This window comes from Olleya sp. AS48, from assembly GCF_038900355.1.
Taxonomy (GTDB): domain Bacteria; phylum Bacteroidota; class Bacteroidia; order Flavobacteriales; family Flavobacteriaceae; genus Olleya.
In genome coordinates this window covers 346,028-403,698 of record NZ_JBBMRD010000001.1, presented here as the reverse complement: position 1 = coordinate 403,698, position 57,671 = coordinate 346,028, and the positions used below count along the sequence as shown (strand labels likewise).

Genomic DNA, 57,671 nt, shown 5'->3' with positions numbered 1-57,671 from the left:
TTAGCTTCTTTGTCAAGCTTACGTGCCTCCATCTTCTTGCGCTTATCTTCTCTTTTCTTTAAGCGTTTTTTTTCTTTTTCACTTTTATTAAATGTTTGTTGCGATTTAGCCATTAGCGTTATTAAATGTGTGTTTTAAATGAATTCATTTATCAGAAAGTAATTAAAAGCTATGTTCTGCTTAACGATTCTAAAGTACTTAAAATAAAGATTAAGGAAAGGTTTACTTACTTAAATGAGCCACAAAGATAGTAAATTTTTAAATAATTGTATATTAAGTCTTTAGGCTAATTAGCTTTTTTTATGTAACAGCCTTAATTATTGCTTTTTAAATCGTGAAAAAATGACTAGTTTTTTCTTAGAGTTAATAAAATAAACTCCTGTTAATAATGTTAATGCTGCAACTATAGATTGCATGGTAATTTGCTCGTCTAGTACATACCAACCTAAAAACAATGCAATTACAGGATTTACATAAGCAGAAGTAGAAACTTTTTCTGTAGCGACCTCTTTTAACAAGTAATTAAATGCTGTAAATGCCACAACGCCTCCAAATACAATTAATAATAACATAGACCCTTTGGCATTTAGACTCCATTTTGTTGGCGCTAACCAAGCCTCATTGAAAACTAAGCTTAATATAAATAATAAAAGACTAGCAAAAAGCATTTGATAACCTGTTGCCACAAAAAAGTTTTTAGGCAAATTAGATTTAGAAACAAAAATACTACCGTAACTCCAGCTTAATACACATGTAAATATCATTAATATTCCAATAATACTGTCCTTATTAAGTGCTAATGCTTCTTGACTTACTAAAAGATACATACCTACAAAGCCAAAAATGACACCAATAATAGATTTTGTTTTAATTTTAGAACCATGCAATATTCGCATTAAAAATATAACAAATAATGGTTGTGTAGCTGCTATTAATGCAGCAAAACCGCTATCTACATACTTTAAGGCCCAAACAAAGACTCCATTGCCATACACCAAAAATAAAAATCCAGCAAAAGCTGAATTTAATAATTGTCTTTTGGTGGCTTTAAGTGATATTTTTAAAAATTTGGCAATTATAAAAATCAATATTCCAGCACTAAAAAATCTTATTCCTGCTAAAAAAAATGGTGCGACCTCTGACACCATAATTTTATTTAACAAATATGTAGAACCCCAAATAAAGTAAATAGAGAAAAAAGCAAGTACAATTAATATTGATTTTCTAGTACTATCCATACGATTAATTTTAAACGAAATTAATGATTAATCCTATACAAATGGTAATTAAAAAAAACAATAATTATCTTTGTAAAAAAGACAAATATTATGCTTCAAACATTTCGTATCGTTGCTTTATTAGAAGGTGTTTCTTACCTATTATTAATGGCTGCTGCTATTTACAAAAGACTTCCAGATGGTGACGATTATTACGTTCAATTATTAGGAATGCCACATGGTTTATTATTTGTTGGATACATTGCTTTAGCTTTTTTAATTAAGCCAGAACAAAAATGGTCAAATAAAGTCTTTGGTATTGTATTATTGGCGTCCATATTGCCTTTTGGTACTTTTTACGTAGATAAAAAATATTTAAAATAAGTTTGCAATAGTGTGATGTACTTAAATACTAATTTGACAACCTATCTTTTACAAACTCAATTTTAGTTTTTCCGTGTGGTTTTGAATTACCATCCTCGTCTAGATTAACCATAATAATATTATCTACTGTAATTATGGTTTCTCTGGTGCGCATATTTCTTACTTCGCAATTTAAAGATATTGAGGTACTTCCAAATTTTTTAACTTCCATACCTATTTCAATTATATCACCTTCAACAGCCTTACTCATAAAGTTAATTTCGCTCATGTATTTGGTCACCACTTTATTGTTTTCTAACTGTATTATTGTATAAAGTGCTGCTTCCTCATCAATCCAAGCTAATAATTGTCCTCCAAATAATGTTCCGTTTGGATTTAAGTCTTCGGGTTTAACCCATTTTCTAGTGTGAAATCTCATGTTTTTTTCTTTTAATCAAAGATAAAAAATCTTGATTGTTAACAACACAGTTAAAAAGTATATTTAACTATACCATCATTAGTCTTTATTATCAATATTTTTAATAAAACTTAAATATTATGACTACCAGAGACACACAATTACTAGCTATCAGACCCATAATTAAAAGTATTATTATTAGTCAAAATATGAGCAATGAAGAGCGTTTCCAGAACATAACCCTTAGACCAGTTATAAAACTGCAAAATGAATTATTTATTCAAGTTTTTAGAAATTATATAGCTAAACATAAAAATGTATTTTATCAATTAACCATTGAAAAACGTTTAAATTATATTGAAAATGCTGTCCATAAAGACATCAAATTTAGAAATAGTATAAAAGGAATGATAATTGGTCAATTTACTACAGAAGAATATGAAAAATATATTCTAAATTCGTCCGCTTTAAATAAACGAATGATGACCATTGTAAAACAGCGTTTGCAAAGTAATATTCAGCTATTTGAAAAACCAGAAATACTAAAAGCAGTTTAATATAACCAATGACAATAAAACAACAACTTCTGCAAATTTGTAACGAACAGGTAGAAAAACGCATTACAGATTATAAAAACGAAATAGACCTTATAAAAGAGTCTATAGAGAGTAATGATAAAGGAGGCTCTGATGATGATGATTCTGGAAACGGTAAACTTTTAAATGATTTAGAAAAAAATATGGGTTATCTAAACGATGCTAGAAAAACCCAAGATTATTTAAAATTAGTAAAAGCCAATTTATTAAGTACTAGTGCAGCTTTAGGAAGCTTAGTTAAGACGGACAGTCTTCACTTTTTTATATCCATTAGTGCTGGTAAAATCCAAATTGATAACCAAGATTATTATGCCATTTCATTACAATCACCTATTGGGCAATTATTAAAACAAAAGTCTGCAGGTGACACTTTTGAATTTAATGGCACTAAATATACGGTTACAGAAGTTGCTTAATCTTGTATTAAAGACACACCATTTAAGTCTGTAGTTAATACATCACTCATATAATCAAAAAAGGGTCTAATGGTTTTAAAATAGTCATTGACCTTTTGAGCAAAGTCTTCTGAGATGACTTCTGCGTCTGTAAATTGTATAGAAAATATGTATTGCTTTTTCTTAATTAAATCAATAGCTTCATGATCTTTGTCAAAATTTCTTGGAGCTGTTTTTAGTTCGTCACCTTTTAGTGTTCCCCAAACAGATTTAAATTTTGAATCATTAATGATTGATTTAATCTCATAATCATCCATTTCAAATTCTTTTCTAATTCTTAACAAATCCTCTTTGCTAGGATCCCAAAAACCACAGGCAATAAAATTATTTCCTGGTTGTATTTGCACATAATATCCACCTCTTAATCTTGGTTTAACACGATGAAACGTACCTCCAAAATTATTTTTGTAAGGTAATTTATTTTTAGAAAAACGCACGTCTCTGTAAATCCTAAACAGCTTCATTTTATCAAGTTCATCATGCACTTGCATTTTTGAATATATGTCATTAAAAACCAATTTAGTTGCTTTTAACGCCTTATCATACTCTGGTTTGTTATCTGCAAACCATTCGCGATTATTATTTTTTTCTAATTTTTTAAGAAACTCTATTGCTAGTTTAATGCTCATAAATTTGTGATGTGGTTTAAAAATACAAAAGTCCTAAAATTAATTAGGACTTTTGTTGCTATTAATCAAATACATTTAAAATATATTAATTAATTTTTTCTTTTTCTTAGCTATTTTTATTTGTTTTAATCTACAGCATCTTCTACATCGTCCGCAACGTTTTCTACTGCGTCTTCAACTTTTTCTCCTGTAGTTTCTTCTCTACATCCTGTTAACAGTAGTGATACTGAAAATAACAAGATAAATGTGTGTGCTAGTTTTTTCATTGTTTTGGTTGTTAGTGGTTATTTTATTCTTCTATTTCTTCAATTTCATCTTCTACATCATCCATAGCATCATCAACATCATCTGAGGCGTCCTCTAGATTGTCGTCTATGTCGTCCATAGTTTCTTCAACTTTTTCTTCAGTCGTTTTGTTTTCTTCTCTGCATCCTGTTACAGCTATTGAAAGTGAAAATAGGATTAGAAATGTATATAAAAGTTTTTTCATTGCTTTAGGTTTTAACGGTTTAATAAACTAATCAGCTTACTTATTTTTGCTTAAAATATCAGTTAAAAGCTGATTAGTTTTTTATTAGTTTTAAGCTTTTTTTAATAGTGTCAATACAAATAACACTAAAAAAATGAAGAATAATACTTTAGCAATTCCTGCAGATGCTCCTGCTATTCCACCAAATCCTAAGATTCCAGCGATAATTGCGATAATAATAAATGTGATTGTCCAACGTAACATAATTTTTGGTTTTAATGATTAATACTAAACTAAAAGCGCTTTACTTTTAATTGTTTGAGAATGAATTCTCGGTTTCCTTAGGCACATCAAATGATAGTTTGTTATCAAATTGAAGTGTTCTAATTGGAAATGGTATGTTTATATTTTCTTTGTCGTAAGCTTTCTTTATTTCAATTATAGCTTTACTTTTTGATCTCATTTTTTCTAAAGCATTTTCTGCATCTATCCAAAATCTACATAGGTAGTTAATCGAGCTTCCTCCATATTCTGTGTAGTAAAACTCCACATCTTCTGGTTTTTCTATTTGATCAAATGTATTGCAAATGGTTGCTTTAGTTAATTGTTCTACATGATCTAAATCCGATTCATAACCTACTCCACATTCCAAGAAAACTCTCATTTTAGTGGTTAAGGTGTAATTTTTCATGGGATTGTCAAGGATCATCTTATTTGGGATTATCACCATATTATTGTCAGCCTCCTTTATGGTAAAATCTTTTAAATTAATATCTATAACCTCTCCAGAAAACCCATTGGTTTCTACCCAATGACCAATTTGTATTTTTTTTCTAAAAGACAATACAATACCAGCAAACGTGTTAGATAATGTCCCTTGCAATGCTAAACCAATTGCTAAACCTGCAACACCAGCACCTGCTAGTAAAGAGGTTAAAGTTTTACTTAAGTTTAAAATACCTAAGGCCAAAAACAGTCCTGCTAATACTACAACTACCGATGATAGACTACCTATCATGTTAGTAATAGAGTTTTGCTGAATTTTTCTAGATACTAATTTTGTTACATATTTATTTACATATTTAGCTATAAAATAGGCTGCTACTAATACAACTATGGCTAAAACTAGATTTGGTATATTGGATACTATAGCATTAAACCAAGATTCTAACTTGTCGATTAATAGGTTGTATGCTTCTGATAATTGAGATTTCATATTGTTTTATTAAGTTAATTAAGATGTAATGGTTTTAAACTTTTAATTAACTGTTAGTCACTACTTTTTTTAATTGCTCTGAGGTGTTTTTAGACCAAGCGTTTAACATCCAACTTGATTTTTCAAGCTCTCTAATGTATGCACCAATCAAATCAATTGTTCCCTCATCTCCTGCTTCTTCCGCTTTACTAAGTACTTGAGACATTTGCGCTAACATCGTCTTGTGGTCATTTAGTAGTTCCTCTATCATTTCTTGATCAGTAATCATGCTTGAGGCTTCGGATAGTGACGAAATTTTTAAATAATCACTAAATTTACTTACTGGGTGGTGTCTTAAAGTTAAAATGCGTTCTGCTATTTCATCTACTTTTAATTTTGCTTCGTTGTACATGTTTTCAAATTTTTCATGTAAATCAAAAAAGTTTTTTCCTAAAACATTCCAATGGAAGCTTCTTAATTTTTGGTAGTATATATTATAATCTGCTAGTAACGTATTTAACTCTACAACTACAGGTAGTATTTTCTCATCTTGCATATTCAAATAATTCATGTGTTCTGTTTTTAATGTTGTTAATGTTGTTAATTTCTTTGATACAAAGATGCAACACTAATCCAGTTGGCATGTTATATGATTTTTTAAGAATGTTATAGAATTTCAACAAACACCTATAAAACAGAGGTTTTTATATTAAAATAGTGTTAAAATGTAGAAATTATGAAGAATTTGATAACTTTTACTCGAACTCGATATCCTTTAAAATTAATCCAGAAGCAGGAGCTATGTAGTGATTATGACCTTCAAAATCTGGTTTTAAACTGGCTTCAATATCTGCTAATGTGCGTTTACCTTGACCAATTTCAATCAATGCTCCCATCATTAAACGGATTTGATTACGCATAAACCCCTTTCCCTTTACACGCAGTATATAACTTTGTTCTGGAAAAAAGTTTGCTGTATAAATCGTGTTTTCAACAATTTCGCATTTTAAAATAGTCCTATTATATATACCATTATCTGTTGGTCTATAACAATAGTGTTTTAAAAAATGTTCTCCTTCAAACAGTCTCGCTGCCTTTTTCATTAACTCAATATCTAAAGGATCTAAAATTGTAGTTAATATTGGTGCACAAAACGGATGAAACTTACCGCCAAATGCAAAAACGTATAAATACTCTTTTATTTTAGAATGTTGAATAATATTAAATTTACTATCCACCTCTTTAATTGTCAAAGCACGAAGATCTTGTGGTAGATTGTAATTAAACAATGCCATAAATGCTTCAAAATCATCAATAGGCTCTTCTAAAAACAACTCGAAAGCAGCACTCTCTGCACTTACCATAGCATCTGTACGACCAGAAGTTAGTGTTTTAAATTTCTTTTTTTCTAAGATGAAATTTAAAGTTCTGTCAATCATTAAATGTAAGGTCTTTAAGTTAGGCTGCTTTTGCCAACCATGAAACCTATACCCTAAATATTGAATTGTAATGACGTAGAAATACTTTTTTTGCATGATATTTTATGAATGCCGAAAATACTGCTTTGTAATCATTTCGCAAAAATTTTATACCTTGAAACCTTAATAACTAACTAAAACTAACTTTATGACAAATGTAACCTCACAAAAACCACCTATGTGGTTTTTAGTAATTAGTATTATTGCCTTAATATGGAACCTTTTAGGCGTATTTGCTTACATAGGACAATCTATGATGACTGACGAAGTATTAGAACAACTACCAAAAGCTGAACAAGAGATGTATGCAAACTTACCTTCTTGGTATATTGGTGCTTTTGCTATAGCTGTTTTTGCTGGAGCAATTGGAAGTTTAGCTCTGGTGATAAGAAAAAAATGGGCTTTTCATGTTTTATTAATTTCGTTAATTGCAGCATTAGTACAAATGTATTATTTAGTATTTGTACTAAAAATGGCTAATGCAATGACACCAATGATAGTGATTGTGGGAATGGCTTTAGTATGGCTAGCCAATCATGCAACTAAAAAAGGATGGATATCATAAAGCTGATCAATACACACAAAAGCATCAATTATGTAATTGATGCTTTTTAAAACTTTTATAATTTGAATTTAAAATATCCCTTTGATCCTTATTTAAAACACCACGTTATTATTGGATTTGGTCTTGCTTTATGGATTTTTTTATTTTTATTTATTACTGAACCTTTAGACATAAGTGAGCTTAACACATCAGAAAAGCTAAAGTATTTACCTTTTTATAGTCTGATCGCTACAGTATCCTACTTACTATTTTTACCGCTACAAAATTACATTTATAAACAGTCACAAAATAAGTGGTTTCTAAAACACGAAATACTGTTTTTGCTAAGTTTATCTGTTGTTTCTCTTATTTTAGCTAGATCTTTTTATCTCTATGTTGTTGTTGCTGAACAAGCTAACCCACATACTTTAGGTTATATGCTTATGTCACTTTTACTACCGGCATTAGCCATTATTTTACCAATTATTATAATTGGTCGCTTTGCTTTTGGCAAATATTTTGAAAAAATATTAGAGGATAAAAAAATTGAGATTAAAGGAGAAGGTAATTATGAAAGTTTAAAGCTTCATTTAAACGATTTAATTGCTGTACAATCTTCAGACAATTATATTGAGGTTTTTTATATATCTGGAGCTTTTCTTAAAAAAAGTTTGATCAGAAATAAATTATCTAAAATAGAAACTACTTTTTCAGAATTACAACGCACTCATCGGTCGTACATAATAAATCCTTATCATTTTCAGTCTTGGAAAACTGAAAAAGGAAAACACTTTTTACTACTATCGCACAACATAGAAGTGCCAATATCCAAAACTTATTTAGAAGCTATAAAAAGCACTTTAAATTTCACCACAGCAGGATAGTATTTCACCCCAAAGACCTACTATTACTGACTTTTGTTTTATTTGAAAACTATCTTTGTTTCAGAAAGTTTAATCAATTAAAACCTGTTACAATGAAAAATTTCACATTAATTTTAGTTCTTTTTTTAGCTTCTATTCAGCTTACTTTTTCTCAAACCGAAACTTGCGACTGTAAAACCGATTTAGATTTTATTGTTGAAAAAATAAAAGCAATGCCTTCTTTTAAAACGCAAATTAAAGGTGAGAAAGCAACCCAATTTGAAAATACTTACACAAACTTATCTAACCAAATGAAGCAGCCCATTTTAATAGAGGATTGCTATAAAATGTTATTACAACAAATGGTTTTAGTTAATGATGTGCATGCCTCATTAAGCTATACTAAAACACCTATTAATAAGGAAGACTTAAAAGATACTTTAAAACTAAATGACTTTAAAGCAAGTAATGCTTTTAAAAATCATCCAAAAACAGAATATAATTTAAACGATTTAGAGGCCGAATTATCTAAAAAAAATGATGAAGAAATAGAAGGTGTTTATAATTATGGTGATGATCTTAAAATTGGAATTTACCAACAAAAAGAAAGTGATACCTTAGTAGGTGTTGTTTTAAAAAGTAACCTAAAACAATGGGACGCTGGACAAATAATAATTTATGCTACCCATACCGTAGGACTAAAATATAATTTGTTTTACTATAACCCAAGCACTAGAACTCCTGGGTTTGTTAAAAGTATATCTTTTGAAAATGGAAGACTTTGGATATATAAAAAAGTAAGCAACACTAATAACGAAGAATTACCTATAAAAGACCAATCTAACTGGGAGTTTAGACAATTAACACCAGATACTCAATATTTGTATTTTGGTAACTTTAGTTCGTTTAGTAAATCTAATCGAAAAGCGTTTAAAGACTTTTATGCTAAAGTGAAAAAAGAGCTAAGCGCTACAAATGTAATTGTGGATTTAAGAAGTAATGCTGGTGGAAACAGTAAACTATCTGATCCATTTTTAAAATTATTAAAAAAGAAGAACGTTTATATTTTAACCAATTGCTTTACAGGAAGTAATGGTGAGCAATTTACTTTAAAACTAAAAGCATTAAAAAACGCGAAACATTTAGGACAGACCACTCGCGGTATTATTGCTTACGGAATGAATTATGGTTACAACTACAATACCCCTTCTGGTAATTTTAATATTACTCCAACAGATATGAATTTTAATAAGTACATAGCTTACGAAGGGAAAGGTGTCACTCCAGAATTTGCTTTAGATTTTGGTAAAGATTGGCTAGTGCAAACATTAGCAATAATAAAAAACACACCTAAGTAATAACACATAACGGTTTTACGTGGTTCTAATGCACGATTAAACTTTCTATTTTATCATTAGATAAACTGTCGCTAAAAAATTAGCGACAGTTCTTATATTTACTTCTTCTCTCTTCCTTTTAAAACATCCACAACATCATTAAGCTTAAACCCTTTAGCTTGCAATAACATTAAATAATGAAACAGTAAATCTGCACTTTCACTTAAAAATAAATCGTCTTTGTTATCCATTGCTTCAATAACAACTTCTACAGCTTCTTCACCCACCTTTTGTGCTACTTTATTAATTCCTGAAGCAAATAACGACGCCACATAAGATTTCTCTGTATTACCGTCTGCCACTCTACTTTCAATAGTATTTTCTAATTTTGAAATAAAACCGAAATTTTCAGAATTAGCGTCATTCCAACACGTATCAGACCCTTTATGACATGTTGGTCCTTTTGGATTAACTTGTATTAGTAAGGTGTCGTTATCACAATCAAGCTTAATATCAACTAGGTTCAATACGTTTCCACTTTCTTCCCCTTTAGTCCATAATCTGTTTTTTGTGCGACTAAAAAAAGTAACTAATTTAGTGTCTTTTGTTTTATTGAATGCTTCCTCGTTCATGTAACCCAACATCAAAACGTTTTTTGTTGTGGCATCTTGGATTACTGCTGGTACTAGACCGTCATTGTTTTTGTTGAAATCTATAGTCATCTTGTTATGTATTGGTATTGCTAAGTGTTTTTATTTGCTTAGTAATATTTTCTTAATTATGTGATACCGAAACAAGTTCAGTATGACGTTGCAATTATTAGTGTGACGTCAGTTCGAGTAAAATTGCTTTTCCTGCAATTTTGTATCGAGAACTCTTTTTTTATAAAACTTCTCGATACAATTTGCTCATGCTTCACAAATCACTCGAATTGACGTAATGTTGCTAGCTCTAAGTAGAACGTTTTACAATCTAACTTCTATATTATTTTCTCTTAATTCTTCTTTTAAATCTTGTATTGCTATTTCACCAAAATGAAAAACACTTGCAGCTAAAGCAGCGTCAGACTTACCATCTTTAAACGTATCAACAAAATGTTGTACTGTTCCTGCGCCTCCTGAAGCTATTATCGGAATATTTAATGTTTCGGATAACTTTGCTAAAGCTTCATTTGCAAAACCTGCTTTAGTACCATCGTTATTCATAGATGTAAACAAAATCTCTCCTGCTCCTCTACTTTCAACTTCTTTTGCCCAATCAAATAAATTTAGTTCGGTAGGAATACTTCCGCCAGCCAAATGCACGATCCATTCACCATCTATTTGTTTTGCATCAATAGCAACCACAACACATTGGCTACCAAACTTATTAGCCAATTCGTTAACTAATTCTGGTCTTTTTACTGCTGAAGAATTGATAGATACTTTATCAGCACCAGATTTTAATAACACATCAACATCTGCGATTGAAGAAATACCACCGCCAACCGTAAACGGAATATTAACATGTTCAGCCACTTTTAAAACCATATCAATCATGGTTTTTCGACCTTCTAGTGTTGCTGAAATATCTAAAAACACTAATTCGTCTGCTCCTTTTAATGCGTATTGCTTAGCTAATTCTACAGGATCTCCTGCATCACGCAGGTTTACAAAATTGACACCTTTAACGGTTCTTCCGTCTTTAATGTCTAAGCATGGTATGATTCGTTTTGTAAGCATATTTAAGTCCTCGAAATCAAGGTTTATTATTAATTATAATACTACTATATTTTATTTTAGAGACACTTCGACTGCGCTCAGTGTGACGTCAAAATTGTAATTTTTAATGCCACAATAGCACTCTAATCACTTTTATAAAAAGCGTTCTAATTCTTTTAAAGTAATTCTGTTTTCATACAGTGCTTTTCCTATAATTACACCTTCACATCCAATCTCTGCAAGCTTTTCTAAGTCTTCAATGGTTGTTACACCACCTGATGCAATCAACTTAACTGACTGACCAGAACTGTCATTACTACATTGTTCAATAATATTTTTATACAATTCTATAGAAGGGCCTTCTAACATGCCATCTTTAGAAATATCCGTACAAACCACATATTGTATGCCTTGTTTTTGGTAATCTTTTATAAACGGAATGACTTCCAAGCTACTCTCTTCTAACCAACCACTAATTGCAATTTTCTCATTATTACAATCTGCACCAAGAATAATTTTTTGAGAACCATACTTGCGTATCCAACCTTCAAAAGCATCTCTGTTTTTAACAGCTATACTTCCTCCTGTAATTTGTTTTGCTCCTGAATTAAATGCTGTTATAATATCGTTATCAGACTTTAAACCACCTCCAAAATCGATTTTAAGATTGGTTTTAGACGCGACTTGCTCTAAGACTTTATAGTTTACTACGTGTGATGCTTTTGCACCTTCTAAGTCTACCATGTGTAAGTATTCAATTCCTGCATCTTCAAATTGCTTAGCAACTTCTAATGGGTTTTCGTTGTAGATTTTTGTGGTACTGTAATCTCCTTTTGTCAAACGTACACACTTTCCTTCTATAATGTCAATTGCTGGTATTATTCTCATATCTCTTGCCCACAAAAGTGGAAATTATTTTTTTATTTACTTTTTATTTTAATTCAAGACCTTTCGACTGCGCTCAAAGTCACAACATTATGGTTTACAATTCAATAAAATTCTTTAATATCTGTTCTCCTGCAGTACTACTTTTTTCGGGATGAAATTGTACACCATAAAAATTATTGTGTTGCAAAGCTGAAGCAAAGTCTATACTATAAGTAGTAGTCGCGATGCTTTCTTTACAGTTTTCCGCATAAAAACTATGTACGGAATACATAAATTCTTCATTTTTGACCTCCTTAAACAAATCAGACTTTAGATTTGCAATAGTATTCCATCCCATTTGCGGTACTTTAACTGAGTTATCAAAACGCTTAACAACCACATCAAAAATACCTAAACCTTCTGTATTTCCTTCTTCAGACGATTTACACATCAATTGCATGCCTAAGCAAATCCCCAAAACCGGTTGTTTTAATGTTGGAATTAAAGCATCCAAACCACTTGATTTAAGCATTTTCATTGCTGAACTCGCCTCTCCAACTCCAGGAAAAATTACTTTATCTGCTGCTTTGATTTCTTCTGGATTATTAGATAATATAGCATCATACCCTAAGCGTTTAAACGCAAATTGTATACTTTTTATATTACCTGCTCCGTAGTCTATAATTACTAGTTTCATAATTTGGCTTTTCGTTTTTCGCTATCAGCAAATGGCTAACAGCTAATAGCTGATTTACAACATCCCTTTAGTTGATGGTAAAAACATTTTGTTAGAATCGCGTTTTACTGCCATTTTCATAGCTTTAGCAAATGCTTTAAAGATGCCTTCTATTTTATGATGCTCATTAGTACCTTCCGCTTTTATGTTTAAGTTACATTTTGCACCGTCGGTAAACGATTTAAATAAATGGAAAAACATTTCTGTTGGCATGTCTCCAATCTTTTCACGCTTAAAATCAGCGTCCCATTCTAACCAGTTTCTACCACCAAAATCAACTGCAACTTGCGCTAAACAGTCATCCATTGGTAAACAAAATCCGTAACGCTCGATACCTAATTTATTACCTAAAGCTTTATTAAACAACTCCCCTAAAGCAATCATCGTATCTTCTATTGTATGGTGCTCGTCCACTTCTAAATCGCCTTCAACTTTTATTGTTAAATCCATTGCTCCATGACGACCAATTTGATCTAACATGTGGTCAAAAAAGGATAAACCAGTATCAATGTCATTTTTTCCAGAACCATCTAAATTTAATTTGATATAAATCTTAGTCTCGTTAGTGTTTCTAGTAATTTCTTGAACACGATCTTCTAATTTTAAAAACTCATAGATTGCTTCCCAATCTGTGCTTGTCAATGCTATACAATCAAAAATAGCTTGTTTAGATGTTTCAATTTCGTCAGCTCCTAATTCTGGATCTTCAGACAAAAAGATACCTTTAGCGCCTAAATTTTTAGCCAATTCCATGTCTGTAATTCGATCTCCTAACACAAAACTATTTGCTAAATCATACTTTTCTTGATCAAAATACTTAGTCAATAACCCTGTTCTAGGCTTACGTGTTTCTGCATTTTCATGCGGAAATGTTTTATCAATAAAAACATCACTAAAAACAACCCCTTCCTTTTCAAAAGCAGTCATCACTTTATTTTGTGCAGGCCAAAAGGTGTCTTCAGGAAAAGAATCTGTTCCTAAACCATCCTGATTTGTAACCATTACCAGCTCGTAATCTAATTCTGAAGCAATTTTAGCCATGTATTGAAACACTTTGGGGTAAAACTCTAGCTTCTCTAAACTATCTAGTTGATAATCTACAGGTGGCTCTAATACCAATGTTCCGTCTCTGTCTATAAATAATACTTTTTTCATGTGCTATTTGTTGTAGTGAAATCCTGAAACATGTTCAGAAAAACGTGTTATATTCTTTTTAATGCTTCGATTAATGTGTTGTTTTCTTCAGGTGTTCCAACAGTTATTCGAATGCAATTTTTAACTTGTGTATTTCTATTTCTAATAATTACTTTCTCTTCTATTAGATATTGATACGTTTTATTTGCATCATCAACTTCAACTAACAAAAAATTAGAGTCTGTAGGATATATTTTTTTTACAATCGCTAATTTACTTAAAGCCTCTTTTAACTTCGTTCTTTCATCAAGAATAGTGTCAATATTTTGAGTGACTTCTTCTAGGTTATTCAAACTATTTAAAACCGCTTTTTGGTTTAATGTACTGACATTATAAGGTGGTTTTACACGGTTATAATATGCAATTATAGCTTGGCTTGCATAAGCAACACCTACCCTAACGCCTGCCAATCCCCATGCTTTACTAAAAGTTTGACTAACAATTAAATTATCGTATTTATCAATGTTTTTAATAAAAGATGCTTGCGCACTAAAGTCAATATAAGCCTCGTCCACAATCACGATACCATTAAAATTTTCCAAAATATATTCAATATCTTCAGGGTTTAAACTGTTTCCTGTTGGGTTATTAGGCGAACATATAAATATGATTTTAACATCTTCAAAATCTAAATACGGTTGTAATTGATTTAAATTAATCTGAAAATCGTTAATTAAAGGTTGTTCTATAACTTCAATATTATTGATATTGGCAGACACATTATACATTCCGTAAGTTGGCGTAAAGGTTAAGACCTTATCTTTTCCAGGTTCGCAAAAAATACGAAACGCTAAATCTATAACTTCATCACTACCATTACCAATAAAAATTTGGTCTGTTGCGACCTTTTTAATGGCAGATAATTTATCCTTAATCTCTTTTTGCTGCGGATCAGGATATCTGTTTAAATCTCCAAATGGATTCTCGTTTGCATCTAGAAAAACATCTGCAGTCCCTTTAAACTCATCTCTTGCAGAAGAATATGGTTTTAGCGCTTTTATGTTAGCTCTAACCAGATTGTTTATGTTTGTTTTTTGGTTCATTTTCTCTTATTACTAAATGTATTGGCAATATTCTGTTGTATTATTCTTGTGTGATACTGAAACGAGTTCAGCGTGACGTTGCGATGGTGTTTCGAACTTTAAATAATAACTCATAATTTACAATTCATGATTCTTGTTTCTTACCTCTTGCTTCAAACATCGCGTCACACTGAATTTATTTCAGTGTCTCATTATTTAAACTTGTGTGATATTGAAACCAGTTCAGCATGACGTTGCATTATTTTAAATCATTTAAACGAATAGTAACCGCATTTTTGTGTGCTTGTAATCCTTCGGCTTCAGCCATTAACTCAATAGTGTTTCCAATATTTAGTAACCCTTGTTTTGTAATATTTTGAAACGTAATCGCTTTTGTAAAACTATCTAAATTTACACCTGAATAGGCTTTACTAAATCCATTAGTTGGTAATGTGTGATTGGTTCCAGATGCATAATCTCCAGCACTTTCTGGTGTGTAATTACCAATAAACACAGATCCTGCATTCTCTATTCCGTCCACATAAAAATCGTTATTATCCGTACAAACAATAAAATGTTCTGGTCCGTATTGATTAATTAAATCTAATGCTATGGCATCAGTTTCAACTAAAATAGATTTAGAATTATCTATAGCTTGTTGTGCAATATCTTGTCTTGGAAGCGCTTTTAGCTGAAGCTGAATCTCTTCCGCGACAGCGTCAATTAACTTTTTAGAGGTAGACACCAAAATGACTTGGCTATCCGCTCCATGCTCGGCTTGGCTTAATAAATCCGAAGCCACATAACTAGCATTTGCAGTATCATCTGCCACAACTAATAACTCACTGGGACCAGCAGGCATGTCAATAGCAACACCATATTTAGTTGCTAATTGCTTAGCAACAGTCACAAATTGATTTCCTGGTCCAAATATTTTGTAAACCTGAGGGATACTTGCTGTACCAAACGTTAAACCAGCGATAGCTTGGATTCCGCCAACTTTTATAATTTTAGTCACTCCGCAAAGTTGTGCTGCATATAAAATTTCGTTAGCAATTTTACCGTCTTTATTTGGCGGAGAACATAATACTATCTCTTTGCAACCTGCAATTTGTGCAGGCACTGCTAGCATTAAAACCGTTGAAAATAAAGGCGCTGTACCAGCAGGTATGTAAATCCCGACTTTCTGAATCGCTCTTTTTTCTTGCCAACAGTTAACACCTTCTGTTGTTTGTACGCTAACTTTTTCGGTTTTTTGTGCAGTATGAAACGCTTCAATATTGCTTTTTGCTTGCTGAATGGCTCCTTTTAATGGCTTTGAAACTTTAGTACTTGCTGCTTCAATTTCTTCAACTGTAACAACATTTGTTTTTAATTCTGCACCATCAAATAATTGCGTATACTTAGCGACTGCTTGATCACCGTTACGTTGTACGTCCTCAAAAATTTGAGTTACCGTAGCTTCTATATCATTAACGGTTTGCGTTGGACGTTGCAAAATGTCTGACCAAGACGATTGGTTTGGGTTGCTTATTGTTTTCATTTTAGTTTTTTATTAAGCTTTTCGATACAATTTCTCGTACCTCAAAATCACTCAAAGTGACGTTATGTTATAGTACCATGTTATCGATTGGACAAACTAGGATACCTTCTGCTCCGTTTAGCTTTAGTTCGTCAATAATTTCCCAAAAATCATTTTTGTTAATTACAGAGTGGATTGAACTCCAACCCTCTTGTGCCAATGGTAAAACCGTTGGGCTTTTCATTCCTGGTAAAATACTTATAATATTGTCCACCTTATTATTTGGTGCATTTAATAATACGTAGCGGGATTGTCTAGCTTTTAAAACAGATTGTAATCTGAACTGCAGTTTATCAAGTATAGCCTGATTATCATCAGAAATTTGAGGAGAAACCGCTAGTACAGCTTCTGACTTTAAAATAACCTCTGCTTCTTTTAAACCGTTTTTGAATAAAGTACTTCCGCTAGATACAATATCTACAATAGCGTCTGCTAATCCAATATTTGGAGCAATCTCTACCGACCCATTAATAATGTGCAAGTTGGCTGTCACTCCGTTTTTCTCTAAAAATTGATTAACTGTATTTGGGTAAGACGTTGCGATGCGTTTTCCTTCTAAATCTCTTACAGAATTGTATTTAACACCTTTTGGCACTGCAACAGAAACTTTACAAGTAGAAAACCCAAGTTTTTCAGCAATTGCAATACCGTTTCCTTTTTCTATTAATACGTTTTCTCCAATAATAGCAACATCCACCACACCGTCTTTAAGGTATTGTGGAATATCTCCATTACGTAGATAAAAAATTTCTAATGGAAAGTTTTTTGCAGATGCTTTTAATTGGTCTTTACCATTATCTATAGAAATACCAACATCTTTAAGGATTTGCATCGAATCCTCGTTTAATCTTCCTGATTTTTGAATTGCAATTTTTAATTTACTCATTTTATTTCTTTTTAAATTTTTTAGATTTTTTTTGAAAATTTGAGTAAATCTTTAGGAAAGTGTATAAAAACAAAAAACCGTTTGATTTACTCAAACGGTTTTAAAATATATTTTGATTTTATTCAATACATTTCTAACTGGCTTGAGTGCTAGTATGGAAATGATGATGATGTAATTGAATAAAGTTCATGTTTTTTTGCTCTGTACAAAGATTGTTAAATTTTATTTTAAAAACCAAATTTATTATAAAATAATTTTAAGTTTTTATAAAAATTCTAATACTCAATTTATTGGTTACCTAAAATAATAGGCATTCCGCTATCTCCTGATCCAATCACAATTACTTTGCTATTATTAGATTCTGAAAGCTTTACAGTAGCTTCTATTCCTTTATCTTGTAATATTTTATCAGTTAATGACGCACTTAAAATTTTGTTTGCATCAGCTTTACCTTGAGCTTCGATAATTACTTTTTCAGCTTCTTTAGCAGCAGTAACTAATCTAAACTCATACTCCAAAGATTCTTGTTCTTGTTTAAGCTTACGCTCAATTGCATCTTTAATAGTTGGAGGTAAAGTCACATCTCTAATCAAAATGTTATTTAATTGTATGTATTGTGACTCGACGATTTTTTTGGTTTCTTCAAAAATTTCATCTTGAATAGCATCACGTTTACTAGAATATAATTGCTCTGGAGTATAACGTCCTACAACGCTTCTAGCTGCACTACGTATGGCAGGCTGCAATACTCTGCTTACATACTCTCTACCTTTTTCTTTATGTAATTTACTTAAGTTTTTATAATCAGGTTGATATAATACAGAAGCATCTAATTTAATATCCAAACCGTTTGAAGATAACACAGACATTTTTTCTGGTAATTCTTGTTGTCTAACCTCGTAATCGATAACACTGTTCCAAGGTGCTACAAAATTTATACCTTCACCAAGTGGTTCGCTATCTGGATCTACTCCACCTCCAAGTTGATACAATACTCCTGCATGACCAGAATCAATTGTTTTAACCGATTTAGCCATAATAATTAATCCTATTACTGCTGCTATTATAAAAGGAAATGCTCCTTTTGGTAATTTTTCCATAATTTTTTTTAATTTTAAATTAATCCTTTAAATTTTCTGATAAACCATTCTAACGCTAAGCTTAAAGCGATAATAAATAGTAAATATGACCAATCAATCAAAGGTACAACACTTTTATTGCTTTTTTGAATGGGTTGGTAACGTTTATCGTTTAATAAACTATCGATTAAAGCCTCATAACTATTGATAAAATATGCTTCACCACCACTATTAGTAGCTAATTGTTGCAACTTTGTTACATCTGCGTTTAAAAATTGTTGCTCTACGTTATACTCAATAATTTTAAAAGTACCAGAAACTGAAATATTCTCTGAAGCTGAATTTATCGTAAAGTTGTAGTTTCCAGATTCTAATCCATTTAAGTTAACTTGATAACTATTTCCTTTTAAAATCAAAGGTCTATTTAAAACAGCTTGGGTTTTTGTGTTTTTTAATGAAATCACCAAGGTTGCATCAGTATCAAACTCGTAATTTTTATTAAAAAACTGAGCATTTATAACAATATTATCACTTCCGTTGTAAAATGAATTATAATCAATATTCAATCTATTGCGACGCTTATTAGATGCCAAGTATTGAACTAATTTACCAACAAAATTATCAAACTTTAAAAAACTGTCTTCGTTAATGTAACTTTGCGCTCGCCATTTCCAAATATCTTCTCCAAACAATACTGCTTCCCTAGTTCCATTAGTTTCTAAAGTAGCTAATAACGGTTGTTCTGTTTTTATACTAGATACTGTTTTATACAATATTGTTTCAAACGGTTGATTAAAAATAGCCTCACCAAAAGTAGATTTTAAAGGAGGAAGATTTTCAAAATCTATATCTTCAACTATAAAAGGGTTATAATTTTTATTAAATGAAGGTTGATAATCTTCGGTTTGTGAGGTATAATCTAAATTATAACTACTAGTCACTTTATTTAAAAATTGCCAATCTGTTTTTGCTCCAATAATAACCCATTTATTCTTGTTTTGCTTTTGTAATTCATCAAACAATGACTTAAATAAAGCATTTGGCTGATATAGTATAACTAATTGAAAATCATTTAATTGATTTAAAATTTTATTAGGGTTTAAAAACACAACTTCACGTTGCTCATTACTTTCAATACTTTTTTTTATAGCTCCTAAATCAGGATGTAAAATAGTACTAACAATAGCAATTTTAGATTTTTGATCAATGACTTCTACTGCAAAATTTTTGTAGTTATTGGTCTTATTTTTTTCAGTATCTAACGGAATTATTTGTGCTTTGTAATCTTGCACTCCAACATCATTTGCAGGTAAAGTAAAATTTAAAACTTGACTATTATTAGATTTATCTAAAGTTATTGGTTTTGAAAAAACGGTAGCATTTCCTTTTGTGACTATAAACTTGCTAGTTATTGGTTGACTACCGTTATAGACTACTATAGCTTCAAGAGGAAAATTATTTTTTAAATATGCGTATTTATTAACATTTAGCTTACTAATCTGCAAATCTGAGTAAACTACTGTATCACCAAGGATTATTGGGTAAATAGCTTGATTATATTTTTTTGCAGAAAATTGATAATCATTACCAATAGTCTGATTACCATCTGTTACCATTATAGTTGGCGACACTGTGTTTTTATATACTTGGGTTAAGGATTTAAAAACCTTATCAATACTAGTTTGGCGATCTGCAAAAGTAAAACTATCTGCAACTTTTATATCTTCTCCAAAAGCAAACAGTTTTACATTAAATTTATCAGTAACCTGAGTGTTTTTTAGAATATAGTTAGTGAATGTTTTAGCCTTATCTGCTTGATTTAAATGCTTTAACGATGCTGAATTATCTACCGCTAATATTAAGTTTGGTTTTTCAGTGTAATATTCTACTTGCTCAAATTTTGGATTTATTAGTAATAATAAGACTGAAAACAAGGTGATAAAACGTAAAAAAGCAAAAAGCGCATTATCCTTTGATGCGCTTTTTGTTTTATAATAATACTGAAATAAGGCTAATAATACAGCGATTATTCCTGCTAAAATGATATATAATATAGTATCTGCAGACACTTAATCTTCTTTTACTTTAATAATATCAAACGCGTCCATAAAACGTTTGATATCCTTATTATTATCATTTTCTGTCAAGCATATTACTTGAGATACAAACATTATATTATCTACTAAATAAGCATTCATATAAATATATGCCTTTTCAATTTCAATTTTAAAACTCCTTCCTGGATAGCCATTGTGAGTTACTTCGTTTTTAAATATTAATGTACCATTAACATTTTGCACAGCACCTTGAACCGCTGCATCAAGAACTTCATCTTCATAATTATCCGCTACATTTTCAAATTGAGACTTTGGATATGCTGATTTTATAACAGAATAAACAACATTAGTACTATTTTCTGAAGTTGCCACATGCATAATCATGTACATATCTAAAGGTCCTGCTTCCGTATCTACAACTTCAAGTGTTTGTACAGGTTGCACAGGATATTTAGCAATAAATGCATGCTCTTCGGATTTATAGTCAATCCATTCTTGAGCTGAAGCGTTTAACGCTGACACTAAAAAAAGCGTCAATGCAAAAATAATGTTTTTCATGGTTTAATTATTGTAAGACCGTTTGTGGTTAACCCAATTTTAGGTTAACATTCCACCATCAACATTTATAGTTTGTCCAGTTACATAGGCAGACATATCTGATGCTAAAAACACACATACATTAGCAATATCTTCTGGTGTACCACCACGCTTAAGTGGTATAGCATTACGCCATCCTTTAACGGTTTCTTCATCTAACTTTGCAGTCATTTCTGTTTCGATAAAACCTGGTGCAATCACATTACTTCTAATATTTCTAGAGCCTAACTCTAAAGCTACAGATTTAGAAAAACCAATAATACCAGCTTTTGATGCTGCGTAGTTAGTTTGTCCAGCGTTACCTTTGACACCAACTACAGAACTCATGTTAATTATAGATCCTTTACGTTGCTTTAACATAGTACGTTGTACTGCTTTTGTCATATTAAAAACAGACTTAAGATTAACTTCAATTACTTGATCAAAATCTTGTTCACCCATTCTCATTAACAAGTTATCTTTAGTAATACCTGCATTATTTATTAAGACATCAATGCTACCAAATTCTGCTAAAACATCCTCTGCTAATTGCTGTGCTTCGTCAAAACTTGCTGCGTTACTTTTATATCCTTTTGCTTTTACACCAAAAGCATTTAATTCTTTTTCTAACTCGTTTGCAGCCTCTACAGACGAACTGTAAGTGAATGCTACATTTGCACCTTGCTGAGCAAATACTTGAGCAATCCCTTTACCAATACCTCTGGAAGCACCTGTAATAATTGCTGTTTTCCCTTCTAAAAGTTTCATTTATGATCTATTTTTTGTTTTTCGATTTAATCGAAAATATATTGTTAGTTTACTAATTCAAATATAGTAATTACAAATTGTTATGTATAAAAAAACCTCATAATTTATACAATTATGAGGTTTTAATCTATAGCCTTCTTGCAGTCTCTTTATGTTGTTTTAATTACATTTTAACGTCTTCTTGTTTTTCGTAATTAAATAAATAATCCACATCCATCTCTTGTACTTTTCCTAATTTATTTAGAGCTTTTAAATCCACATCTTTTTTGTTACCAATTACCATAACGTTATAATCTTCTCCTTTTATGTTTTTATTAAAAAACTCGCGTAAATCCGCTAAAGTCATATCTTTAATTGCATTATACATAGCTTCTCTGTTATCCTCTGAGATTCCTAATTTTTGAAGTCTTTCATAACTCCAGAAAATACTAGATTTATTAATACGTTGTGCTGCTATTTGCTTTAAAGTAGACTCTTTAGCTGCATTAAACTGTGCTTCAGACTCTGGCATATCATTCATTAATCCCATCATAGCCTCCACTGCTTGTGGCATTTTGTTTGCCTGAGTACCAATGTATGCCATTACGTAATTAGAATCGTCTTTTTCTCTAGCAGTACTATAATTAGACCATGCAGAATATGCTAATGATTTAGATTCTCTAATTTCCTGAAAAACTATTGAGGATAAACCTCCTCCAAAATAGGTGTTAAATAATGTAGATGCAGCCATGTTTTCTGCTTTAAAAGGTTCTCCTTTTGCTAAAAACATCATTTCTGATTGTACCATGTCAAAATCTACAAAATACACATTTCCTCCAGTTTCTTTTTCTGTAAAAGCAACTGCTTCAGGATAATCTTTAAGATCTTGACTTACTTTATGAGATTTATTTATAGCTGAAATTGCATTATCGACATCTTTACCGTAATAAAACATGCGCTGTTTGTAGTTTTTTAAATCTTTGGTTAGATTTACTAATTCTTGAGGATTAATACTATTTAATTCTGTTACAGGAATGATATTTCGTAAGCTAGAATTTTCGCCATATTTAGCATAATTCATTAAACCACTTCTTAAAATACTACCTTTATTAGTTTTATTATTTTGTCTTCCTTTAGCAATAGATTGCACGTATTTACTATATGCTTCTTGGTTTGGTACAGCATTATCCAATAATTCTTCTAACAGCTCAAGACCTTTTGGAAGATTTTCTTTTAACCCATTTAAACCAATAAAAGTTTGCTCATTACCTGTATTAACGTAATAATCTATTCCTAATTTATAAAATTCTTTTTTCAAGTCTTCATTTGAATATTTATCTGTGCCTAAATACTCTAAATAACCTACTGCTAAATCTAATTTTTTGTCATTATCACTTCCCATATCAAAAATGATGTTTAAGTCAAATAAATCATTTGATTCATTTTCAATATATGACACTTTAATTCCGCTATCGGTTTTAGTTGTTTTAATAGCTGAAGCATAATCCACATAGACAGGTTTTAAAGCTTCTGACTCCATTTTATTAAAGTCTTCGATATATTTAGAATTAGCACCTCTATTAAGATTAACAGGTGTAATTCCTGGGTTTTGTACTTTTACGATTTTGTCGTCATTACCTTTACGTTTGTACGTTACAACGTAATTATCTTTGTAAAATGAATTAGCAAAATCCACCAATTGTTGTTTTGTAATCTTTTTTAGGTCGTCTAAAAAACGGACTTTGTCTTCCCATTGTTCGTTATGAATAAAAGCATCAACATAAGCATCTGCTACAGCTGTACTACTTTCAAATTGCTTTAATTGAGATTTTTTAAGATCATTGATAACTGCATCAATCATCCAATCTTCAAATTCACCTTTTTTAAGTTTGTTAATTTGATCTAACATTAAACCTTTTAACTCTTCTAACGACTGACCTTCTTTAGGTGATCCACTTAAAGAATGGTAACCATAATCGTTTAAAAATGTTGTTGAAGATCCAGCATATTGCACTAATTGCTTTTGATTTAAATTTAAATCCATCAAACCAGCGTTACCATTAGCCAAAATCATATCTGCTAAGGTTACAAGTTTTTCTTCTTCAGTATTAACTCCGCTTGTTCTGTAGGCTATAGAAATACTTTCTGCAGTTGGTCCATACACCTCGTTTTCTACTATTGCAGTTAATGGCTCTTCCTTAGGTAGTACAGGATGCTCTACTTCTTTTCTTTCAAACTTACCAAAGGTATTGTTCACTTTTTGTATGGTTGATTCAAAATCTAAATCACCAACTAAAACGACTGCCATATTATTTGGTACATAATATTTGTCAAAATAGTTATTAATATCTATCATAGAAGGATTTTTTAAATGCTCTGCAGTACCAATAGTAGATTGCTGACCATAAGGATGATTAGGGAATAAACCTTCCAGCATAGCTGCATAACGTTTACGACCATCATTATCTTGGCCTCTATTAAACTCTTCAAAAACAGCTTCTAATTCTGTATGAAATAAACGTAAGACTACTTGTCCAAAACGCTCGCTTTCTAGTGCTAAAAATTTGTCTAATTCGTTTACCGGAATTTTATTGGTATACACTGTTTGCTCAAACCAAGTATAAGCGTTAGTACCTGTAGCACCTAAAGAGCTTGACATTTTATCATACTCATTAGCTACTGAATAGTTTGATGCTTCTAAAGACACTCGATCAATCTCTTTATAAATAGCTAGTTTATTATCTGGATCTTTTTCAGCTCTATGTTTTTCGTATAAATTAGAAATAGTGTCTAGATATTTTTTTTCAGTTTCCCAATTAACTGTACCAATCTGATCGGTACCCTTAAAGACCATGTGCTCTAAATAATGTGCTAATCCAGTAGATTCTTTGGGATCGTAATTAGAACCAGCTCTTACTGCAATGTAAGTTTGGATTTTAGGCTCATCGGTGTTTTTGCTTAAATATACTTTTAGACCATTATCTAAGGTATACAATCTTAACCCTGTCGGGTCATTAGCTACGCTTTGATAACTAAATCCATTGGCATCCTTTTGTGTTTCTGTTTTAGCTGCGGTTGTATCCGAATTACTTTTTTTGCAGCTAGCAACAAAAGTAATTACAGCTAAAGCTAAAATTAGTTTTAAATGTTTCATTTTTTGGTTGATTATATTAATAAAAAAAGTTCGTTAGCTAAATTAAGCTAACGAACTTTAAACGTTTATTTATTTGGATTATTTTAACACATTAGTGTTAAGTAATTTAAGCCATAACTTCGGCTACTTTTTTACCAATTTCAGCTGGAGAATCTACTACGTGAATACCACATTCTCTCATAATTGCTTTTTTAGCTTGAGCTGTATCATCAGATCCACCTACAATTGCTCCTGCATGACCCATTGTACGTCCTGCTGGTGCAGTTTCTCCTGCGATAAAACCAACGATAGGTTTTTTACTTCCTGAAGCTTTATACCAGTTAGCAGCATCTGCTTCTAATTGACCACCAATTTCACCAATCATAACAACACATTCAGTTTCTGGATCATTAATTAATAACTCAACCGCTTCTTTTGTAGTTGTTCCAATAATTGGGTCTCCACCAATACCAATTGCAGTAGTGATTCCTAATCCTTGTTTTACAACTTGATCCGCAGCTTCATACGTTAATGTACCAGATTTAGATACGATACCAACTTTTCCTTTTTTGAAAACAAAACCTGGCATAATACCAACTTTAGCTTCTCCTGGAGTGATAACGCCTGGACAGTTAGGTCCAATTAATCTACAGTCTTTGTCTTTGATATAAGCTGCTGCTTTAATCATATCTGCTACAGGAATACCTTCTGTAATACAAATAATTACTTTAATTCCTGCGTTAGCAGCTTCCATTATTGCGTCTGCTGCAAATGCTGGTGGTACAAAAATGATTGTAGTGTCTGCTCCTGCTTTATCTACAGCTTCTTGCACTGTGTTAAAAACTGGTCTGTCTAAATGTGTTTGACCACCTTTACCTGGTGTTACACCACCTACTACATTTGTTCCGTATTCAATCATTTGACCTGCGTGAAAAGTACCTTCACTACCTGTAAATCCTTGAACTATTATTTTTGAATCTTTGTTTACTAAAACGCTCATGTTTTGTATTGATTAAGAAATTTTATGTTGAATTGTTCTTTGCTATGCAAAAGTAAGTTTTTGATTGCGATTACTAAAAGTATTTTAAATTTTATTTTACGAATATGATGATAAACTAGAAGGATTTTCATCAAATAATTGACTTATTTCGTATCCTTTATATAAAAGTCCATCCTTTACTTCCCAGATTGAAATAAAATGAGCTATTGGCTCCACCTTATCAGGTCTTTCAATTGTAGCTGCATAGGCTGTATATCTAGCTGTAATGGTATTATTTTCTTTTAGTAAATGACTTAATTTATAAGTAAATGACACAAATGATTGTCTAATCTCCTTTAGCTTTTGGTCAATACCGTTATAATCTAAGGCTGTATATCCTTGACTACTATTCCAATGCAATTGACAATTTTTATCAAACATTTCAATCGCATTATCTGCTTTTGCTAAATCTAAACTATAAAAGGCTTTTACAATTGCTCTGGCTGACATCTATTTGTTTTTTAATTGTTTAATTATTTCAGGAATTCGCTTAATATATGCCAACTCTTTTAATTTTACTCTTGATTCTTCAATTGGCGTCCCAAAATAGGATTTTCCGCCTTCTATGGATTTTGTCACACCTGTTTGACCTAAAACATTAGCTTTTTTACCTATTGTAATTCCGCTAGTTGTTCCTACTTGTCCCCAAAGTGTAACTTCATCTTCAATAATACAACATCCTGCAATACCTGTTTGAGAGGCAATTAAACATTTTTTACCAATAATGGTATCATGCCCAACTTGGATTTGATTATCTAATTTAGAGCCTTCCCCAATGGTCGTGTCTCCTGTAACCCCTTTATCTATAGTACATAATGCACCAATATCTACATTATCGTGTATTACTACTCTACCTCCAGTTTTTAATTGATCAAATCCTTCTGGTCTATTTTTATAATAAAAAGCACTAGCACCTAAAATACTTCCAGCATGGATGGTAACATTGTTTCCAATAACCGTGTCGTCGTATATACTTACGTTAGAATGGATTACACAATTATCTCCAATAGTAACATTATGACCTATAAAACAATTTGGTTGTATTACTGTATTTACGCCAATTTTTGCTGATGTTGATATCGCTACATTTGAACTAGTAAATGGTTTAAAATATGACGTAAGTTTATTAAAATCTCTAAAAGGATCATCACTAATTAACAATGCTTTACCTGTAGGACAATCCACCTCTTTGTTAATTAAAACAATGGTAGCTGCACTATTTAAGGCTTTATCATAGTATTTTGGGTGATCAACAAAAACAATATCTCCAGGTGTTACTACATGAATCTCGTTCATGCCTAGCACTTCAAAATTAGCATCTCCTACAAACGTACAGTCTATAATTTTTGCAATGTCTTGTAATGTATATGGCTTTGGAAATTTCATTTAACTCCAGACTATTCCTTTACACGTTCTTTGTAAGTCCCTTTGTCTGTTTCAACTTTAATTTTATCGCCTTCATTAATAAATAAAGGAACGTTAACAGTTGCTCCAGTTTCTACCGTTGCAGGTTTTGTTGCATTAGTAGCAGTGTTACCTTTAACTCCTGGCTCAGTAGCTGTTACTTCTAAAATTACGGTTGCTGGCATATCTACAGAAAGTGGCATATTGTCTTCTGAATTGATTTGAATAGTAACCACTTCACCTTCTTTCATTAAATCTGGTGTATCTAAAGCAGACTCTAATAATCTAATTTGAGAATAATCCGCTTCATTCATAAAATGATAAAATTCGCCATCATTATATAAATACTGAAATTTATGTGTTTCTACTCTTACATCTTCTAATTTATGACCTGCAGAAAACGTATTATCTAACACTTTACCGTTAGTTACACTTTTCATTTTTGTTCTAACAAAAGCTGGTCCTTTACCTGGTTTAACATGTAAAAATTCAATGATTTTATAGATATCATTGTTATATCTAATACATAGTCCGTTTCTAATATCTGAAGTCGTTGCCATTTTTATTTTTTAATTTTTAATTTTTAATTTGATTTGAAATACCCTTTCATGATTCCACGATGAGAATTCTTTATAAACTGAAGAATTTCATCTCTTTCTGTCGTTGCTTCCATTTCTGCTTCAATAATAGCAGCAGCTTGCGAGTTGTTGTAATTTTTTTGGTATAAAATTCTGAATATGTCCTGTATTTCTCTAATTTTTTCAGTGGTATAACCTCTACGTCTTAAACCAACAGAATTAATTCCTACGTAAGATAGTGGCTCTCTACCTGCTTTTACAAAAGGTGGCACATCTTTACGCACCAAAGATCCTCCTGTTACAAAAGCATGACTACCTACTGAACAGAATTGGTGTACAGCTGTCATACCTGCCAAAACAACATAGTCACCTATATTTATATGTCCAGCTAAAGTTGAATTATTAGAAAATATGCAATTATTACCTACGATACAATCATGAGCAATATGGCAATATGCCATTATTAAACAGTTATCTCCAACAACAGTTTTCATTCTGTCAGTTGTACCTCTATTAATTGTAACACACTCTCTTATAGTAACATTATCACCTATGATTGTAAGTGTATCTTCATCATTATATTTTAAGTCTTGTGGTACCGCAGAAATTACAGAACCAGGAAAAATATTACAATTTTTACCGATTCTTGCGCCTTCCATAATTGTTACGTTACTACCAATCCACGTACCTTCTCCAATAATTACATTATTGCTTATAGTAGTAAATGGCTCAATAACCACATTTTTTGCGATTTTCGCTCCTGGATGAACGTATGCTAGGGGTTGGTTCATTTTTTTAGTATTATTTTACTTTTGTTATTTGTGCCATTAATTCTGCTTCTGCACATAATTTACCGTTTGCATAAGCATAACCTTGCATATGGCAAATACCACGTCTTATTGGTGTTATTAATGAACATTTAAATATTAACGTATCACCTGGCACTACTTTTTGTTTGAATTTAACATTATCCATTTTCATGAAAAAAGTTAAATAATTTTCTGGGTCTGGAACGGTACTTAAAACTAAAATACCACCTGTTTGCGCCATAGCTTCTACTATTAAAACGCCTGGCATTACTGGTGCTCCTGGAAAGTGACCTTTAAAAAACTCCTCGTTCATGGTCACATTTTTAAGACCAATAACATGATTGTCTGATAATTCAAAAACCTTATCTAGTAATAAAAAAGGTTGTCTATGTGGTAACATGTCCATAATTTGATTAACATCCATAACCGGAGTTTGGTTTAAATCAATATTTGGTACGTTATTACGTCTTTCGTTTTTTATTAATTTGGACATTTTTTTTGCAAACTGAGTGTTTACAAAATGACCTGGTTTATTAGCAATTACTTTACCTCTAATGCGTGTTCCTATTAAAGCTAAATCACCAATAACATCTAGTAGTTTGTGTCTTGCTGCTTCATTAGGATAGTGTAAGGTTAAGTTATCTAAAATCCCATTTGGTTTAACAGCAATTGCATCTTTATTAAAAGCTGATTTTAATTTTTCCATTGTAGAATCAGACAATTCTTTATCTACATAAACGATAGCATTATTTAAATCACCTCCTTTAATTAATCCATGCTCTAGTAATGATTCTAATTCATGTAAAAAACTAAACGTCCTAGAATCTGATATGTCCTTTTTAAAATCGGACATATTATTTAATGTTGCATTTTGTGTACCTAATACTTTAGTCCCAAAATCAACCATTGTTGTAATTTGATACTCTTTTGCTGGCATTACTAAAATTTCGCTACCAGACTCTTCATCTGTGTAAGAGATAACATCGCTTACCTCATACACTTCTCTAAAAGCATCTTGTTCTTCAATACCTGCTTTTTCTAATGCTTCTACAAAAAACTTAGAAGATCCATCCATAATTGGTGGTTCTGAGTTATCTAGTTCTAAAATAGCATTATCTATATCTAAACCTACTAAAGCAGCTAATACATGTTCGCACGTTTGAATGGTAACTCCGTTTTTTTCTAAACAAGTTCCACGTTGTGTGTTAGTCACATAGTTTGCATCTGCCTCTATAACAGGGTTTCCTTCTAAATCTATTCTTTTAAAAGAAAATCCAGCATTTACTGGTGCAGGTTTAAAGGTTAATGTTACCTCTTTTCCTGTATGTAAGCCAACACCTTTAAGGGATACCTCCTTAAGTATTGTTTTTTGCTTTATGTCAGTACTAATTATTCCCATTTCCTTTTTTTTCTAATTCGTTTATTGTTTTAGCTAATTTTGGAAGATTTTTAAAATACACATAAGATTTATTCCAATCCACGTAGCTAAATGCTGGCGAACCTTGTAACACCTCATTGTCTTTAATATTTCTACCTATTCCTGATTGTGCTTGTATTTTAACATTGTTTCCAATAGTTAAATGTCCTGCAAAACCTACTTGACCTCCTATTTGGCAATTTTCGCCAATTTTAGTTGAACCTGCAATACCTGTTTGAGCAGCTATTACTGTGTTTTTTCCAATTTCTACGTTGTGTGCTATTTGGATTTGGTTATCTAATTTTACACCTCGTCTAATTATTGTAGATCCTAAAGTAGCTCTGTCAATGGTTGTAGCTGCTCCAATGTCAACAAAATCTTCAAGTATAACATTTCCAATTTGTGGTACTTTACTATACTCGCCTTGATCATCAGGTACAAAACCAAATCCATCTGCTCCAATTATAGCTCCAGAATTAATTACACAATTTTTACCAATCACGCAGTCTGAATAAATTTTTGCTCCAGAAAACAACACTGTATTATCGTCAATTATAACATTGTCTCCTATATAACAATTAGGAAAAATCTTTACATTATCTCCAATTTTTACGTTGTCACCTACTACTGTAAATGCACCAATGTAAATATCCTTTCCAACTTTAGCTGTATCAGATATGGAGGTTGGTTGTTCAATCCCAAACTTATTTAGCTTTACTTGATTGTAATACTCTAATAATTTTGAAAATGACTTATACGCGTCATCCACCTTAATTAAAGTACAACTAACGTTTTGCTCAGGTACAAAGTCTTTTGCTACAATAGCAATTGATGCTTTTGTAGTATATATATAATGTGTGTATTTTGGATTTGCCAAAAAGGTCAAAGCGCCTTCTACACCTTCTTCTATTTTAGATAATTTAGATACCTCTACTTGAGGATTGCCTTCTACGACACCATCTAAAATACCTGCTATTTGTTCTGCGGTAAATTTCATTGTCAACAAAAATAGAAAAAATGTGCTAAAGTTGGTCTTTTGGATAGCATATATAATATTTAGTCACTGGTTTTGACAACGCTTTTAAGCTAAGTTGGTCTGAAGCCTTAACTATATCCTCAACTTTACCATTTTTATGTAAGATATTTATATTTTGTTTTTTTCTTGAATATGCTTGATTACTAATCTGTCCTGTAAACACAAAATAGTCTGCATCTGCATCAGTAATATTATATTTTGATTGCAAATTAGCTTTATGTGCTATTAAAACGTCTTTTGAAATAGGCTTTTTCTTTATTTTTACTTTTAAAAGATGTCTATTTATAATCATCTCGCAAAGATTTTTTAAAACAAAGTCATCATGATATTGCCAATTTTTCATTGCTGCAACAATATCATAATCATCTAATTTAGCAAATGTTTCTAGACAATCTGCATCAAATTTGTCAATAGTAATTTCATTTTTTAAAAAAAAGGATAACGGTTTACTTGCTTCTAGATAAACGCCTTTTGCTACCAATTCTTTAGCACGTTTTAGCACTCGTATTAATAACTGCTCTGCGACTAAGCTGGTTTTATGTAAATAAACTTGCCAATACATTAAGCGTCTAGCTACTAAAAATTTTTCTACACTATATATACCTTTATCTTCAATAACTAATTGATCATCTTTAACATTAAGCATTGTTATTAAACGCTCACTATTAATATTACCTTCGGACACACCAGTATAAAAACTATCACGTTTTAAGTAATCTGCGCGATCCATATCAATTTGACTAGAGATTAATTGCAACATAAAGGTCCTGTGATAGTCTCCTTTAAAAATTTGAATGGCAAGTGTTAAATCGTCGTTAAATTCTATATTTAAAGCTTCCATAAATAACAACGATATTTCTTCATGAGAAACACCACTTACAATACTATGTTCCATTGCATGACTAAATGGTCCATGACCAATATCGTGTAGTAAAATAGCTATATAAAGCGCTTTTTCTTCGTCTTCAGAAATTTCAACCCCTTTAAAACGAAGCACTTGCACTGCTTTTTGCATTAAATGCATACAACCAATAGCGTGATGAAAACGTGTATGATGCGCACCTGGATATACTAAATAGGACAAACCCATTTGAGAGATACGTCGCAGTCGTTGGAAATATTTATGCTCTATTAAATCAAATATTATAGAATTTGGTATAGTAATAAATCCGTAAATTGGATCGTTTAGTATTTTAAGTTTGTTACTTGCTTTCAAGCTTAATCCTTTATTTAATTAATATACACAAATATACATGAACAATATAAATATTCTTTGGGTTGATGACGAAATAGATCTATTAAAGCCTCATATCATCTTTTTAGAACAAAAAAACTATAAAGTAACCACTTGTAATAGTGGAACAGAAGCTTTAGAAATTTTAGATGAGAAAAAATTTGATATTGTTTTTTTAGACGAAAACATGCCTGGATTAAGTGGTTTAGAAACTTTAAACGAAATTAAAGAAAAACAAGACACACTTCCTGTAGTGATGATTACTAAAAGTGAAGAAGAATATATTATGGAAGAGGCTATTGGTAATAAAATTGCCGATTACCTTATAAAGCCAGTAAATCCAAACCAAATACTACTTAGTTTAAAGAAAAACTTAGATCATTCTAGATTGGTGTCTGAAAAGACAACCTCTAATTATCAACAAGAATTCAGAAAAATTGCGATGGATATGTCCATGGTTAATAGTTATGAAGAATGGGTAGATCTTTACAAAAAGCTAATTTATTGGGAAATTCAATTAGAAGACATTGAAGACCCTAGTATGTTTGAAATTTTAGAGTCACAAAAAAACGAAGCTAACACACAGTTTGGTAAATTTATTGACAAAAATTACCCTTTATGGTTTGAGCCTAACACTGATGCACCAATTTTATCACATACCTTATTTAGAGAAAAAATTGCGCCAGAACTAAGCAAAGAGCAACCAACCTTATTAGTAGTCGTTGATAATTTAAGATACGACCAATGGAAAGCGTTTGAACCTTTTGTAAACAACCACTACAAAAAGCAAAAAGAAGAAGCCTTTTATAGCATCTTACCTACAGCCACTCAATACGCCAGAAATGCTATTTTCTCTGGGTTGATGCCAAGTGACATGGAAAAAATACATCCAGAATATTGGAAAAACGATACAGATGAAGGTGGTAAAAACTTACATGAAGCTGACTTTTTAAATGCCCAAATGAAGCGTTTAGGACTTACAAACCTTAAACATGAATATTATAAGATTACCAATCTTGCGTCTGGAAAAAAACTAGCAGATAACTTTAAAGGTCTTAAAGAAAACGATTTAACGGTTGTGGTTTATAACTTTGTAGATATGCTTTCGCACTCTAAAACAGAAATGGATGTCGTCAAAGAATTAGCCTCTAACGATAAAGCTTATAGAAGTTTAACTCAAAGTTGGTTTAAAAACTCACCTTTATTAGAAATGATACAGCAAGCCCAACACATGGGATTTAAACTTATAATTACAACAGATCACGGAACCATTAATGTTAAAAACCCATCAAAAGTTATTGGAGACAGAGACACAAGTTTAAACTTACGTTACAAAACAGGTCGTAGTTTAAGCTACGAAAACAAAGACGTCCTAGCTGCTAAAGATCCAAAAACAATCCATTTGCCCTCTATTAATATGAATAGCTCATTTATATTTGCAAAAAGTGATTTATTTTTTGCTTACCCAAATAACTACAATCATTATGTAAGTTACTACAGAAACACTTACCAACATGGTGGTGTATCTTTAGAAGAAATGATTATACCTTTTGTAGTATTAAGTCCTAAATAATATATTTTTGCAAAAAAAAAGTTTAAAGTGACTATACAATATAATATAGAACAAGTAGAAACAGTTGCAAAACAAGTCTTAGAAGCAGCAACCTCTAAAATAATATTGTTTGAAGGTGACATGGGTGTTGGTAAAACAACATTAATAAAAACACTTGTAAGCTTATTGGGTAGCGACGACCTAGTTAGCAGCCCAACGTTTTCATTAGTTAATGAGTATAAAGGTTTAAATGATAACATCTTTCATTTTGACCTTTATCGTGTTGAGGATGAAGAAGAGTTATACAACTTTGGTATAGAAACTTATATATACTCAGATCATTACATTTTTGTAGAATGGCCAAATCTTCTAAAACCCTTGCTACAAGACCAGTTTACCACCATTCAAATTGTATTGTCAGAAAATACGACTCGCGAGCTCACGCTAACCAATAATGATTAAAAAAATCTCTTTTTTCTTTCAATAAATAGTGTATTTTTGACCAAGTGTGGTTTAAACCACAACAAGAAATTAAAAAAAGCTTGATTTTAACATAATTTTAACATTTGGCCTATTTTTGATTAGAGATTTTATATACTTTAGAGGTATAATTAATTAAATCCCTAACAAAATGAAAACTAAAAAGTACGTAATAGCATTAGCTATTTTTGGTGGTGTATTATTCACTGCACAAGCAACAAATCTTATTGATTTAAATGGACAACAAACAACAGAAATCGACGGAAGAAAAATCAAAATCCCACCAGCAGGTTAATAGAAAAATAATAATTTCAGGTTCGATTATAGCAACATTCATTGCTTTAACTCCTTATCTGTTTTACATTTATGAAAGTGTTCCAGACCAACAAGTTTGGGACACTTTTTTTTACAAATTTAATAGTGTAGTTTACGAAAATGTTCAAATTGTTGTTTGGACAATAACAGGTAAGTTAATTCCATTACTACTGCTATTTATTTGGTTCTTTACCTGTCGACACTGGTGGTATCATGCATTATTAGTACCAATTATGATGTATAGTTATCAATTAATACATTTTGCCTTAAATAACACATATTATTTTGATGAATTTAATTTAATTCATATGCTACCATTTATGGCAATAATTATTCCATCAATATATTTAGTTAGAGCTAGAATATTTAATAGATTAAATACGGTTGACAAAACAATACAAGACCTAGAAGACGAATTAACATTTAAACCAAAAACGTTTTGGGGAAAGATTAAACAATATTTTTAATACCACCCTAAAAACCCCCATACTACCCTACTTAAAATGCTTAAAACCTACTATATTATTAATAGTTTTGTTCAAAATTTATTTAACAATGCTAAGGCTAATAAAACCTTAGAAGAACAAGAAGAAGAGCTTTTTAAAAAGCCTACAACCTTTTGGGAAAAAATAAGACTTTATTTTTAATGCTTTAATTACAATAATTTGTAATTTGTTTCAGTTTTAAAAACCACATTAATAATGTCTAAACCACTGTCTCCATTTTCAAAAGCAGAATTATTACCTCAAGAGGAAACTTTAGAGATTTTTAAACACAAAAGCAGTTTATTTATTGGTATTCCTAAAGAAACCGCATTCCAAGAAAAACGTGTTTGCCTTACTCCTGACGCTGTATCAGCAATTGTTAGTAATGGTCATCGTGTTTTAATTGAGTCTGAAGCTGGTAAAGGCTCTAATTTTAGCGATAAAGATTATAGCGAAGCTGGAGCTGAAGTCACAAAAGATACTGCAAAAGTGTATTCTTGCCCAATGATTTTAAAAGTAGAACCACCTACTTTAGACGAATTAGAATTAATTAATCCTCAAACCACCTTAATCTCTGCTTTACAGATTAAGACACAATCTAAAAAATATTTTGAAAAACTAGCTGCAAAACGAATCACTGCTTTAGCTTTTGAATTTATTCGTGATGCGGATGGTGCATATCCTGCGGTTAGAGCTTTAAGCGAAATTGCTGGAACTGCTTCCGTACTGATTGCTGCGGAGTTATTGAGTAATTCTAGTAATGGAAATGGTTTAATGTTTGGAAATATTAGTGGTGTTCCTCCTGTAGAAGTGGTTATTCTAGGTGCTGGAACCGTTGGCGAGTTTGCTGCCAGAAGCGCTGTTGGACTTGGTGCTAATGTTAAGGTTTTTGACAATTCTATTACAAAATTACGTTGTTTACAAGCTAATCTTGGACGCACACTATACACATCCACAATTCAACCTAAATATTTAAGTAAAGCCTTAAAACGCTGTGACGTAGTCATTGGAGCTGTAAGAGGAAAAGATAGAGCACCAATTATTGTGTCTGAAACCATGGTGGAAAGCATGAAAAAAGGATCTGTAATTATTGATGTAAGCATTGATATGGGAGGCTGTTTTGAAACTAGCGAAATTACGACACATAATAACCCAACCTATATTAAAAATGGCGTAATCCACTATTGCGTACCAAATATTCCTGCTCGCTACTCTAGAACCGCTTCTGCTTCTATTAGTAATATTTTTACGCCTTATTTATTAGAAATTGCAGATAATGGAGGTTTAGAACACGCTATTAGATTTGATAAAGGTTTAAAAAATGGATTGTATTTTTATCACGGAATTTTAACAAGTCGTGCAGTTGGCGAATGGTTTGACTTAAATCATAGTGATATAAACCTATTAATATTCTAAATTTGCAATTCAATTTATTAGAATGAAAATATTACACAGAATTGGTTACTATTTAGGTGGATTCTCTATTGGTTTAGTTTTATTAGCTTTTTTCCTAAACGGAAGAGGTGTCTCTTGCGAGTATAATTATGGTCCAGAAGGAAGAGTCTTAAAGAATATACGTACAAAAACACTACACTTCTCTGCAGACAGTCAAGCACTTTTAGACAAAAAAGCTATTGACACCTCTGCAATAAGTTACATCCTTAAAAAAGGAGATGTAGATTTTTCTAAAAGTGAACCTAGAAAAGAACCTTGTGGTATGTATTTTATTTATGGTGAAACTAAAGACAGTAAAAACTACGAATTTTATATAGAAAACTGTGATAGCATTGCAACCTTGCAAACTATAAAAGTTCTAGATTAATTAGATTTTCGTCTTTTACGCTCCTTTTTTAATAAAGTAAGCTCTCGTCCTGTTTGTCCAGCAACAGATGTGTTTTCTTCTGCACGTCTAATTAGGTATGGCATCACGTCTTTAACTGGTCCAAAAGGCAAATATTTTGCAACATTATAACCATGCGCAGCTAGATTAAAGCTAATATGATCGCTCATACCATATAATTGACCAAACCAAACACGATTATCATCTTTACTTATTCCTAATTCTGTCATTAGTTTTAAGGCTAATAAAGAGCTTTCTTCGTTGTGTGTACCAATAAATATTGAGATTGTATTTAAATTATTTAAAATATATAATAAGCAATCATTAAAGTTTCTGTCGGTCGTGATTTTGTCTTTACAAATCGGTGATTCATAACCTTTATCATTAGCACGTTCACGCTCTTTCTCCATGTAAGCACCTCTAACAATCTTATAACCTAAAGTATAACCTTCAGATTTAGCACGCTCATGCGATACTTTTAAAAAGGCTAAACGATCGTGTCTATACGTTTGTAAGGTATTATAAACAATAGGTTTATCTGTATTATAAACCTTCATCATTTCTACCGCTAAATCATCTGCAGCGTCTTGCATCCAACTTTCTTCGCCATCAATCAAAACTTCAACATCTCTTTCTTTTGCTATTTTACAAATGGCGTGATATCTAGCCACTACTCTATCCCATTCTTGCTGCTCAGCATCAGTAAAAGCTTTTCTTTCTCCTTTTTTCTGAAACAAAAATAAACGACCTAAACCTGTTGGTTTAAAGACTACAATTGGCATAGCGTCTTTCTTATCGCTAAACTCGACAAGCTTCATTATTTTTTCTTTAGCAGAATCAAATTGATTTTCGACAGCTTTACCTTCAACAGAATAATCTAAAACCGAACAAACACCTGCAGTATACATTTTATCAATAACTGGTAAACAGTCTTGTTCATTTATTCCACCACAAAAATGATCAAAAACAGTCGCTCTAATCAAGCCTTCTACAGGTAAATGTGCTTTTAAAGCAAAATTTGTAGCTGCTGTACCTATTCTAACTAAGGGTTGATTAGATATCATTTTAAACAAAAAGTAAGCACGATCTAACTCAGTATTGCTTTTAAGCTTGAATGCAACTTCAGTGTTTTCAAAAATAGTGTTGTCCAACATAATAATTTTAATTTTGACAGCACAAATATACTACTCATTAGTCTTATTTTTTAAAAAAACTATTAATTTTACCCATTAACGTTTTTACGCATTTATGACTCCTATTAAAACCCAAGATTACAGCATACAATTTAATCAAAATAGCTACTCTGCATTAAATACTTACATCTCTGAAAATACGTTTTCAAATATTTTTATTTTAGTAGACAGCAATACGTCAACCCTTTGCTTACCTAAGTTGTTATCAGAATTAACAACAGATTTGACTATTGAAATAATTGAAATTGAAGCTGGCGAAAAACATAAAAACATCGAAACTTGTTTGGGTGTTTGGCAAACGTTATCCGAGTTAAGCGCAGACCGAAAATCTTTTATGATTAATTTAGGAGGAGGTGTTGTTACGGATTTAGGTGGTTTTGTGGCGTGTACTTATCAAAGAGGTATACAATTTGTAAATATTCCGACCACACTTTTATCTATGGTTGATGCGTCAATTGGAGGTAAAAATGGTGTAGACTTAGACCACATAAAAAATCAAATAGGCATCATTAAAACACCTAATATGGTGTTAATCGACACTAGTTACCTTTCCACTTTATCAAGCAGAGAAATGCGTTCTGGTTTAGCAGAAATGCTTAAACATGGATTAATACACAATGAATTATACTACAATAAGTTAACAGCCTTATCTAAATTAACACTTGAAGATTTGGATCAGCTAATTTATGACTCTGTTTTGATTAAAAAAGCAATTGTAGAACAAGATCCAACCGAGCAAAATCTTAGAAAATCTTTAAATTTTGGACATACACTAGGTCATGCAATTGAGTCGTTTTATTTAAACCATGAGACTAAAGCTTTACTGCATGGAGAAGCCATAGCGATAGGTATGATTTTGGAAGTTTACTTATCTTCTAAACTAATTAACTTTCCTGAAGAAAAGGTTATCGACATTAAAAACAGTTTAATAAAGATATATGACAAAGTAGATATTCCAACAGAAGATCTCGAGGCTATTATTGATTTAATGAAGTTTGACAAGAAAAACGAAAAAGGTAATATAAATTTTGTGTTATTAGAAGCTATTGGTGAACCAAAAATCAATTGCATAGTAGATAATGACTTGATAATCAATTCTTTTAAATTTTACAACGAATAATACGTTTGCATCAAAATAATTTGTAATTTTAGTTAATTGCTATGTTACAGAACTATTCTAACCAGTTTAATTTAAAATATATTGGTATGCGAAAAGTTATTGTAGATTATAAAAAATTAACACCTGAGGTATTAAATTTACTTACTCAAAAGTTTCCGGATGGTTATGGCGATAAAGATATTATCACCTTTGACAATCATAACAATGAAACTATTGAAGCTGTTGAAGTCCAAACTAAAGATACGATCTATTTAGTCAAGGTTAGCTGTAAATTACATTACACGATGACCAATTTTGATTCTGAAATTAACTTAGAAACAAATAGCGATGGTCATGTTGTTGTAGATTTTAACCAAAAACAACTTGACAGCAATTTGATTTTATCTGATGAAGAAGAATAAAGCTACAAATAACGCTCTTTAATAATACGTATATGATGTTTTTCATGACCAATTATTAAAAAGCCTAATGCTCTAACAGATACATGTCCTGAGCCAGCTACACCTTTGGATAACAACGTTGTTTGACTAAAGCTATTATACAGCGCTATACTAGCCTGCCTAACACTTTTATACTCTTCTAACAAGCTATCAATAGTCCTATCATCTGCACCAGAATACTCCACATATTCATTTTCATCAAAGCCCGACAACACTGTTTTATCTTGTCTAGCAAAACGTAATGCTCTGTAACAAAATATACGCTCAGTATCAATTAAATGACAAATAATCTCTTTAATAGTCCACTTACCTTCTGCATATCTATAACTTAATTTATCTTCATCAATAGATTGAAAAAAAAGAAGAGCTTCATCAAAACTAGATTGCAATCCTGGCAACAACTTAAGTCCATTAGCATTATCAATATACCCTTTAAAATAAGGAATATATTCCGTGTCATTTAAATCTGATATGGTCATAATTTTAAAATTTAATCTAAATAAACAAAAAACGCTTCAATATTGAAGCGTTTTAAATTTTATTAAGTGTTTTTTTAATGCCTTATAATTCGTTAAAAATACTGTGCATTAAACGTTTTTTATCGTTAATGCTTTCTTCTAAAGATATCATTGTTTCTGTTCTGTAAACACCTTCTATGTCATCTAACATAAAGATTACATCCTTTGCATGCTCAGTGTTTCTAGCTCTAATTTTACAAAAGATATTAAATTTGCCTGTAGTAACATGCGCTACAGTCACAAATGGAATTTCGTTTATACGCTCCAAAACAAAAGATGTTTTAGAAGTATTTTGTAAAAACACACCTACGTAAGCTATAAATGAATACCCTAATTTACGATAATCAAGCGTTAATGACGATCCTTTAATTATCCCTGCATCTTCCATCTTTTTCACTCTAACGTGAACTGTACCAGCTGAAATTAATAATTTTTTAGCTATATCTGTAAAAGGAACTCTTGTGTTTTCTATCAACATATCAAGAATCTGATGATCAATTTCGTCTAGTTTAAACTTTGCCATTTTATGTTTTTATTAAATAATAGACAAAATTAAAACATTTTTAATGAATTTTATACATTAAAATTGGAAATTTTTAAAGATTTAATGATAATTTCACATTATTAATAACAACGAAATCGTTTTCGTAATCTATAGATATCAACTTATTATCGTGATTTAGAACCTTATTGTGGCTAGCATCTATTTCTTTATGACCATAAAATTTAGATAAATCTGTAATAGCAACAACTTTAGGCATAAACTTCACTGCATTATTAAGCAATCGTTCCTGATAATTAATACCAATATCTAATATCTGATCTTTAAATTGTGCATTACGTATAATTACATCATAAAATCGCTTTCCGTTTTCTGGGATAGCATTATAATGTGTCACATCAAACCGCTGCTTATCCTCACTAACTATATAATTCAAAGCTAGTAAAAGCGCTTTAAAAACAAAACCTCGTACTACTTCCCTATTGTAATCATCTTTATAATGTCCTGCTTCAAACAAGATTGTAGGCGCATTTAAGCTTTGAAACGCATCACCAACACAATTAATATTAAAACCGTCGTCATACCTCCCAATTTGATTAGGTAAATCATCTTGTAAACCCATATTAATAGCACTTATAACATGCATAGCTTTTTGCCTAGTTGTAGTAACACTTCTATGTTTATCCTGCGATGGAGATAAAAAAGATAAAGTCGCAGGTTTATTAGTATCACCAACACTAAACATAGTACGTTGTCCATGAAGATTAAAACAATAATCGGGTTTAAAGCGTTTAAAACAAGTGTTTAAAACAACACTTTCAGGCTGGGACAAATCCTGTGCATCCCTATTTAAATCTACAGCATTAGCGTTTAGCCTAGTATAAGCTGCAGAGCCATCTGGATTTAACATAGGTATGATTTTAAGTGTACATGCCTCTAAAAGTGATTGCATACTAGCATCACTAAAACTGTTTAACATATCAAATACCGCTTTTGTAGTCGTAGATTCATTTCCGTGCATCTGTGACCACATTAACACTTTAATTGGTCCATTACCAATTGTTATAGAAGAAATACTTTCACCTAAAACAGATTTACCAATAACTTCTACTTTACAAAATTCAGGTAGATTATTTATAAGCGGAGCAATGTCTTTTAACTGAATATAACGTCCATACAACGCAGACGCTTTATAGGTAGTATATAAGGTATTTAATAATTGATTATCCATAGTTGTTTTATTAGTTTACAAATGTAACCAAATAGTTATTTACAATTGTAACCAACAAAATTTACATTTGTAATTTACTTATGTAAACATTTATGGTGATTTAAAAGGCAAATACTATATCGCTAATAACCAATTAGTTCTGATTCTTACAAAACTATTTTAAAATACTATTTTTCAGGTAGTTAATGCATTATATTTAAAGTTTTAATTTAATATTATTTACACGATAGCTATGCTAATTAACTTTTAATAGTTACAATATTTACATTTGTAACATCGAGTATTCAGATTAAATGTTTACATTTGTATCGTTATGATAAACAATGCAGATTTTTCTAAAAGACTTCAAAAAGTCATGGATTATTACGGTGAGAATGCCTCTTCTTTTGCCGAAAAAATTGGTGTGCAACGCTCTAGCATATCACATATATTATCAGGTAGAAACAAACCAAGTTTAGAATTTGTATTGAAAGTGCTCTCCTCTTTTGAGGAAGTAGAATTGTATTGGTTGATGAATGGAAAAGGTGAATTTCCAAAAAGTGAAACTAAAAACCGACAAACACCAATTGCACCAATTTCTAAAAATGAAGATCAAGATTTATTTTCTAATACAAAAAATGAAAATCCAGTAGAAACTAAAAATTCTGATTTACTACAAAATTTAAATCAAAAATCTTCTAACGGAAAAATTATTGAACGCATCGTAATTTTTTATTCTGATGGAAGTTTTTCAAATTTTGAAAATTCTTAATTAAGACGCCTCTATTTTATTTTTCATTTTCTTTTGAATAAAATTTCTGTTTTGTGAATTTTAAAAAAACGAACGCAAACGTCATAAATTTTTAAAAATTTAAATTTGTTCACCTTTTCAACTTTTTGTCGCCATTTTCAAATTTTGCGAATTTGTAGTTAGGTACATAAAATTTTCAAATACGCGAATTATAGAAAGGTTGAATTTTTGATATTATAATCAAACTTTTAATTAATTTTGTTGTAAACCTTATGTGATGAAATTAAAACTAATATACCTTATCATTTTAACTAGCTTTTTTAGTTGCTACAAAGTGGAACGAAACTGCAAAGACTTTAAAACAGGTCAATTTTATAGCGAAGTTAAAGTTGGAGATGTAATTTATAAATCTACCTTTACTAGAACAGATAGTTTACAAATAGAAACATATGAAGGTAAAGTTGATAGTACATTGGTAAGGTGGGTAAATGATTGTGAAGTCATTTACAAAACTATAAATCCTAAAAATATGGCTGAACGTAAAGATGTACATCTTAAAGTTTTAGTCACTACAGATACTTCTTATACTTTTGAATATTCTTATGTTGGAGAGACCAATAAACAAAAAGGTGTAGCTTATATTAAAAAATAAACCATGTTAGACTTTCTACTTTCTAGTGATGCTATTTTTGCATTATTAACTTTAACTTTCTTAGAAATAATATTAGGGATTGATAATATTGTTTTTATTTCTATTGCTGCAAATAAACTTCCAGAAGACCAACGAAACAAAGTAACAAACATTGGACTACTACTAGCAATGGTACAACGTATAATCTTGTTGTTTTTTGTATCCTTTTTGGTAGGATTGTCCGAGCCTTTTTACAAAATAGATTTTAATTGGATGCATCTGGAATTAAGTTGGCAAGCGTTAATTTTATTTTTTGGAGGATTATTTTTAATATATAAATCTACTTCGGAAATTAGAGAGAAAGTAGAAACACCATCACATGATGAAGACGAAGTAAAAAGCAAACCAATTAAATCCTTGCAACAAGCTATTGTTCAGATTTTAATAATAGATTTTATATTTTCAATAGATAGTATTTTAACAGCTGTTGGTATGACCAATGGATTATCTACTAACCATAATCATAATTTGATTTTAATGATTATTGCTGTAGTAATATCCATTATTATAATGATTGCTTTTGCTAATAAAATAAGACGTTTTATAGACGCCAATCCAAGTATTCAAATTTTAGGACTATCCTTTTTAATCTTAATAGGGTTTATGTTAATTACCGAAGCTGGTCACCTATCGCACACTACCTTTTTTGACAAAACGGTTGGAGCTATACCTAAAGGTTATCTGTATTTTGCTATCGCCTTCTCGTTATTTATAGAGTTTTTAAATCAAAAAATTTCTAAAAAGAAATAAAAAAAAAGACCATCTAACGATGGTCTTTTTTTTATTTAATAAGTTTAAATTATTTAGACAAATATACTGCTGATGCAGCTGCTAAACTATTATTAATAAAAGGAGTAATGTTTCCTCCTGCTTCAAAATTATTGAAAGCTAAAATTCTTCCGCCTCCATTACCTGCTTCCGCAATGTAAACGGTTTGTGTTGACGCATCATAAGCAACATCTACAGGATTACCTAATAATGTTGAAGCGCCTGATACTCTAACTTGTTGTGACACTTCTAAAGTTCCACCATTAGCTACAGCATTAAACTTTGACGTGAAATTTTCGATGTAATGAAAACCTCCATCATCTTGACCATTTGCAGCATCTGCAATATCTGTTAATATCATAACATCAGAACTAGCATCAAAAGTCAAACCATGTGTTCTAACAATTCCTTCTACAATAATACGTTTAGAAGCTGTTAACGACATATCTGTTGTGTTAGATAAAAAGTCCGTAAACACTGCTAACTCATTTGTAGCATCCACTACAGCATATAGGTTATTGTTATCAAACGTTATTCCCCATAATTTAAACGACGTTGTAATAGTATTACGCAATGTAATGGTGTTACCATCTTTTGTGTAAACGTATAATCTTCCGTCAGGAGTTAATGGATCTCCATCCACATCTGCATTATCTGCAACCACAATAAAATTGCCATTAACAGCAACTTCTCTTGGACTTTGCATGTCATTGGTTCCATCCACATCTACTGTTAATGTAGCACCAGAAACCAAACTATTTGTATTATTATAACCTTCTAATCCTAAATCTGTTCTAGAAGCTTGCAATAAAAAATCGTTAGTTGCATCATAATATACTCCGTCTGCAGCAATACTAGTTGTAATTAAAGTTTTTGAAGTTACTGCAGATTGATCTGTAACATCATAAATTGTAATGTTACCATCTGCATTATTAGAAGTATACAACTTAACTGAAGTAGATTCGCCATCGTTTATTACTATTGCGTCGTTATCATCATCACTACACGATACTAGTGCTGCGGAAACGAAAAGGGATAACATTGTGTTTTTTGCTAAATTTGATGTTTTCATAATTTTAAAATATTTATTGGTTTATAAGTATCTACGTAAACACTTTAAAAGCAGTTTTTAATATTTTAAATTTTATGATATTTTAACGTACTAAAAAACATAATAACAGAATTTTTAACTCAAATATAAACTACTTATTTCCAAATTATAATTTAAATTGTGCTCAAAGACAAATAGAAATAATTGATCAATTAGAAATATACTTTAATGAAAGAAACTTTAAAAAAATTGCGCCAAAATCATTTATAAAATTGTATAAAAAAATACGTTTATACAAGTATGGTGAAATTAAAATTTCAACAAGCATCTCTGATAATCAAATCTACCCTGACTTTTGCGCTAAAGCAAGTTTAGATTCTAAATTATTTAATAATTTTAAAAGAGAATATGCCTACAATAGGATTTTGGAGCATGCCACAGAGTAGGATGGCCACTTATACATCGAAAAAATAGCAAGAAATAACAAGTCGTTAATTCAAGAAAAAAACATTGAACTTTTTAAACAAAATGACATTTGGGGAAATCCAAGGAGATTTAATTATGAAAATATAGGCTTAATTTCTCCATCAACTTTACGTTATATTAATGTTTATGAAGATTTACTAAGACTATTTAAAGATTTAAATAATTTTAAAATTTGTGAAATTGGTGTTGGTTATGGAGGCCAATGTAGAATAATTAATAGCATAAGTAAAACTGAAGAATATACCCTAGTAGATCTTAAAAAAGTTTTAATGTTAGCACAAACTTATCTTGATAAATACGCTTTAAATACTTCTATAAGATATAAAACAATGAATGAATTAAAAACAGAAAGCTATGACTTAATTATTAGTAATTATGCTTTTTCAGAACTCCCAGGTCACATCCAAGACGTATACTTAAATAAAGTCATTCTAAACTCTAAAAGAGGTTATATGATTTTTAATAATATTAATCCTATATCCTTTAATTCCTATACAAAAGAACAACTTTTAGAGATCATTCCAAATTCTCAACTAATTAACGAAGAACCATGTAGTTCAAGCAAAAATTGTATTATTGTTTGGGGAAAAAATTAAAACAAAGTCACCTGACCCTTATCATCTAACCCATATTCCTGATTATCATCATCTTTGCTAGATTTTTCATCTGTTTTAGATTCTGTTTTTTTAGAAATATTCTCCTCCTCCTTCACTTCTATGTCTTCTGCTGGAGTTTCTTCTGGAGCTTCATAAGGAATAGGCTCTAATAAATTAATGGCATTTACTTTGTCTTTGGTTAGTTGGTTTCCTAAAGCAGAAATCCCTTTAATAGCAATAAACTCTTCCAAATTCACTTCTTCGTTATCCTTTCTATCTTTACCTCTTTCTTTAGCAAAAACAATTTCGGCAACAGGTTTCCAGTCTGTAGATACAATTTCTAATTGCGAATTAGGATGATCTGTAATAAAGGATTCTTCTTTGTTTTCATTTTCAATTAAAAAACGTTTTACATAATATCGCTCCTTTTCTCCATCATAATAAATAGCAGATACAGGCTTTTTAGGCAACCATTTTTCCATGACAATCATATCATCATCAAAATGAAGCGTTACCTCTGGAGTAACCGTTTTTACTATACCTTTTTGATTTATTATTAACAGTTTATCCTCTCCTCTAAACTCGCCAACCAACTCACCTCTACCGTCAACATTTAAACGCTGTACAGTGTCGTCAAACCATATTTTTCTTGGCTTTAAAGTCGAAATTCCTTTTTCTTTTAACTCTACAGATTTAATAGCATGTTTAGTCACCACGTTACCTTTAGACGCACGACCTTTAATTAAAATATCCGCAAAATCTAAATCCCATTTTAACTTTTTAATACTTCCAACCTGACGTAAACTAATAGAAACTACCTCAGCTTCTCCATTTGGATTAGCAGAAAAATACCAAGTTTTAGACCCTTTGTTTCCGTTGGTTAAATCATAATCTTTATCTCGTGTAATAGACGTTACAGCAAAACGCTTAACATACGCTGGACCTTTTGTGCCATCACGATAAATTAAATTATAAATGGTACGCTTGTCTTTCTTTTTAAAGACTGCTACGTGTATAATATTTTTGCCTATAAAAGTTTTACTATCCACTTTGGTAACCATCATTTTACCATCTGCAGTAAAAGCAATGATATCGTCAATATCACTACAATCGCAAACATACTCGTCGCGTTTTAGTGATGTACCAATAAAACCTTCTTCTCTGTTTACATATAATTTGGTGTTTCTGATTACTACTTTAGTAGCATCCACATCTTCAAAAGCACGTAGTTCTGTTTTACGCTCACGACCTTCACCATACTCTTTTTTAAGTCTTGTAAAGTACGCTATGGCATAGTCAATTAAGTTTGCTAAATGATGTTTAACCTCAGCTATTTGCGCTTCTAATGCGTCAATTTTTTGTTGTGCTTTATCAATATCAAATTTAGAAATACGCTTGATTCTAATTTCTGTTAAACGCGTAATATCATCTACTGTAATAGCACGTTTAAGATGTTGTATATGTGGTTTTAAACCTTTATCAATAGCCTCAATAACACCATCCCAAGTTTCTTCTTCTTCAATGTCACGATAGATTCTATTTTCGATAAAAATACGTTCAAGACTCGCAAAGTGCCATTGCTCTTCAAACTCACCTAATCTAATTTCTAACTCTTGTCTTAATAAATCTACAGTATTATCTGTACTACGACGCAACATTTCTGTCACACCAACAAATAGTGGTTTGTTATCTTCAATAACACAACCTAAAGGCGAAATTGAACTTTCGCAGGCTGTAAATGCATATAAGGCATCAATGGTTTTATCTGGAGACAAACCAGAAGGTAAATGAATTAAAATCTCTACAGTTGCAGCAGTATTATCTTCAATTTTTTTGATTTTAATTTTTCCTTTGTCGTTAGCTTTTAATATCGAATCTATTAATGAAGAGGTTGTAGTACCAAAAGGCAACTCATTAACAACCAATGTGTTTTTATCTAACTGACTAATTTTAGCACGACAACGTACTTTTCCGCCACGCAATCCATCATTATAGTCACTACAATCTGCAATACCTCCTGTTGGAAAATCAGGAAACAATGTAAAGCGTTTACCCTGTAGATGTTTTACAGACGCATCAATTAACTCAATAAAATTATGAGGTAATATTTTTGTTGATAATCCTACAGCAATACCTTCTCCTCCTTGTGCAAGCAATAAAGGAAACATTACTGGTAAATTCACAGGCTCTTTACGACGACCATCATAGGACGCTTGCCATTCTGTTATCTTAGGATTAAAGACAACGTCTAATCCAAATTTAGAAATTCGGGCTTCAATATAACGTGCTGCTGCTGCACGATCTCCTGTTAGGATGTTTCCCCAGTTTCCTTGTGTATCTATTAATAAGTCTTTTTGACCAATTTGTACCATAGCATCTGCAATACTTGCATCTCCATGTGGATGATACTGCATAGTATGTCCAACTATATTGGCTACTTTATTATAACGTCCATCATCCAAATCTTTCATGGAATGCATGATACGACGTTGTACAGGTTTAAATCCGTCTTCTATTGCTGGAACTGCACGTTCCAGAATTACGTAGGATGCATAATCTAAAAACCATTCTTTATACATACCAGTAATCCTGGTAATGGTTTCTTGAGGTTCTTGATTGTCTAAGTTTTCTAAATTGTCGTTAGCTAGGTCGTCGTTTTCTTCTATCATCTATTTATCCTCCTCAATTAAATCAAGTTCAACTTTAAGATTATCAATAATAAACTCTTGTCTTGTTGGTGTGTTTTTACCCATGTAAAATGACAACAACTCTTCAATAGACATATTATCATCTAACATTACTGGATCCAATCTAATGTCTTCACCTATAAAGTGAACAAACTCATCTGGACTAATTTCTCCTAAACCTTTAAATCGAGTAATTTCTGGTTTTGGTTTCAGTTTTTCTATTGCTTCTCTACGTTCATCCTCTGAGTAGCAGTAAATGGTTTCTTTTTTATTACGAACTCTAAATAAAGGTGTTTGTAATATATACAAATGACCTTCTTTAATTACTTCTGGAAAAAATTGTAAAAAGAAAGTGATTAATAATAATCTAATGTGCATACCATCGACATCGGCATCTGTTGCAATAACGACGTTGTTGTATCTTAAATCTTCCAGCGACTCTTCGATATTTAAAGCAGCTTGCAGGAGATTAAACTCTTCGTTTTCGTAAACAATCTTCTTTGTTAATCCGTAACAATTTAAAGGTTTACCCTTTAAACTAAATACTGCTTGTGTATTTACATCTCTGGATTTTGTGATACTTCCTGATGCCGAATCTCCCTCTGTTATAAACAAGGTACTTTCCAGGTTACGTTCATTTTTAATATCACCAAAATGCACACGACAATCGCGTAATTTTTTATTGTGTAAACTCGCTTTTTTAGCTCTGTCTTTTGCTAATTTTCTAATTCCAGATAATTCTTTACGCTCACGTTCTGCTTGTAAAATTTTACGTTGTAGCTTATCTGCTGTTTCTGGATTTTTGTGTAAATAATTATCTAAATGTGTTTTAAGAAAATCTGAAACATAGGTTCTAACAGTAGGTAACTCCCCTCCCATGTCTGTAGATCCAAGTTTTGTTTTTGTTTGACTTTCAAAAACAGGTTCCATTACCTTTATAGCTACAGCACTTACAACGGACTTACGTATATCTGAAGCATCATATTGTTTTCCAAAAAAGTCACGAATGGTTTTTACCAAACCTTCTCTAAAGGCATTTAAGTGCGTACCTCCTTGTGTGGTATTTTGACCATTTACAAAACTGTTATATTCTTCGCTATATTGTGTTTTACTATGTGTTAAAGCGACTTCAATATCATCACCACGTAAATGAATGATTGGATATAACAAGTCTGATTCAGCAATTTTTTCTGCTAATAAATCTTTTAATCCGTTTTCAGAATAAAATTTTTCTCCATTAAAAACTATAGTCAATCCTGGGTTTAGGTAAACATAGTTTTTAAGCATTTTTACTACATATTCACTTCTGTATTTGTAGTTTTTAAATATAATATCATCAGGAACAAAGGACACCTTGGTACCTTTACGACGCGTTGTTTCTTCTAAAAACTCCTCGTCCATTAAATTACCTTGAGCAAAATCTGCAGAAGCACTTTTACCGTCTCTAGAAGACTCTACTCTAAAATAAGATGATAATGCATTTACTGCTTTTGTACCGACACCATTTAATCCTACGGATTTTTTAAAGGCTTTTGAGTCGTACTTACCTCCTGTGTTCATTTTAGACACAACATCCACTACTTTACCTAAAGGAATACCACGTCCATAATCGCGAACAATAACTTTGCTTCCTTGTATCGAAATTTCTATGGTCTTCCCTGCTCCCATGACATACTCATCAATGGAGTTGTCTAACACCTCTTTAAGTAGAATATATATACCATCATCTGGAGACGATCCGTCACCAAGCTTTCCAATATACATTCCTGGACGCATACGTATATGCTCTTTCCAGTCTAGTGATCGTATATTATCTTCGGTATATTTAGTTTGTTCTGACATAAAATTTTGATGCAATTTGGAGATACGTTGCTAATATAATATAACCCTTTAAAAAATGAAACACTGCATAGATAAAGTAATTAACAATGTATAACTATTAGTGTTAAGATTGTTGATTTTGTATGATTTCGGCCTTAATTTTTAGAAAATGATTTCTAGTTTCAAGCAAATTTTTCATATAACTAGTTAAAAATAACACGTTAGCCAATCTACCTAAAATGCCAAAAGGCGACTGAAAATAAAACATATCAATCATGATGGTATCTTCTCCTTTTGTACTAAAAATATGTTCGTGCTTAAAACTTTTAAATGCTCCTGAAACCATCTGATCAACAAAGTATTTAGGCGATTCAAAATGTGTTATTTTGGAGGTTAGTTGCTGACGGATTCCAAAATGGGTAGCTTCCCATGTTACCGATTCTCCTAAACCTATTAAACCAGAGGTTTTACCTGCAATAGCCTTCTCATTTGAGTGTTTTAATGAATCCTTATGAAAATCTATATCTCTGGACAAATCAAAACATGTTTTCAAACTCGCATGGATAACTGTTTTAAGTTGTATTAAAGGCATATTAATTACTTTACTGTAAAAATACAAAACGCCATAATGAAATGCATCATTATGGCGTTGTAAAAACTTTATTTTAGTGGGCTTACACGTTAAATAAGAAATGCATTACATCTCCATCTTTAACAGTGTATCCTTTACCTTCTACTCTCATTTTACCTGCCTCTTTAACTTTTGACTCGCTACCATAAGTAACATAATCATCATAAGCAATCACTTCGGCACGAATAAAACCTTTTTCAAAATCTGTATGAATTACTCCTGCAGCCTGTGGTGCAGTTGACCCGACATTTATAGTCCATGCTCTAACTTCCTTAACTCCTGCTGTAAAGTAAGTTTGTTGGTTTAATAATTTATAAGCAGATCTAATTAATTTTGCAGATCCTGGCTCTTCTAGTCCAATATCTGATAAAAACATTTGACGCTCTTCATAATCATCCAACTCATTAATATCTGCTTCTGTTCCAACTGCTAATACTAATACTTCAGCATTTTCATCTTTAACAGCATCTTTAACTAAATCTACGTAAGCATTTCCAGAGACAGCACTATCCTCATCCACATTACAAACATATAATACAGGTTTTCCAGTTATTAGTTGCGATGGCTTAACAAATTCTTCTAATTCATCTTCTGTAAACTCTAAAGCTCTAACAGACACACCTGCTTCTAAACCAGCTTTTAACTTTAGTAACACAGCCTCTTCTTTTTGAGCCTCTTTATTACCTGTTTTTGCAGCACGTTTAACTTTTTCTAGTTTTTTATCTACAGTTTCAAGATCCTTTAATTGTAATTCCATATCGATAGTTTCCTTATCTCTAATTGGATTTACATTGCCATCAACATGCACAATGTTATCATTGTCAAAACAACGTAAAACATGTAAAATCGCATCTGTTTCTCTAATGTTTCCTAAAAACTGATTACCTAAACCTTCACCTTTACTTGCTCCTTTTACTAATCCTGCGATGTCAACAATCTCAACAGTTGCTGGTAATACACGTTCTGGATTAACCAAGCTTTCTAACTTTTCTAATCTTGGGTCTGGTACATTTACTACACCTATGTTAGGCTCTATAGTACAAAACGGAAAGTTAGCACTTTGCGCTTTTGCATTTGATAAACAATTAAATAATGTTGATTTACCAACGTTAGGCAATCCTACAATTCCTGCTTTCATGTAAAGAAAATTTATTTCAAATTAAGGCTGCAAATATAGTACTATCTTATTTACTAAATTACAGTTGTATTATATTTAATTCACTTTAGAAAAACCTAATAATAATGCCTAATATTTAACAAAAATACTGATGAATTCATACAAATTTTATCAATTTTTTAATAAAACAGCACAGTTTTGTTAAAATTTTAACATAATTTAGCGTCTAATCAACTTAAAATCTTTAAATATGAAAAAACTTAAATTATTGTTTTTACTTCTGCTCACTGTAGGATTTGCAAGTGCACAAACCAATGTAACTGGTACCGTTAAAGGTGACGATGGTTTTGGCATACCTACAGTTAATGTTGTAGAAAAAGGAACCTCTAATGGAACAACAACGGATTTTGATGGTAATTACTCATTAAACGTGTCAAGCAATGCTACTTTAGTATTTAGTTACGTTGGTTATGAAAGTAAAGAAGTATCCGTAAACGGTCAGTCTACAGTTAATGTTACATTATCAAGTGGTGAAGCATTAGACGAAGTTGTATTGGTTGGTTCTAGAACAGCTCCCAGAAGTAATGTAGACAGCGCATTGCCTATTGACGTAGTTGGCACTAAAGAGCTAACATCCACTGGTCAAGCTACCTTTGACAAAGCACTACAGTACAGAATACCTTCCTTTAACACAGTACAAACACCTGTTAATGATGCGACTTCTTTATTAGATCCTTATGAAATAAGAAACATGGGTCCTAGTAGAACCTTAATACTAATTAACGGAAAGCGTAAAAATTTAAGTGCTTTATTATACACACAAACGTCTCCTGGTCGTGGAGAAACTGGTGCAGATATTTCTGCCATACCTACAGACGCGATTAAACGTGTAGAAATTTTACGAGATGGTGCGTCTGCTCAATATGGTTCTGATGCTATTGCTGGTGTAATGAATATTATACTAAAAGACAATGCTAATTTTGGATCCGCAACTTTAAGAAGTGGTATTACTAGTGAAGGTGATGGAGAAATGATTGGAATTGCTGTAAATAATGGTTCTACAATTGGAGGTGATAAAGGTTTTATTAATTACACTATAGATTTTTCTAAAACTAATTTAGCAAATAGACCAGGAACAGTAAATGCTGTAGCAGAAGCAGATGCTGATTTAGGATTTGATGCTGATTTAGGATTTGTTCAAGAATTTTTATCTCGTCGTCCAGATGCAGGAAATATTAATGGTTCTCCTGAAAATGCAGCTTCAAAATTCTTAATTAATAGTGGGTTAGATATAGCTGAAAACACAGAGCTTTATTTTAACGCAGCTTACGTTTATAAAAAAGTAAATAGCTTTGCTAATTACAGAACACCATATTGGAGGGCTTTAAACGATGACAATGCTTATTTAGCAGATTTTTTTCCTGGAAATAATCCAAATACAACTAATGGATACGATGGATATGTACCAACCTTTGAAGGTTTATTAAACGATTACAATGGTACCGTTGGAGTAAGAACTAAAATAAACGATTGGAACGTTGATTTAAGTTATACTACAGGAGGAAATACGCAAACTTATAAAGTTAATCAATCTCATAACGGAAATGAAGTTTATACAGCAAATTACAATCCTGAAACAGGAGAGTTTGAAGCTGTAGAATTATACAGAGCTAATAGTCCACAATCTTTTGATCCAGGAGGAACTAGATTTACACATAACGTTGGTAACATTGACATCTCTAGAGTATTATCCGATAAAGTAAGTATTGGATTTGGTACAGAGTTTAGAAACGAAACTTTTGAAGTAATCGAAGGTGGTGCTGCATCTTACGAAGGTGGTGGAGCAGATTCTTTTGCCGGAAATACTCCTCAAAACTCAGGTAAATTTAATAGATACAATTTTGGTGGTTACTTTTCAATTGATTATGACGTAAGCGACGCTTTTCTTTTAAGTGGTACAATTAGAACAGAAAATTATTCAGATTTTGGAAACACCTTTGTTTACAAACTTAGTTCTAGATTAAAGTTAAACGATCAATTTACAGCAAGAGCTTCAGTTTCTTCTGGGTTTAGAGCGCCTACATTACACCAAATTTATACACAAAAATCGCAATACTCTTTCCAACCAGGTGGAGCAATTGTTGTAGGTGGATTAGCTAATAATGTTTCCACTCAAGCAACTTTATTAGAAATCCCTAATTTAGACGCAGAAACATCTAACAACTTTACAATTGGATTTGGTGGTAAACTTGAAAACAATTTTAGCTTTACTTTAGATTACTATAATATTTCTGTAAAAGACAGAATTGTATTAGGTGCAGAAATTACTGGTACAGCTTTTGACGTTAATGGTAATAATATTGGTACAACACCTTTAGACGATATTTTAAGGGATAACAACTTATCAGATATAAGCTTTTTCTCTAACGCAATTGACACAAGAACATCTGGAATTGATGTAGTATTAAGCAAAAAAAATATTGAAATTGGTAATGGAGACTTGGATTTAAATTTATCAGGAAACTACACTTTCCAAAACGAAAGAGATGGTGACGTTAAAGACATACCTTTAGTGGCACAAGCTGGTCAATCTGTAGTAAACGCAACTCAAGAAGCTTTATTTTTTACTTCTAGACCAGAAACTAAATGGATCCTTGGTGCTAACTATGAAATTAACAAATTTGGACTTTCGTTAAACAACACCTATTTTGGAAAAACAACATTTAAACAACAAGGATTAGATAATAATTTACGTACTGAGTTTACACCTAAAATTGTAACAGACCTAGGTATCAATTACAGCGCTTCTGACAAATTAACTATTGCCTTAAACATTAATAACATTTTAAATGTACTTCCAGAGTGGAGCTTCAAAGCTGAAAATGCTGCTGGTGAAGCTATAATTAACGATACATCAATAACCTCTACTGGTCAAACTGAGATTCAAAATCAATCAGATTTAATAACATTTAACCAACGTTACTCTCAAATGACTTATGATGGTTACCATTTTAGTCAACTAGGGACAATGTTTAATTTATCTTTAAACTATAAATTTTAATATTTAAAATAGTTTTATCACAAAAATGCTGCTCTTCTCGAGCAGTATTTTTTTTTATCTTTAATTAGTATTATTCCATTAATAAGTTAATTAACACACTAAATAAATTATGCATAGTTTATACTTAATTGGATTTGAGAAGATTTATGATGCTATGTATTGAATATTTATTAATTATAAAAATGAGTGGAAACTTCTGCTATACCTTAATAATTTTAAGGTATAAGAGTGTATTGACAAGCCTGCTTATATGTTGATTGTTAAGCTGTAGTGGCTCAAAAAATAGCATAAAAAAAACCTAAGACAGTGCTTAGGTTTAATTTAGTTTATATCAAGTTTATGTTTCTAACAGATATTATCCATCAGGATGCATAAATTTTTGTTTTCCTAATAAAGTGTCTTTACTCTCTACATGATCATCATCAGGTACACAACAGTCTACTGGGCAAACTGCTGCACATTGTGGCTCTTCATGAAAACCTACACATTCTGTACACTTATCAGGTACAATGTAATAAATCTCATCACTAATAGGCTCTTGTGCTTCATCTGCATCAACTTCTTTACCATCCGTTAACACTAACTTACCGTTAAGACTTGTTCCATCCTTATATCTCCAATCATCAGCACCTTCATAAATTGCTGTATTTGGGCATTCTGGTTCACAAGCTCCACAGTTAATACATTCGTCTGTTATAATAATTGCCATAGCGTATTTTTAATCTTTTTTGTTTACTTAACTTTGTGGTGCAAAAATAAAGCCAAAAAAGGTGTTATACAAATAATAATGAGTAACAAAGATCACATAACGGAAGCATTTGTACAATTAGGCCATTTTATTAGTCAATTTACTACAGAAAGTCCTGAGAAAAAAGAAAACATATTACATAATCAATTGTTTTTTGATGGTTTTAAACATCAAATCAAGTTAGCAAAAGAACATAACGGTTGGTTTACACAACAAAATATTCAATATGCTTTAAAAGGTTGGAGTGAGCAATTAACTAAAGCAACGCTTCAAAATTGGTTAAAAAAGTACGATTTAACGACTACCAATCCTAAAACCGTTGCCATAATTATGGCTGGTAATATTCCGTTAGTAGGTTTTCATGATTTTTTGTGTGTTTTACTAACTGGACATTCCGTATTAGTAAAACAATCTTCTAACGACAAACACCTTCTACCCTATTTAGCCAAATATTTAGAACATATAACTCCAGATTTAAAAGGAAAAATAACCTTTACAGAAGATAAATTACAAAACTTTGACGCAGTAATTGCTACAGGAAGCAATAACACAGCACGCTATTTTGAGTTTTATTTTAAGAATAAACCTTCAATAATTAGAAAAAGCCGAAACTCGGCTGCAATATTAACAGGATCTGAAACACCAGAACAGTTAGACGCCTTATCTGATGATATTTTTAGATACTATGGTTTAGGTTGCAGAAATGTTTCTAAAATGTTTATACCTAGAGATTATAATTTTGATGCTTTTTTTAATGCCATGTATAAATGGAATCCGATTATTAACGAAGCCAAATACGCTAACAATTACGACTATAATAAAGCAGTATATATAATGAGTGAATTTGATATGCTAGAAAATGGTTTTTTAATGATTAAAGAAGACCAAAGCTACGCATCACCAATAGCTACTGTGTTTTATGAGTATTATGATTCTATCGAAACTTTA

General features: G+C 31.3%; 63 protein-coding genes (2 of these 63 running past the window's edge). 22 read left to right on the top strand and 41 right to left on the bottom strand.

Going from position 1 to position 57,671, the window contains the following annotated elements; genetic code table 11:
* Both WNY60_RS01935 and WNY60_RS01930 read right to left on the bottom strand, forming a co-directional pair.
* Nucleotides 1-113, bottom strand: the start of a protein-coding gene (locus WNY60_RS01935) for a cold shock domain-containing protein (RefSeq protein ID WP_090841006.1). 343 nt of this gene lie to the left of the window's left edge; only the first 113 of its 456 coding nucleotides appear in the window; the start codon lies at nucleotides 111-113; its stop codon lies off the left edge, out of view.
* Nucleotides 114-317: 204 nt separating this feature from the next.
* Nucleotides 318-1,238, bottom strand: a complete 921-nt coding sequence (locus tag WNY60_RS01930) for an EamA family transporter (RefSeq protein WP_339807811.1) — start codon at nucleotides 1,236-1,238, stop codon at nucleotides 318-320.
* A gap of 90 nt (nucleotides 1,239-1,328) precedes the next feature.
* On the opposite strand from WNY60_RS01930, the gene WNY60_RS01925 reads away from it, so the two are divergent.
* The gene (locus tag WNY60_RS01925; protein WP_145001736.1) at nucleotides 1,329-1,601 is read left to right on the top strand and encodes a DUF3817 domain-containing protein; all 273 of its coding nucleotides are present in this window, start codon (nucleotides 1,329-1,331) and stop codon (nucleotides 1,599-1,601) included.
* 28 nt (nucleotides 1,602-1,629) lie between these two features.
* On the opposite strand, the gene WNY60_RS01920 is transcribed toward WNY60_RS01925, so the two are convergent.
* Entirely contained in the window at nucleotides 1,630-2,019 is a 390-nt protein-coding gene (locus tag WNY60_RS01920) for a hotdog domain-containing protein (protein ID WP_145001737.1), read from the bottom strand.
* Between the two features lie 119 nt (nucleotides 2,020-2,138).
* Between WNY60_RS01920 and WNY60_RS01915 the strand changes: the two genes are divergently transcribed.
* Both WNY60_RS01915 and WNY60_RS01910 read left to right on the top strand, forming a co-directional pair.
* Entirely contained in the window at nucleotides 2,139-2,555 is a 417-nt protein-coding gene (locus tag WNY60_RS01915; protein ID WP_342861306.1) for a glyoxalase, read from the top strand.
* A gap of 8 nt (nucleotides 2,556-2,563) precedes the next feature.
* On the top strand, nucleotides 2,564-3,010 hold the full coding sequence (locus WNY60_RS01910; RefSeq protein WP_145001739.1) for a hypothetical protein: 447 nt from the start codon (nucleotides 2,564-2,566) through the stop codon (nucleotides 3,008-3,010).
* Here the strand turns inward: WNY60_RS01910 and WNY60_RS01905 are convergent.
* From WNY60_RS01905 to WNY60_RS01875, 7 genes are all read right to left on the bottom strand, one after another.
* A complete protein-coding gene (locus WNY60_RS01905; protein ID WP_145001740.1) occupies nucleotides 3,007-3,678 on the bottom strand; it encodes a DUF2461 domain-containing protein in 672 nt (223 codons plus the stop codon). The two genes, WNY60_RS01910 and WNY60_RS01905, sit on opposite strands and share 4 nt — an antisense overlap.
* A 125-nt stretch (nucleotides 3,679-3,803) precedes the next feature.
* Complete coding sequence (locus WNY60_RS01900) at nucleotides 3,804-3,944, bottom strand: hypothetical protein (protein WP_339807814.1); 141 nt, start codon at nucleotides 3,942-3,944, stop codon at nucleotides 3,804-3,806.
* A gap of 23 nt (nucleotides 3,945-3,967) precedes the next feature.
* Complete coding sequence (locus WNY60_RS01895) at nucleotides 3,968-4,168, bottom strand: hypothetical protein (protein ID WP_342861305.1); 201 nt, start codon at nucleotides 4,166-4,168, stop codon at nucleotides 3,968-3,970.
* A gap of 90 nt (nucleotides 4,169-4,258) precedes the next feature.
* On the bottom strand, nucleotides 4,259-4,411 hold the full coding sequence (locus tag WNY60_RS01890) for a DUF1328 family protein (RefSeq protein WP_028282108.1): 153 nt from the start codon (nucleotides 4,409-4,411) through the stop codon (nucleotides 4,259-4,261).
* A gap of 46 nt (nucleotides 4,412-4,457) precedes the next feature.
* On the bottom strand, nucleotides 4,458-5,363 hold the full coding sequence (locus tag WNY60_RS01885; RefSeq protein WP_145001742.1) for a mechanosensitive ion channel family protein: 906 nt from the start codon (nucleotides 5,361-5,363) through the stop codon (nucleotides 4,458-4,460).
* Between the two features lie 46 nt (nucleotides 5,364-5,409).
* Nucleotides 5,410-5,913, bottom strand: coding sequence for a DNA starvation/stationary phase protection protein (locus tag WNY60_RS01880; protein WP_342861304.1), 504 nt, complete (start codon nucleotides 5,911-5,913; stop codon nucleotides 5,410-5,412).
* A gap of 184 nt (nucleotides 5,914-6,097) precedes the next feature.
* Nucleotides 6,098-6,880: a tRNA pseudouridine(38-40) synthase TruA gene (locus WNY60_RS01875; protein ID WP_186439240.1), complete on the bottom strand. Its 783-nt coding sequence runs from the start codon at nucleotides 6,878-6,880 to the stop codon at nucleotides 6,098-6,100.
* 88 nt (nucleotides 6,881-6,968) lie between these two features.
* Between WNY60_RS01875 and WNY60_RS01870 the strand changes: the two genes are divergently transcribed.
* The 3 genes from WNY60_RS01870 (at nucleotide 6,969) to WNY60_RS01860 (ending at nucleotide 9,585) form a co-directional block, all read left to right on the top strand.
* Nucleotides 6,969-7,385: a hypothetical protein gene (locus tag WNY60_RS01870; protein WP_339807817.1), complete on the top strand. Its 417-nt coding sequence runs from the start codon at nucleotides 6,969-6,971 to the stop codon at nucleotides 7,383-7,385.
* A gap of 62 nt (nucleotides 7,386-7,447) precedes the next feature.
* Nucleotides 7,448-8,248 (top strand): LytTR family DNA-binding domain-containing protein, encoded by an 801-nt coding sequence (locus WNY60_RS01865; protein ID WP_342861303.1) that lies wholly within the window; start codon nucleotides 7,448-7,450, stop codon nucleotides 8,246-8,248.
* Between the two features lie 92 nt (nucleotides 8,249-8,340).
* Entirely contained in the window at nucleotides 8,341-9,585 is a 1,245-nt protein-coding gene (locus WNY60_RS01860; protein WP_342861302.1) for a S41 family peptidase, read from the top strand.
* A 98-nt stretch (nucleotides 9,586-9,683) separates the two neighbouring features.
* Here WNY60_RS01860 and hisIE read toward each other — a convergent pair whose 3' ends face one another.
* The 21 genes from hisIE to WNY60_RS01755 all read right to left on the bottom strand — a co-directional run bounded on the left by hisIE (nucleotide 9,684) and on the right by WNY60_RS01755 (nucleotide 32,642).
* Complete coding sequence (gene hisIE / locus WNY60_RS01855; protein ID WP_342861301.1) at nucleotides 9,684-10,286, bottom strand: bifunctional phosphoribosyl-AMP cyclohydrolase/phosphoribosyl-ATP diphosphatase HisIE; 603 nt, start codon at nucleotides 10,284-10,286, stop codon at nucleotides 9,684-9,686.
* Between the two features lie 243 nt (nucleotides 10,287-10,529).
* Nucleotides 10,530-11,285, bottom strand: a complete 756-nt coding sequence (hisF, locus tag WNY60_RS01850) for an imidazole glycerol phosphate synthase subunit HisF (protein ID WP_145001749.1) — start codon at nucleotides 11,283-11,285, stop codon at nucleotides 10,530-10,532.
* A 132-nt stretch (nucleotides 11,286-11,417) separates the two neighbouring features.
* Nucleotides 11,418-12,152 (bottom strand): 1-(5-phosphoribosyl)-5-[(5-phosphoribosylamino)methylideneamino]imidazole-4-carboxamide isomerase, encoded by a 735-nt coding sequence (gene hisA / locus WNY60_RS01845; protein WP_145001750.1) that lies wholly within the window; start codon nucleotides 12,150-12,152, stop codon nucleotides 11,418-11,420.
* A gap of 94 nt (nucleotides 12,153-12,246) precedes the next feature.
* Nucleotides 12,247-12,828 (bottom strand): imidazole glycerol phosphate synthase subunit HisH, encoded by a 582-nt coding sequence (gene hisH, locus WNY60_RS01840; protein WP_342861299.1) that lies wholly within the window; start codon nucleotides 12,826-12,828, stop codon nucleotides 12,247-12,249.
* 54 nt (nucleotides 12,829-12,882) lie between these two features.
* Nucleotides 12,883-14,022, bottom strand: a complete 1,140-nt coding sequence (hisB, locus tag WNY60_RS01835) for a bifunctional histidinol-phosphatase/imidazoleglycerol-phosphate dehydratase HisB (RefSeq protein ID WP_342861298.1) — start codon at nucleotides 14,020-14,022, stop codon at nucleotides 12,883-12,885.
* 47 nt (nucleotides 14,023-14,069) lie between these two features.
* Nucleotides 14,070-15,104 carry a histidinol-phosphate transaminase gene (gene hisC, locus WNY60_RS01830; protein WP_342861297.1) on the bottom strand — a complete coding sequence of 345 codons (1,035 nt, stop codon included), beginning with the start codon at nucleotides 15,102-15,104 and terminating at the stop codon, nucleotides 14,070-14,072.
* Between the two features lie 238 nt (nucleotides 15,105-15,342).
* Nucleotides 15,343-16,626, bottom strand: a complete 1,284-nt coding sequence (hisD, locus tag WNY60_RS01825) for a histidinol dehydrogenase (RefSeq protein WP_342861296.1) — start codon at nucleotides 16,624-16,626, stop codon at nucleotides 15,343-15,345.
* A 67-nt stretch (nucleotides 16,627-16,693) separates the two neighbouring features.
* Nucleotides 16,694-17,551 (bottom strand): ATP phosphoribosyltransferase, encoded by an 858-nt coding sequence (gene hisG / locus WNY60_RS01820; protein WP_342861295.1) that lies wholly within the window; start codon nucleotides 17,549-17,551, stop codon nucleotides 16,694-16,696.
* A 287-nt stretch (nucleotides 17,552-17,838) separates the two neighbouring features.
* A complete protein-coding gene (locus WNY60_RS01815; RefSeq protein ID WP_145001756.1) occupies nucleotides 17,839-18,651 on the bottom strand; it encodes a prohibitin family protein in 813 nt (270 codons plus the stop codon).
* 14 nt (nucleotides 18,652-18,665) lie between these two features.
* The gene (locus WNY60_RS01810; protein ID WP_342861294.1) at nucleotides 18,666-20,699 is read right to left on the bottom strand and encodes a VWA domain-containing protein; all 2,034 of its coding nucleotides are present in this window, start codon (nucleotides 20,697-20,699) and stop codon (nucleotides 18,666-18,668) included.
* A complete protein-coding gene (locus WNY60_RS01805) occupies nucleotides 20,700-21,245 on the bottom strand; it encodes a hypothetical protein (RefSeq protein ID WP_342861293.1) in 546 nt (181 codons plus the stop codon). It abuts the gene before it with no gap.
* A gap of 39 nt (nucleotides 21,246-21,284) precedes the next feature.
* Nucleotides 21,285-22,031, bottom strand: a complete 747-nt coding sequence (gene fabG, locus WNY60_RS01800; protein WP_145001759.1) for a 3-oxoacyl-[acyl-carrier-protein] reductase — start codon at nucleotides 22,029-22,031, stop codon at nucleotides 21,285-21,287.
* Nucleotides 22,032-22,194: 163 nt separating this feature from the next.
* On the bottom strand, nucleotides 22,195-25,164 hold the full coding sequence (locus WNY60_RS01795) for an insulinase family protein (RefSeq protein ID WP_342861292.1): 2,970 nt from the start codon (nucleotides 25,162-25,164) through the stop codon (nucleotides 22,195-22,197).
* Nucleotides 25,165-25,270: 106 nt separating this feature from the next.
* Complete coding sequence (gene sucD / locus WNY60_RS01790; protein WP_292945185.1) at nucleotides 25,271-26,143, bottom strand: succinate--CoA ligase subunit alpha; 873 nt, start codon at nucleotides 26,141-26,143, stop codon at nucleotides 25,271-25,273.
* Between the two features lie 96 nt (nucleotides 26,144-26,239).
* Nucleotides 26,240-26,632: a nuclear transport factor 2 family protein gene (locus WNY60_RS01785; RefSeq protein WP_342861291.1), complete on the bottom strand. Its 393-nt coding sequence runs from the start codon at nucleotides 26,630-26,632 to the stop codon at nucleotides 26,240-26,242.
* Nucleotides 26,633-27,568 (bottom strand): UDP-3-O-(3-hydroxymyristoyl)glucosamine N-acyltransferase, encoded by a 936-nt coding sequence (locus tag WNY60_RS01780; RefSeq protein WP_342861290.1) that lies wholly within the window; start codon nucleotides 27,566-27,568, stop codon nucleotides 26,633-26,635.
* A gap of 11 nt (nucleotides 27,569-27,579) precedes the next feature.
* Nucleotides 27,580-28,146, bottom strand: coding sequence for an elongation factor P (efp, locus tag WNY60_RS01775; RefSeq protein WP_145001764.1), 567 nt, complete (start codon nucleotides 28,144-28,146; stop codon nucleotides 27,580-27,582).
* Between the two features lie 23 nt (nucleotides 28,147-28,169).
* Complete coding sequence (lpxA, locus tag WNY60_RS01770; protein ID WP_028282084.1) at nucleotides 28,170-28,955, bottom strand: acyl-ACP--UDP-N-acetylglucosamine O-acyltransferase; 786 nt, start codon at nucleotides 28,953-28,955, stop codon at nucleotides 28,170-28,172.
* 10 nt (nucleotides 28,956-28,965) lie between these two features.
* Nucleotides 28,966-30,372 carry a bifunctional UDP-3-O-[3-hydroxymyristoyl] N-acetylglucosamine deacetylase/3-hydroxyacyl-ACP dehydratase gene (locus WNY60_RS01765; protein WP_339807829.1) on the bottom strand — a complete coding sequence of 469 codons (1,407 nt, stop codon included), beginning with the start codon at nucleotides 30,370-30,372 and terminating at the stop codon, nucleotides 28,966-28,968.
* Nucleotides 30,359-31,387, bottom strand: coding sequence for a UDP-3-O-(3-hydroxymyristoyl)glucosamine N-acyltransferase (gene lpxD, locus WNY60_RS01760; RefSeq protein ID WP_339807831.1), 1,029 nt, complete (start codon nucleotides 31,385-31,387; stop codon nucleotides 30,359-30,361). The genes WNY60_RS01765 and lpxD overlap by 14 nt, the downstream gene beginning before the upstream one ends.
* Before the next feature lie 25 nt (nucleotides 31,388-31,412).
* The gene (locus WNY60_RS01755) at nucleotides 31,413-32,642 is read right to left on the bottom strand and encodes an HD domain-containing protein (protein WP_342861289.1); all 1,230 of its coding nucleotides are present in this window, start codon (nucleotides 32,640-32,642) and stop codon (nucleotides 31,413-31,415) included.
* Nucleotides 32,643-32,679: 37 nt separating this feature from the next.
* Between WNY60_RS01755 and WNY60_RS01750 the strand changes: the two genes are divergently transcribed.
* The 7 genes from WNY60_RS01750 to WNY60_RS01720 all read left to right on the top strand — a co-directional run bounded on the left by WNY60_RS01750 (nucleotide 32,680) and on the right by WNY60_RS01720 (nucleotide 37,314).
* On the top strand, nucleotides 32,680-34,233 hold the full coding sequence (locus tag WNY60_RS01750; protein ID WP_342861288.1) for a bifunctional response regulator/alkaline phosphatase family protein: 1,554 nt from the start codon (nucleotides 32,680-32,682) through the stop codon (nucleotides 34,231-34,233).
* A 27-nt stretch (nucleotides 34,234-34,260) separates the two neighbouring features.
* Nucleotides 34,261-34,674 carry a tRNA (adenosine(37)-N6)-threonylcarbamoyltransferase complex ATPase subunit type 1 TsaE gene (gene tsaE / locus WNY60_RS01745; protein WP_145001769.1) on the top strand — a complete coding sequence of 138 codons (414 nt, stop codon included), beginning with the start codon at nucleotides 34,261-34,263 and terminating at the stop codon, nucleotides 34,672-34,674.
* A 169-nt stretch (nucleotides 34,675-34,843) separates the two neighbouring features.
* A complete protein-coding gene (locus WNY60_RS01740) occupies nucleotides 34,844-34,987 on the top strand; it encodes a hypothetical protein (protein ID WP_186439182.1) in 144 nt (47 codons plus the stop codon).
* Nucleotides 34,929-35,474 carry a hypothetical protein gene (locus tag WNY60_RS01735; protein ID WP_145001770.1) on the top strand — a complete coding sequence of 182 codons (546 nt, stop codon included), beginning with the start codon at nucleotides 34,929-34,931 and terminating at the stop codon, nucleotides 35,472-35,474. Before WNY60_RS01740 ends, WNY60_RS01735 begins: the two co-directional genes overlap by 59 nt.
* A 36-nt stretch (nucleotides 35,475-35,510) precedes the next feature.
* Nucleotides 35,511-35,654, top strand: a complete 144-nt coding sequence (locus WNY60_RS01730; protein WP_186439183.1) for a hypothetical protein — start codon at nucleotides 35,511-35,513, stop codon at nucleotides 35,652-35,654.
* Between the two features lie 54 nt (nucleotides 35,655-35,708).
* Entirely contained in the window at nucleotides 35,709-36,908 is a 1,200-nt protein-coding gene (locus WNY60_RS01725) for an alanine dehydrogenase (protein WP_342861287.1), read from the top strand.
* Between the two features lie 22 nt (nucleotides 36,909-36,930).
* Nucleotides 36,931-37,314, top strand: coding sequence for a hypothetical protein (locus WNY60_RS01720; protein WP_342861286.1), 384 nt, complete (start codon nucleotides 36,931-36,933; stop codon nucleotides 37,312-37,314).
* On the opposite strand, the gene WNY60_RS01715 is transcribed toward WNY60_RS01720, so the two are convergent.
* Nucleotides 37,311-38,486 carry a proline dehydrogenase family protein gene (locus tag WNY60_RS01715; protein WP_145001773.1) on the bottom strand — a complete coding sequence of 392 codons (1,176 nt, stop codon included), beginning with the start codon at nucleotides 38,484-38,486 and terminating at the stop codon, nucleotides 37,311-37,313. The two genes, WNY60_RS01720 and WNY60_RS01715, sit on opposite strands and share 4 nt — an antisense overlap.
* A gap of 94 nt (nucleotides 38,487-38,580) precedes the next feature.
* Here WNY60_RS01715 and aroB point away from each other — a divergent pair, with 94 nt between their 5' ends.
* Both aroB and WNY60_RS01705 read left to right on the top strand, forming a co-directional pair.
* Nucleotides 38,581-39,645 carry a 3-dehydroquinate synthase gene (aroB, locus tag WNY60_RS01710; protein ID WP_342861285.1) on the top strand — a complete coding sequence of 355 codons (1,065 nt, stop codon included), beginning with the start codon at nucleotides 38,581-38,583 and terminating at the stop codon, nucleotides 39,643-39,645.
* Nucleotides 39,646-39,731: 86 nt separating this feature from the next.
* The gene (locus WNY60_RS01705) at nucleotides 39,732-40,046 is read left to right on the top strand and encodes a hypothetical protein (protein WP_145001775.1); all 315 of its coding nucleotides are present in this window, start codon (nucleotides 39,732-39,734) and stop codon (nucleotides 40,044-40,046) included.
* Nucleotides 40,047-40,048: 2 nt separating this feature from the next.
* On the opposite strand, the gene WNY60_RS01700 is transcribed toward WNY60_RS01705, so the two are convergent.
* The 3 genes from WNY60_RS01700 to WNY60_RS01690 form a co-directional block, all read right to left on the bottom strand.
* The gene (locus WNY60_RS01700; RefSeq protein WP_145001776.1) at nucleotides 40,049-40,564 is read right to left on the bottom strand and encodes a DinB family protein; all 516 of its coding nucleotides are present in this window, start codon (nucleotides 40,562-40,564) and stop codon (nucleotides 40,049-40,051) included.
* An 82-nt stretch (nucleotides 40,565-40,646) separates the two neighbouring features.
* The gene (locus WNY60_RS01695; protein WP_028282071.1) at nucleotides 40,647-41,126 is read right to left on the bottom strand and encodes a winged helix-turn-helix transcriptional regulator; all 480 of its coding nucleotides are present in this window, start codon (nucleotides 41,124-41,126) and stop codon (nucleotides 40,647-40,649) included.
* Between the two features lie 73 nt (nucleotides 41,127-41,199).
* Nucleotides 41,200-42,336 carry a M14 metallopeptidase family protein gene (locus WNY60_RS01690; RefSeq protein ID WP_342861284.1) on the bottom strand — a complete coding sequence of 379 codons (1,137 nt, stop codon included), beginning with the start codon at nucleotides 42,334-42,336 and terminating at the stop codon, nucleotides 41,200-41,202.
* Nucleotides 42,337-42,649: 313 nt separating this feature from the next.
* On the opposite strand from WNY60_RS01690, the gene WNY60_RS01685 reads away from it, so the two are divergent.
* The 3 genes from WNY60_RS01685 to WNY60_RS01675 all read left to right on the top strand — a co-directional run bounded on the left by WNY60_RS01685 (nucleotide 42,650) and on the right by WNY60_RS01675 (nucleotide 44,507).
* Nucleotides 42,650-43,087 (top strand): helix-turn-helix transcriptional regulator, encoded by a 438-nt coding sequence (locus WNY60_RS01685; protein WP_145001778.1) that lies wholly within the window; start codon nucleotides 42,650-42,652, stop codon nucleotides 43,085-43,087.
* 256 nt (nucleotides 43,088-43,343) lie between these two features.
* A complete protein-coding gene (locus WNY60_RS01680; RefSeq protein ID WP_341586660.1) occupies nucleotides 43,344-43,718 on the top strand; it encodes a DNA topoisomerase IV in 375 nt (124 codons plus the stop codon).
* Between the two features lie 3 nt (nucleotides 43,719-43,721).
* Nucleotides 43,722-44,507 carry a TerC family protein gene (locus WNY60_RS01675; RefSeq protein ID WP_145001779.1) on the top strand — a complete coding sequence of 262 codons (786 nt, stop codon included), beginning with the start codon at nucleotides 43,722-43,724 and terminating at the stop codon, nucleotides 44,505-44,507.
* Between the two features lie 49 nt (nucleotides 44,508-44,556).
* Here the strand turns inward: WNY60_RS01675 and WNY60_RS01670 are convergent, their stop codons facing one another.
* Nucleotides 44,557-45,597: a hypothetical protein gene (locus WNY60_RS01670; protein WP_342861283.1), complete on the bottom strand. Its 1,041-nt coding sequence runs from the start codon at nucleotides 45,595-45,597 to the stop codon at nucleotides 44,557-44,559.
* Between the two features lie 251 nt (nucleotides 45,598-45,848).
* On the opposite strand from WNY60_RS01670, the gene WNY60_RS01665 reads away from it, so the two are divergent.
* Both WNY60_RS01665 and WNY60_RS01660 read left to right on the top strand, forming a co-directional pair.
* Nucleotides 45,849-46,022 (top strand): hypothetical protein, encoded by a 174-nt coding sequence (locus tag WNY60_RS01665; RefSeq protein ID WP_342861282.1) that lies wholly within the window; start codon nucleotides 45,849-45,851, stop codon nucleotides 46,020-46,022.
* Nucleotides 46,023-46,037: 15 nt separating this feature from the next.
* Nucleotides 46,038-46,658 carry a putative sugar O-methyltransferase gene (locus WNY60_RS01660; RefSeq protein ID WP_342861490.1) on the top strand — a complete coding sequence of 207 codons (621 nt, stop codon included), beginning with the start codon at nucleotides 46,038-46,040 and terminating at the stop codon, nucleotides 46,656-46,658.
* Here the strand turns inward: WNY60_RS01660 and WNY60_RS01655 are convergent.
* The 4 genes from WNY60_RS01655 to ychF all read right to left on the bottom strand — a co-directional run bounded on the left by WNY60_RS01655 (nucleotide 46,655) and on the right by ychF (nucleotide 52,935).
* Entirely contained in the window at nucleotides 46,655-49,327 is a 2,673-nt protein-coding gene (locus WNY60_RS01655; protein ID WP_342861281.1) for a DNA gyrase/topoisomerase IV subunit A, read from the bottom strand. The genes WNY60_RS01660 and WNY60_RS01655 overlap by 4 nt on opposite strands.
* The gene (locus tag WNY60_RS01650) at nucleotides 49,328-51,187 is read right to left on the bottom strand and encodes a DNA topoisomerase IV subunit B (protein WP_145001782.1); all 1,860 of its coding nucleotides are present in this window, start codon (nucleotides 51,185-51,187) and stop codon (nucleotides 49,328-49,330) included. It abuts the gene before it with no gap.
* 103 nt (nucleotides 51,188-51,290) lie between these two features.
* Entirely contained in the window at nucleotides 51,291-51,701 is a 411-nt protein-coding gene (locus tag WNY60_RS01645; protein WP_315897451.1) for an SRPBCC family protein, read from the bottom strand.
* A 139-nt stretch (nucleotides 51,702-51,840) separates the two neighbouring features.
* Entirely contained in the window at nucleotides 51,841-52,935 is a 1,095-nt protein-coding gene (gene ychF, locus WNY60_RS01640; protein ID WP_341586669.1) for a redox-regulated ATPase YchF, read from the bottom strand.
* A 229-nt stretch (nucleotides 52,936-53,164) separates the two neighbouring features.
* Here ychF and WNY60_RS01635 point away from each other — a divergent pair, with 229 nt between their 5' ends.
* Nucleotides 53,165-55,975: a TonB-dependent receptor gene (locus WNY60_RS01635; protein WP_342861280.1), complete on the top strand. Its 2,811-nt coding sequence runs from the start codon at nucleotides 53,165-53,167 to the stop codon at nucleotides 55,973-55,975.
* A gap of 355 nt (nucleotides 55,976-56,330) precedes the next feature.
* On the opposite strand, the gene WNY60_RS01630 is transcribed toward WNY60_RS01635, so the two are convergent.
* On the bottom strand, nucleotides 56,331-56,684 hold the full coding sequence (locus WNY60_RS01630; protein ID WP_145001785.1) for a 4Fe-4S dicluster domain-containing protein: 354 nt from the start codon (nucleotides 56,682-56,684) through the stop codon (nucleotides 56,331-56,333).
* A 78-nt stretch (nucleotides 56,685-56,762) separates the two neighbouring features.
* On the opposite strand from WNY60_RS01630, the gene WNY60_RS01625 reads away from it, so the two are divergent.
* Nucleotides 56,763-57,671, top strand: the 5' portion of a protein-coding gene (locus WNY60_RS01625; RefSeq protein WP_342861279.1) for an acyl-CoA reductase. Its footprint extends 153 nt past the window's final position; the window shows 909 of its 1,062 coding nt (coding positions 1-909); its start codon is at nucleotides 56,763-56,765; its stop codon lies off the right edge, out of view.

Excerpts from the sequence above, each read along its gene's own strand:
- WNY60_RS01795 (WP_342861292.1), bottom strand. The coding sequence starts at position 25,164 with ATGAAACATTTAAAACTAATTTTAGCTTTAGCTGTAATTACTTTTGTT.
- WNY60_RS01715 (WP_145001773.1), bottom strand. The coding sequence starts at position 38,486 with ATGTTGGACAACACTATTTTTGAAAACACTGAAGTTGCATTCAAGCTT.
- WNY60_RS01895 (WP_342861305.1), bottom strand. The coding sequence starts at position 4,168 with ATGAAAAAACTTTTATATACATTTCTAATCCTATTTTCACTTTCAATA.
- lpxA (WP_028282084.1), bottom strand. The coding sequence starts at position 28,955 with ATGAACCAACCCCTAGCATACGTTCATCCAGGAGCGAAAATCGCAAAA.
- hisIE (WP_342861301.1), bottom strand. The coding sequence starts at position 10,286 with ATGACTATAGATTTCAACAAAAACAATGACGGTCTAGTACCAGCAGTA.
- WNY60_RS01705 (WP_145001775.1), top strand. The coding sequence starts at position 39,732 with ATGCGAAAAGTTATTGTAGATTATAAAAAATTAACACCTGAGGTATTA.
- WNY60_RS01885 (WP_145001742.1), bottom strand. The coding sequence starts at position 5,363 with ATGAAATCTCAATTATCAGAAGCATACAACCTATTAATCGACAAGTTA.
- WNY60_RS01685 (WP_145001778.1), top strand. The coding sequence starts at position 42,650 with ATGATAAACAATGCAGATTTTTCTAAAAGACTTCAAAAAGTCATGGAT.
- WNY60_RS01690 (WP_342861284.1), bottom strand. The coding sequence starts at position 42,336 with ATGGATAATCAATTATTAAATACCTTATATACTACCTATAAAGCGTCT.
- WNY60_RS01675 (WP_145001779.1), top strand. The coding sequence starts at position 43,722 with ATGTTAGACTTTCTACTTTCTAGTGATGCTATTTTTGCATTATTAACT.
- WNY60_RS01805 (WP_342861293.1), bottom strand. The coding sequence starts at position 21,245 with ATGAAAAACATTATTTTTGCATTGACGCTTTTTTTAGTGTCAGCGTTA.
- WNY60_RS01750 (WP_342861288.1), top strand. The coding sequence starts at position 32,680 with ATGAACAATATAAATATTCTTTGGGTTGATGACGAAATAGATCTATTA.
- lpxD (WP_339807831.1), bottom strand. The coding sequence starts at position 31,387 with ATGAAATTTACCGCAGAACAAATAGCAGGTATTTTAGATGGTGTCGTA.
- WNY60_RS01860 (WP_342861302.1), top strand. The coding sequence starts at position 8,341 with ATGAAAAATTTCACATTAATTTTAGTTCTTTTTTTAGCTTCTATTCAG.
- WNY60_RS01815 (WP_145001756.1), bottom strand. The coding sequence starts at position 18,651 with ATGGAAAAATTACCAAAAGGAGCATTTCCTTTTATAATAGCAGCAGTA.
- fabG (WP_145001759.1), bottom strand. The coding sequence starts at position 22,031 with ATGAAACTTTTAGAAGGGAAAACAGCAATTATTACAGGTGCTTCCAGA.
- WNY60_RS01930 (WP_339807811.1), bottom strand. The coding sequence starts at position 1,238 with ATGGATAGTACTAGAAAATCAATATTAATTGTACTTGCTTTTTTCTCT.
- WNY60_RS01915 (WP_342861306.1), top strand. The coding sequence starts at position 2,139 with ATGACTACCAGAGACACACAATTACTAGCTATCAGACCCATAATTAAA.
- WNY60_RS01680 (WP_341586660.1), top strand. The coding sequence starts at position 43,344 with ATGAAATTAAAACTAATATACCTTATCATTTTAACTAGCTTTTTTAGT.
- efp (WP_145001764.1), bottom strand. The coding sequence starts at position 28,146 with ATGGCAACGACTTCAGATATTAGAAACGGACTATGTATTAGATATAAC.
- sucD (WP_292945185.1), bottom strand. The coding sequence starts at position 26,143 with ATGAGCGTTTTAGTAAACAAAGATTCAAAAATAATAGTTCAAGGATTT.
- WNY60_RS01890 (WP_028282108.1), bottom strand. The coding sequence starts at position 4,411 with ATGTTACGTTGGACAATCACATTTATTATTATCGCAATTATCGCTGGA.
- WNY60_RS01880 (WP_342861304.1), bottom strand. The coding sequence starts at position 5,913 with ATGAATTATTTGAATATGCAAGATGAGAAAATACTACCTGTAGTTGTA.
- WNY60_RS01910 (WP_145001739.1), top strand. The coding sequence starts at position 2,564 with ATGACAATAAAACAACAACTTCTGCAAATTTGTAACGAACAGGTAGAA.
- WNY60_RS01720 (WP_342861286.1), top strand. The coding sequence starts at position 36,931 with ATGAAAATATTACACAGAATTGGTTACTATTTAGGTGGATTCTCTATT.
- WNY60_RS01670 (WP_342861283.1), bottom strand. The coding sequence starts at position 45,597 with ATGAAAACATCAAATTTAGCAAAAAACACAATGTTATCCCTTTTCGTT.
- WNY60_RS01630 (WP_145001785.1), bottom strand. The coding sequence starts at position 56,684 with ATGGCAATTATTATAACAGACGAATGTATTAACTGTGGAGCTTGTGAA.
- WNY60_RS01740 (WP_186439182.1), top strand. The coding sequence starts at position 34,844 with ATGAAAACTAAAAAGTACGTAATAGCATTAGCTATTTTTGGTGGTGTA.
- WNY60_RS01700 (WP_145001776.1), bottom strand. The coding sequence starts at position 40,564 with ATGACCATATCAGATTTAAATGACACGGAATATATTCCTTATTTTAAA.
- hisD (WP_342861296.1), bottom strand. The coding sequence starts at position 16,626 with ATGAAAACAATAAGCAACCCAAACCAATCGTCTTGGTCAGACATTTTG.
- aroB (WP_342861285.1), top strand. The coding sequence starts at position 38,581 with ATGACTCCTATTAAAACCCAAGATTACAGCATACAATTTAATCAAAAT.
- WNY60_RS01765 (WP_339807829.1), bottom strand. The coding sequence starts at position 30,372 with ATGGGAATAATTAGTACTGACATAAAGCAAAAAACAATACTTAAGGAG.
- WNY60_RS01920 (WP_145001737.1), bottom strand. The coding sequence starts at position 2,019 with ATGAGATTTCACACTAGAAAATGGGTTAAACCCGAAGACTTAAATCCA.
- WNY60_RS01650 (WP_145001782.1), bottom strand. The coding sequence starts at position 51,187 with ATGTCAGAACAAACTAAATATACCGAAGATAATATACGATCACTAGAC.
- hisG (WP_342861295.1), bottom strand. The coding sequence starts at position 17,551 with ATGAGTAAATTAAAAATTGCAATTCAAAAATCAGGAAGATTAAACGAG.
- WNY60_RS01730 (WP_186439183.1), top strand. The coding sequence starts at position 35,511 with ATGCTTAAAACCTACTATATTATTAATAGTTTTGTTCAAAATTTATTT.
- hisA (WP_145001750.1), bottom strand. The coding sequence starts at position 12,152 with ATGAGAATAATACCAGCAATTGACATTATAGAAGGAAAGTGTGTACGT.
- WNY60_RS01925 (WP_145001736.1), top strand. The coding sequence starts at position 1,329 with ATGCTTCAAACATTTCGTATCGTTGCTTTATTAGAAGGTGTTTCTTAC.
- hisF (WP_145001749.1), bottom strand. The coding sequence starts at position 11,285 with ATGCTTACAAAACGAATCATACCATGCTTAGACATTAAAGACGGAAGA.
- WNY60_RS01900 (WP_339807814.1), bottom strand. The coding sequence starts at position 3,944 with ATGAAAAAACTAGCACACACATTTATCTTGTTATTTTCAGTATCACTA.
- hisH (WP_342861299.1), bottom strand. The coding sequence starts at position 12,828 with ATGAAACTAGTAATTATAGACTACGGAGCAGGTAATATAAAAAGTATA.
- WNY60_RS01695 (WP_028282071.1), bottom strand. The coding sequence starts at position 41,126 with ATGGCAAAGTTTAAACTAGACGAAATTGATCATCAGATTCTTGATATG.
- hisB (WP_342861298.1), bottom strand. The coding sequence starts at position 14,022 with ATGAAAAAAGTATTATTTATAGACAGAGACGGAACATTGGTATTAGAG.
- WNY60_RS01735 (WP_145001770.1), top strand. The coding sequence starts at position 34,929 with ATGGACAACAAACAACAGAAATCGACGGAAGAAAAATCAAAATCCCAC.
- ychF (WP_341586669.1), bottom strand. The coding sequence starts at position 52,935 with ATGAAAGCAGGAATTGTAGGATTGCCTAACGTTGGTAAATCAACATTA.
- WNY60_RS01870 (WP_339807817.1), top strand. The coding sequence starts at position 6,969 with ATGACAAATGTAACCTCACAAAAACCACCTATGTGGTTTTTAGTAATT.
- WNY60_RS01725 (WP_342861287.1), top strand. The coding sequence starts at position 35,709 with ATGTCTAAACCACTGTCTCCATTTTCAAAAGCAGAATTATTACCTCAA.
- WNY60_RS01635 (WP_342861280.1), top strand. The coding sequence starts at position 53,165 with ATGAAAAAACTTAAATTATTGTTTTTACTTCTGCTCACTGTAGGATTT.
- hisC (WP_342861297.1), bottom strand. The coding sequence starts at position 15,104 with ATGAACCAAAAAACAAACATAAACAATCTGGTTAGAGCTAACATAAAA.
- WNY60_RS01785 (WP_342861291.1), bottom strand. The coding sequence starts at position 26,632 with ATGTCAGCCAGAGCAATTGTAAAAGCCTTTTATAGTTTAGATTTAGCA.
- WNY60_RS01655 (WP_342861281.1), bottom strand. The coding sequence starts at position 49,327 with ATGATAGAAGAAAACGACGACCTAGCTAACGACAATTTAGAAAACTTA.
- WNY60_RS01780 (WP_342861290.1), bottom strand. The coding sequence starts at position 27,568 with ATGAAATTTCCAAAGCCATATACATTACAAGACATTGCAAAAATTATA.
- WNY60_RS01905 (WP_145001740.1), bottom strand. The coding sequence starts at position 3,678 with ATGAGCATTAAACTAGCAATAGAGTTTCTTAAAAAATTAGAAAAAAAT.